Here is a 57,671-nt window from a genome sequence, read left to right on the forward strand (position 1 = left end):
ATGATGGCAGAGAGGTCACACCCGTTCCCATACCGAACACGGAAGTTAAGCTCTCTAGCGCCGATGGTAGTTGGGACCTTGTCCCTGTGAGAGTAGGACGTTGCCAGGCAATATTATTCCGCAGTAGCTCAGCGGTAGAGCTATCGGCTGTTAACCGATCGGTCGTAGGTTCGATTCCTACCTGCGGAGCCATTGGAGAGCTGTCCGAGTTGGCCGAAGGAGCACGATTGGAAATCGTGTATACGTCACAAGCGTATCAAGGGTTCGAATCCCTTGCTCTCCGCCATAGGATTTATAATATTTGGCCCGTTGGTCAAGTGGTTAAGACACCGCCCTTTCACGGCGGTAACACGGGTTCGAATCCCGTACGGGTCACCACTTTGGAGGATTAGCTCAGCTGGGAGAGCACCTGCCTTACAAGCAGGGGGTCGGCGGTTCGATCCCGTCATCCTCCACCATATAAATTTTATATGAATAGTATTATCGCGGGGTGGAGCAGCACGGTAGCTCGTCGGGCTCATAACCCGAAGGTCGCAGGTTCAAATCCTGTCCCCGCAACCAAATGGTCCCGTGGTGTAGTGGTTAACATGCCTGCCTGTCACGCAGGAGATCGCCGGTTCGACCCCGGTCGGGACCGCCATTTTAATAAGGCTCGGTAGCTCAGTCGGTAGAGCAGAGGACTGAAAATCCTCGTGTCGGCGGTTCGATTCCGTCCCGAGCCACCATTTATTTTAATAAAATACGCCGGCTTAGCTCAATTGGTAGAGCAACTGACTTGTAATCAGTAGGTTGGGGGTTCAAGTCCTCTAGCCGGCACCATGTAAGTTTCGGAGGGGTAGCGAAGTGGCTAAACGCGGCGGACTGTAAATCCGCTCCTTCGGGTTCGGCAGTTCGAATCTGCCCCCCTCCACCATTTACATAGGGGCATAGTTTAAAGGTAGAACTGAGGTCTCCAAAACCTCCAGTGTGGGTTCGATTCCTACTGCCCCTGCCAAATATATTTACACAACATGGCGGTTGTGGCGAAGTGGTTAACGCACCGGATTGTGGCTCCGGCATTCGTGGGTTCGATTCCCATCAGTCGCCCCATTTTTATTTTAAAAATTACAAATAATCTAATGGATACTTACATATAATTAAGTAAGAATTCGATGGGCTATAGCCAAGCGGTAAGGCAACGGACTTTGACTCCGTCATGCGCTGGTTCGAATCCAGCTAGCCCAGCCATTTTTGCGGAAGTAGTTCAGTGGTAGAATACAACCTTGCCAAGGTTGGGGTCGCGGGTTCGAATCCCGTCTTCCGCTCCAATAAAATTTAATATGGCGGCATAGCCAAGTGGTAAGGCAGAGGTCTGCAAAACCTTTATCACCGGTTCAAATCCGGTTGCCGCCTTTTCTTTTGTGCCGATGTGGCGGAATTGGCAGACGCGCACGACTCAAAATCGTGTTCCTTCGGGAGTGTCGGTTCGACCCCGACCATCGGTATCAGTATCATGAACGGCGTAATAAAAGACTCTACACCAAATGTGTAGAGTCTTTTTATGTTTTCATCACACTATAAAATAAGCAAAAATGGTGTGTTGGTGAAATGGTTATAAATGATTAAGGTAAACTTATTCATTTAGTACATGCGATACAGTTGGGGAAAACTACAAAACAATAAAGGGATAAATTTTTATCCCTTTATATAATTTCATTATTTTATAGAGAATTTCTCCAACCTGGTGACATGAAGTTAAATCCGACGCCACCAGTAGATATTAGTACATGATCAGCTGTTAATTTCGTAATTTCTAAGAACTTCTTTTCAAACTCTTTTCTGTTGTATTTGTACATTGTTGAGTGGCATGACCACATGTGCGTTGAAGTACTCAACCAGTCTCCTAATTCCTTTAATTCAGAAAACGACTCAAATCGAATTGGTTCATCTAATTTCATGAATCTCACTTGATAGATAGTTGGGTTTAATTTTTCTCTTATTCCTTTAAAAGCATGTGATTTTTTGTCTTTTGAATGTGTCATAATTCACCCTCCATCTTTTCTTCAAATTTTTTCCTATTTTTATTATACAACAATAGAAAACAATTATGGGAATAATATAGAAATCGGTATTGGCAATATAAAAAGACTCTAACAGAAATGTTAGAGTCTTTTTGTTAAATTATACTATGTGCCTCTAAAATTCGTAATAAACGTAGGAATTCATGTATAATATAACTTGTCGAAAGAACAAAATGATAGTGATTTATATTATGTCTGTAATATGAATCAAAAATGAACTTTTTATATTTCTTTTAAAAATGTGTTGAACACACATTATATTTCATATTAATATTTTTATGTAGATTTAAAACGGGAAAGAGAGTGGAAAGTATGGGCCGTAAATGGAACAATATTAAAGACAAAAAAGCATCAAAAGATGCAAATACAAGCCGTATATACGCGAAATTTGGGCGTGAAATTTATGTGGCAGCAAAACAAGGCGAGCCAGATCCAGAATCAAACCAAGCACTAAGAGTTGTATTAGAGCGTGCGAAAACATACAATGTTCCAAGAACAATTATTGATCGTGCAGTTGAAAAAGCAAAAGGCGGTTCAGAAGAAAATTATGACGAGCTTCGTTATGAAGGATTCGGACCAAATGGAGCTATGGTTATTGTAGATACACTTACAAATAACGTAAACCGTACTGCAGCAGATGTACGAGCTGCATTTAGCAAAAACAGTGGTAATATGGGTGTGAACGGTTCTGTAGCTTACATGTTTGATGCGACAGCTGTTATCGGCCTTGAAGGTAAAACATCAGATGAAGTTCTTGAAATTTTAATGGAAGCAGATGTAGATGCACGTGACATTCTAGAAGAAGAAGATTCTGTTATCGTGTATGCTGAACCAGATCAATTCCATGCAGTACAATCTGCACTTAAAGGTGCTGGCGTTGAGGAGTTTACAGTTGCAGAATTAACAATGCTTGCACAAAGTGATGTAACACTTCCTGAAGATGCTCAAGCACAATTTGAGAAAATGGTTGATGCATTAGAAGATTTAGAAGATGTTCAACAAGTTTATCACAACGTAGACTTAGGAGAGTAATACGATAGATGACCCTTTTCGCTTAGCGGATAGGGTCTTTTTTATGAAGTTAATTAAGGTGATGAAGTATTAAAGGTATTTTGTTGTAGGTAGGGAATATGATTATAGGGATATATAAAATATTCATTATCTCTAGGAGGCTTAATATGGAACATAAGACACCAAAGCATATCGTTGCTGTAGCAGGTTATTTAACAAATGAAAAAAATGAAGTGTTATTAACAAAAGTGCACTGGCGAGCTGATACGTGGGAGTTGCCAGGAGGACAGGTAGAAGAAGGCGAAGCGCTCGATCAAGCTGTCTGTAGGGAAATAAAAGAGGAAACAGGGTTAACGGTGAAGCCTATCGGAATTACAGGCGTTTATTATAATACTTCTATGCATATTCTAGCTGTTGTTTTTAAAGTAGCATATATAAGTGGTGAAATAAAAATTCAACCTGAAGAAATACAAGAGGCTAAATTTGTTGATTTAAATGAAGAGAACATAGATGAGTATATAACGCGTCCTCATATGAAATCCAGAACGCTTGATGCAATGAGAGCAACACATTTTATTCCGTATGAAACGTGGGAAGTACAGCCGTATAATTTAATAGGAAGATTGTAAAGAAAAGAGTAGCCGATTTGAGATACATTCGAATCACTACTCTTTTTTTGTATACTGTTTAAGAAAAAGGTCAAAATAATAATAGCACTAGTATTGATTTAGGGAACATTTGTTCTGTATAATAAATCTATATGTTATATACATTTAGATTACTAGATAGTCAAAAGTATATATATTTGTAGATGATATAATTAAAGTGTAAAGTGAAAATATAATAGTCTTAAGGGTTTCTCTATTATTGGTTATTCGTACTTTAACATAACCTATATTCAATATTTCAGATGAATAGTAGATAAAAAAATACTGTGATACAATACTTTTTTATCCCACTATTTGCTGGGCAGTAAGCCTGATTGATGAGGGCTCATTAAAGTTTCACTTTATACCTTACAATGATGTAAGGTACGTGTAAGAGAAATCGATGGGATATTTTTTTACAACAATGTATTCTTAAAGTAAGAGTTATATGCTGTGTGGAAAAGAGGTGTTCAAGATGAAAGAACGAGTATTATCTAGGGTGAACTATCATCAAAAAGTTGCATTAAATCCAATGACTAAACTTTTTTATAAAGCCATTATATTATTATTATTGTTAAGTTGTACGTTATTATTCATTGGAAATGTAATGATTGAGAAAAGTGATATTAGTAAATTACATGTACCGGCTAAGTTAGAGGTGCCAGAATCATTAACACATGCATTTATTGCGACAGAAGATAAAAGATTTTATCATCATAACGGTTTAGATTATATAGCAATTATTAGGGCATCTGTTGAGAATATAAAGGCTGGTGGTGTCGTGCAAGGAGGAAGTACAATTACACAGCAGCTATCTAAAAATGCCTTTTTAACGAATGAACGTACATTTTCTCGGAAGTGGAAAGAGATTTTTTATACGAAAAAAATTGAACGCACATTTACGAAGGATGAAATTTTAAAATTATATGTAAGTAATATTTATTATGGAGAAGGAGCATGGGGAATTGAAAAAGCAGCAAACCTTTACTTCGGTAAAAAGGTGAACCAATTAACGTTGGCTGAAAGTGCAATGATGGCTGCTGTAGTAAAAGCACCTGCTTATTACTCACCTGCACAAAATTATGATAAAGCAGTAGAGAGACGTAATGTCGTTTTGAGACTAATGGAGAAAGAAGGCTATATAAGCCATGATGAGTATGTTCAAGCAGTTAGTGAGAAATTGGTAATTCGTCATGATATAAAAATAGAGCAGTCGATGTTAAATAGCGCGCGTAAAAAAGCAGTAAGTTAAGAGAAGTTCCTACAGAGGAGCTTCTTTTTTTGAATAAATTGTGACAAATTGTGACACAATATCGTCACAATTATTGTGTTTTTGTAATTTATGTGAGCGTGTTCATTGCGTGACGTATATAAGTGTTGATATTATGTGTATTGTGTACAATGCTGTATACAGAATATGAATTTAAAGAGGAATGTATATGAAATCAAATAAACTCATGGCTCTTGGTATAGTTTTTTCTATCGCAGTATTGATTGTAATTGGAACAATTGCGTATAGCATCATAAATGACAAAAAAGATAAAGGGAATGAGATGTTTGCTTATTCTACGCAACAATCTTTAGGGAAAGATGATGCTCCAGTTAAGGTAGTTGAATTTGGAGACTTTAAATGTCCTGCTTGTCGTACTTGGGATGTAACAGTATTACCTCGATTAAAAGAAGAGTATATTGATAAAGGCAAAGTGCAGTTATATTTTATTAACTTCCCATTTATCGGAAAAGACTCGGATTTAGGTGCAGCAGCTGGTGAAGCAATTTATAAACAAGATAAAGATTCATTCTGGATCTTCTATGATGAGATCTATCAAAATCAAAAGAAAGATACAGAAGAATGGATTACAGAAGATTTGCTTCTTAGCATTGTGAAAGAGAAACTGCCGAAAGTTAATGTAGAGCAATTTACGAAAGATTTACACAGTAAAGACATTAAAGAAAAAGTAAGTAAAGATTCAGATCGTGCTCAAAAATTAAAAGTTCAAGGTGCTCCTTCTGTATATGTAAACGGAAATCTTGCAAATCCTGATTTTGATAGTATGAAGAAGGCAATTGATAAAGAATTGAAAAAGTGATGAGGTCTCTCATCACTTTTTCGACTTTTTTCGATAAAATTCTTGCCTCTACTTTTTTTACATGCTATACTACTTTACATAAGTTATTCTAATATCTTATATGTAATTCATATTTGCGGGTGTAGTTTAGTGGTAAAACAAGAGCCTTCCAAGCTCTGGTCGAGAGTTCGATTCTCTTCACCCGCTCCAAATTTTATTAAATGTTTTTCTATAAATTGTGATCAACGCAGTGTTTCGTTTCCGAGATAAACGAGGCATTGCGTTTTTTAATGTTTGAAAAATATAATTACATGCGAAAATAGAAGTAAATAATAGTATTCCAAACGTGAATTACTAACCAATAGAGTGGTTACATAAGGGGTGGATTCATCTGAGGAGGCGATTAAGAGTGGATTTTGAACAATTAAAGCAAGATGTAATTGCGTATAGTAAAACAATTGGCATAGATAAAATAGGCTTTGCGAGCGCTTCTCCTTTTGAGGAATTAAAGCAGCGCTTAATCCAGCAACAACAATTAAATTATCAATCTGGATTTGAAGAGCCTGATATAGAGAAGAGAACGAATCCGCAACTGTTATTACCGGGTGCTAAATCAATTATTGCGATTGCTTTAGCATATCCTTCAAAATTAAAAAATGCACCATTAAGTAAGCGTGGAGAACGCCGTGGGATTTTTTGTCGTGCTTCTTGGGGACAAGATTATCATCTTGTTTTACGAGATCGTTTGCAAAAATTAGAGGCATATTTAATTGAAAAACTTCCCGATATAGAAGTGAAGTCCATGGTTGATACAGGTGAATTAAGTGATCGAGCTGTATCAGAGCGTGCTGGTATTGGATGGAGCGGTAAAAACTGCTCTATTATTACACCTGAATTTGGTTCGTACGTATACTTAGGGGAAATGATTACAAATGTTCCATTCCCGCCAGATAAGCCGATAGAAGATCAATGCGGAGGCTGTACGAAATGTATCGATATTTGCCCTACCGGTGCTTTAATACAGGGGGGACAGTTAGATTCGAAGAAGTGCATTGCGTTTTTAACACAAACGAAAGGATTCCTACCTGAAGAATATCGCGATAAAATAGGAAATCGCATATATGGATGTGATACGTGTCAGACTGTTTGTCCGAAAAACAAAGGAATGGATTTTCATAATCATCCTGAGATGGAGCCGGATCCTGAGCTAGTTAAACCATTATTAACGCCACTTTTAACAATTAGTAATCGTGATTTTAAAGAGAAATATGGGATTATGTCAGGGTCATGGAGAGGGAAAAAACCACTGCAAAGAAATGCGATTTTAGCATTAGCACATTTTAAAGAAGCATCGGCAATTCCAGATTTAATTGGTGTTATGAAAGATGACCCAAGACCGGTACTACGCGGAACGGCAGCATGGGCACTTGGGAAAATTGGCGGAGATGGAGTAGGCGAAGCGATTGAGAAAGCGATGGAACGTGAGAAAGATGAAGAAGTGCTTCATGAAATGAATCGCGGGCTTGAATTGTTAGCACAGAAAAAAGAGTAGATAATATTTCCCTTTTTCATATTGTAATATGGGAGGGAGACAGAATGGTTGTAAAAACGAAGATTGAAAACCAAGTACAACAATTTTTAGCATATATAACGGAGAAAAGAACGAATGTGGATGGTATTGCTGAGGATTTACTACAAATGGCACTGAGAAAGAAACAATTGTTTCAAAGGCGTAGTGCACATATAGTGAAAGCAACTGCGGATGTTTCTTTCATTAGACAATTAAATAGTAATGACCATCAAGAAATTGATTATCAAATACATTTTAAATATTTAATTAAGCATAAAGAATTATTTTATATTGAAGAGGAACAATTAAAACGAAGAGTTTGTTTAAATAATAGTCGAATTATAGGCGATTCTGCTATTGAAGTGTCAGAAGAAATTAGAATGGGTGAGACATTAGAAAGGGATATTACGAAAGAGAAGTACGGTTCTTATCAGTATAATCGTTTAGAGGCAGTGAAATATGCAGAGCGTTGGTGGGATGACCGGAATCCTATGTATCGTAATTTCCCTGATAATTGTACGAATTTCATTTCTCAATGTCTTCATACTGGAGAAGTACCTATGAACGGGTATCCTAATATTCGTAAAGGATGGTGGCAAAGGGAGAATCAGTGGAGTTGGAGCTGGGCTGTTGCACATTCTTTTTATTGGTATTTGTCAGGTGCTACAACAGGACTTCGAGCAGAGGCGGTAGAGAGGCCAGAAGAACTTATTCTTGGAGATGTCATTGCTTATGATTTCGAGGATGACGGAAGATGGAATCATACGACGATTGTAGTAGCAAAAGATGCAGATGGTATGCCGCTTGTAAATGCACATTCAGCGAATAGCCGTCGACGTTATTGGAACTATGAAGACTCTAGTAAATATACACCACAAATGAAATATAAATTCTTTCATATTATTAATGGGTAGAGATTTTTCGCTCAAGTGGTATAATACGTAGTAGACAAAAAACAGAGGTGAATATCGCGTGGGAGTACATGTTGTTTTATATCAGCCAGAAATTCCAGCAAATACAGGGAATATTGCTCGTACTTGTGCAGCAACTGGAACAGAATTACATTTGATTAGACCGCTTGGATTTTCAACGGATGATAAAATGTTAAAGCGTGCAGGATTAGATTATTGGCAGCACGTAAAAATTACGTATTATGATTCAATTGAAGAATTTTATGAAAAAAATAAAGACGGTGAATTCTTCTATTTAACAAAGTATGGCGAGAAAGCTCATACAGCGTTTGACTATAGCAAGCGTGAGAAGGATTACTATTTTGTATTTGGAAGAGAAACAAACGGCTTACCAGCTAATGTAATCGAAGAAAACTTTGATCATTGTTTACGTATTCCAATGACAGATAAAGTACGTTCATTAAATTTATCTAATACAGCAGCAATTTTAATTTATGAAGCGTTCCGTCAACAAAATTACCCTGGATTAGATTTAGAAATCGTTTATTAAAAGTCGCCATATGGCGACTTTTTTTTATAAAATAAAAATAATATATAATCATACATTTAAAAGAGAGGACATAATCATATAGAATGGGATATATGATTAAAAATAGATAAGACGGGTTGAGATAAATATGAAGGAAGAATATAGTAATCAAAATACCTTTTTAAGTATGATAGATATGGATTTAATTAGACAAGGATTATTACATGCTATTCAAGATTTAGTATTCATATTGAAAGTTATTGATAATGAAACGTTTCAATATATGTATGTGAATAAAATAGGAATGGATTATGCTAGGTTAAGCGAAGAGTGCTATGGAAAAACTTTTGCAGAAGTATTACCAAAAGATATAGCGGGGATATTGCAAAGGCAATATGCAAAAGTAGTGAGAGAAGCGAAAGCACACACCTTTTGTGATGTAGTCAATTTACCAAAAGGTGAGATACATTATGAATCTTCACTTAATCCTGTCTGCGACGAAGAAGGAATATGTCAATTTGTTATTTGTATTACAAGAGATATTACAGCTCAAATTGAGGAGAAGACAAAGATAGAGGAAAAACAAATGTTATTTAAGTCGTTACTGGAATATAATAATGACTCAATTATATCTATAGATTCTATAGGGAGAGTTACATATGCAAATCCGGCAACGTATGAAATATTTGGATACCGGTATGAGGAATTAAATAATAAATTTATTTTTGAATTCATTAATAAAGAATATGAAAAAGATTTTCAAATTATATTTAAGGGATCGATGCAAGGAAAAGCAAAACAAATTGTTTCAAAGAAATATGTTCATAAAGAAGGGTACGAGCTATATATTTCTTTGAGAACTATCCCGATTATTGTGAACGGTGAAATTGTTGGGATTTATATTGTTACGAGAGATGTTACAAGGCAAGTATTAAACGAAATGCGAACAGAATATTTAGCTTACTATGACCAGTTAACGGGATTAATGAATAGAATTTCATGTACAAATAAGTTAAATACTTTTTTAAATGAGAGTGTAAATTTTGCGCTTGTATTTATAGATTTAGATGAGTTTCATCGTATTAATGATACATTTGGTCATAAAGAGGGAGATAAAGTATTACAAAAAGTTACAGAATGTTTAAGCAATCTAAAAATAGAAGGTATGCACTTATTTAGAGAACACGATGATCAATTTGTTATGTTGATAGAAAATATAAAGAAAGAATATGTAGAGGAAGTTGCAAAAAGCATACTGAAAAATATTAGTGAATATTTTGTAATCGAAGAAGAAGATGTATATTTAAGTGCATCAATTGGAATTGTAATGGCTCCAGCAGATGGAGAAGATGAAAAAATACTATTTCAGAGGGTCGATGCTGCTTTAGAAAAAGCAAAAGAAAAAGGAAAAGGACATTATCATTTTTATTGTAGTGGATTAGACTGTGAGCGTGAACAAAGGTTTATAATAGAAAACCAGTTACATCGTGCTATAGAAAAAAATGAATTTTTCTTATATTATCAGCCACAAATTAATATTGAAACGAAAAAAATAGCTAGTATGGAAGCTTTAATAAGGTGGGAGAATAAGGAATTAGGATTTGTTTCTCCAAACCAATTTATTCCGTTGGCAGAAAGAACAGGATTTATTATTAAGCTCGATGAATGGGTAGTAAATCAAGTGTGTCAGCAACTGCGCGAATGGTTAAATAAAGGATATGAAGTGGTCCCAATTGCGGTTAATATTTCAGCTAGACACTTTCGTTCTATTACATTAATAGAGATGATTACACGGGCTTTAAATAAGTACAATGTATCAGCTCATTTATTAGCGATAGAGGTTACAGAAGGAGCTCTTATACATAAAGATATATCAAAGAGAGTGTTACTACAATTAAAAGAACAAAATTTAAAGATTCATTTAGATGATTTTGGAACAGGCTATTCATCTTTAAGTTATTTAAAAACATATCCAATTGATACTTTAAAAATTGATCGTTCTTTTATGGAAGGTATACATATAGATGAACGTGATACGAATATTACAGCTGCAATTATTCATTTAGCTCATACTTTAGAATTGAATATAATTGCAGAAGGAGTAGAAAAAAAGGAGCAAATACAGTTTTTGAAAGAAAAGAATGTGAAGCTTGTACAAGGTTATTATTATAGCCGACCACTATCCAAATATGATATGGAAAATATGTATTATAAATAAAAAAATGATGTGCTAAAAGCACATCATTTTTTATGTGTACCTGGTTTGTCATTGTAACCGGATGTAAAAATAGCTGTAAGAAATGTGAGTGATACACCTAAAATTAATAATAATTTCATACTAATATCCTCCTTACTGTTTTCGGTTTATGAGTTTTATTTATTATCCAAAATGTATGTAAGGTTCTTAGAAGAAAAGAATTTATTTATAATGAATAGCAGTGTAAAAATGTTAATACCTATATTATACAGAATTTTCTTTGAATTTTGGAGAGAATTTTAGCGTGCTATTATATATTTCGTTTTGATTTAAAGAATGTTTAAGGACATCCTAGCATACCTTTTATAATAATCCGATTGAACAAGGAGATGGGGGAGGAGCTATAATGGATATTCTAAAAAAGATTGAACAGCATCGAGCAGCAGAAGAACGTTTACAATGGGAAGGTACGTTTGCGGAGTATTTGGAGCTTGTGAAAGAAAGACCATGGGTGGCTCAAACAGCACACTCTCGCATTTACAATATGATAAAAGACGCTGGAATTGAAGAAGTTGATGGTAGAAGAAAGTATAACTTCTTTAGTAATCAGCTCTTTGGATTAGAGGATGCTCTAGAACGTCTTGTAGAGGAATATTTTCATCCATCTGCAAAACGATTAGATGTTAGAAAAAGAATTTTATTATTAATGGGTCCTGTTAGTGGAGGGAAATCAACGTTAGTTACAATGTTGAAACGAGGATTAGAAACATATTCAAGAACAGATCGCGGAGCAATTTTTGCAATTAAAGGATGCCCAATGCACGAGGATCCACTGCATTTAATTCCACATCATTTACGAGATGATTTCTTTGATGAGTATGGGGTTAGAATTGAAGGGAATTTATCACCACTAAATGTCATGCGTTTAGAGCAAGAATACGGATCAAGAATTGAGGATGTAGTTGTAGAGCGTATTTTCTTCTCTGAAGATCGCCGTACAGGGATTGGTACATTTAGCCCGTCTGATCCAAAATCACAGGATATTGCAGATTTAACAGGTAGTCTGGACTTTTCTACGATTGCAGAATATGGTTCAGAATCAGATCCGCGTGCGTATCGATTTGATGGAGAATTAAATAAGGCAAACCGAGGAATGATGGAGTTCCAAGAGATGTTAAAATGCGATGAGAAGTTTTTATGGCACTTATTATCGCTTACGCAAGAAGGGAATTTCAAAGCGGGAAGATTTGCGCTTATTTCAGCAGATGAATTAATTGTAGCGCATACGAATGAAACAGAGTATCGCTCATTTATAGCAAATAAGAAAAATGAAGCATTGCACTCAAGAATTATTGTAATGCCAGTTCCTTATAATTTACGAGTAAGTGAAGAAGAACATATTTATGAAAAAATGATTCGTGAAAGTGATGTATCGAATGTTCACATTGCACCACACACACTTCGCGTTGCAGCAATGTTCACTATTTTAACTCGTTTAAAAGATCCGAAGCGTCCGGATATTGATTTAATTAAAAAGATGCGTTTGTATGATGGAGAAACGGTAGAAGGTTATAATGCGATTGATGTAGAAGAATTACAACGCGAATATCAAGATGAAGGTATGAAGGGTATTGATCCTCGTTATGTCATTAACCGAATTTCGTCTACAATCATTCGAAAAGAGGTACCATCTATTAACGCGTTAGATGTACTTAGATCTTTAAAAGATGGGCTAGATCAGCATCCATCCATTAGTAATGAAGACCGTGAACGTTACATGAACTTCATCTCATTAGCGAGAAAAGAATACGATGAAATCGCGAAGAAAGAAGTACAAAAAGCGTTTGTTTATTCATATGAAGAATCAGCTAAGACGCTTATGGATAATTACTTAGATAACGTCGAGGCGTACTGCAATAAATCGAAATTACGTGATCCGTTAACAGGAGAAGAAATGAGTCCAGATGAAAAATTAATGCGCTCAATTGAAGAGCAAATTGGAATTTCAGAAAATGCTAAGAAAGCGTTCCGTGAAGAGATTTTAATTCGCATTTCTGCTTATGCCCGTAAAGGAAAACGTTTTGATTATAATTCACATGAACGTCTTCGTGAAGCGATTCAGAAAAAACTATTTGCTGATTTAAAAGATATAGTGAAAATTACAACATCAACGAAAACGCCGGACGAGAATCAGCTTAAGAAAATCAATGATGTTGTTGCGCGTTTAATTGATGAGCATGGCTATAATTCTTCTTCAGCAAACGAATTACTACGCTATGTAGGTAGCTTGTTAAACAGATAGTTTGATAACAAAACGCTGTCTCTTGTATTTTGCGGGACAGCGTTTTATTATCCGTTCATATGTGTATAAAGTGTCATACCTTGTCCAAATGTAATAAATTAAGATGCAATTTTATGAATTTATTGTCAATTATTTTTACAATATGCATATGATAGAGTAACCAACCATTCATACGAAAAAAGCCAACACAATACAATATGTTGCAAAGTAAAAATGTGTGCAACAATGCATTGTGTTTCTTTCTTATCAGTGGCTGAATATTTCTTTCTATTATGTGAGTGGCAAAATTTTGTTTAGGATGCTCGGGGTATTGTATGAAAAACGTTATAAATGTTTATGGGATGATTTTCTGTGGGCAGTTACCTTTCAAACATTCTAGCTTGCACATTACAGAACAAAATTTATAGATTGCTGTTCATACAGGAAGACAATTACAGTAAGGAGGGAAAGGAATGGGCGAAGAAAATCAACCAAATTATACGATTTCACAGGAAAACTGGTCCCTCCATCGCAAAGGATATGACGACCAACAGCGCCATCAAGAAAAAGTACAAGAGGCAATTAAGAATAATTTACCCGATCTTGTAACAGAAGAAAGTATAGTTATGTCTAATGGCAAGGATGTTGTAAAAATACCAATTCGTTCTCTAGATGAATATAAGATTAGATACAATTATGATAAAAATAAACATGTTGGGCAAGGAAACGGTGACAGCAAAGTTGGTGATGTCGTTGCGAGAGATGGATCAGGTGGTCAAAAACAAAAAGGGCCAGGAAAAGGGCAAGGAGCAGGAGATGCAGCTGGGGAAGATTACTATGAAGCTGAAGTCTCTATTTTAGAATTAGAGCAAGCGTTTTTCAGAGAGTTAGAACTGCCTAATTTAAAGAGAAAAGAAATGGATGAAAACCGGATTGAACATGTTGAATTTAATGACATTAGAAAAACAGGATTATGGGGAAATATTGATAAGAAAAGAACAATGATATCCGCATATAAACGAAATGCGATGGGTGGTAAAGCATCTTTTCATCCGATTCATCAAGAAGACTTAAAGTTCCGCACTTGGAATGAAGTGTTAAAGCCAGATTCAAAAGCTGTTGTATTAGCGATGATGGATACGAGTGGATCGATGGGAATATGGGAGAAATATATGGCACGTAGCTTCTTTTTCTGGATGACAAGATTTTTACGCACAAAGTATGAAACAGTTGATATTGAATTTATTGCTCATCATACAGAAGCGAAAGTCGTTACAGAAGAAGAATTTTTCTCAAAAGGAGAAAGTGGCGGAACAATATGTTCTTCCGTATATAAAAAAGCATTAGAACTTATCGATAATAAATATTCACCTGACCGCTATAATATTTATCCATTCCATTTTTCAGATGGTGATAATTTAACATCAGATAATGCTAGATGTGTAAAACTTGTTGAAGAGCTAATGAAGAAGTGTAATATGTTTGGGTATGGGGAAGTGAACCAGTATAACCGCCATAGTACACTCATGTCAGCCTATAAAAATATTAAAGATGATAATTTCAGATATTATATTTTAAAGCAAAAAGCAGACGTATTTCATGCGATGAAAAGCTTTTTTAGAGAAGAATCAGGTGAGAAAATGGCATAACCTCTTTTAAAGAGGTTCTTTTTTTGTAAACTTTTTATTTTTTCAGTTGACAATGATAATGAAAATCATTATCATTTATTCGAGAAATGATTACATTTCGAATTATATATTTCAGAGGAGATGTAAAGTTGAAACAAAATAAAAGAAAACGTATAAATGCAATGATTATAGCGGCGGCGTTATCACTTCCGTTTGCTGTGTATTCAACACCTGCTTTAGCGGCAGTAGCAATTGAGGCGAATAAAACTGGACAAGGTTTAGAAGATGGTACATATGACGCTGTTATTAAAGCCTATAAAGATAAAACGAATGAAGAGTCTATGGCAGCTGTCTATATAAAGGATCCGAAATTAACAATTGAGAATGGAAAGAAAATTGTAACAGCAACGTTAAGTGATAGTGATTTCTTCAAATACTTGAAAACAGAAGATATTCATACTCCTGGTGTGTTTCATGATGTAAAAGTAATATCAGAAGATAAAAAGAAAAATGGAACGAAAGTGATTCAATTTGAAGTTGGAGATTTAGGGAAAAGATACAATATGCAGATGCACATTTATATTCCGACAATGGCTTATGATAATAAGTATCAAGTGCAGTTTGAAGTAAATGCTTTAAATTTAGAAAATAATGTTCCAAAAGAAAAAAAGGAAAAAGTGGACCAACAAGATGAAAGTGGAAATGTAATATTAGATAAGCAATTAAAAAGGCATATTAATAAATATAATTTGAAGAGAGTGGATTTAAATACTCCAATAACTAAGGAAGATTTATTAAAAGTTAAATACTTAACAGTCGTTGAAGCTAAAAGTAAAGGAATACAAGACGTAAGCGGTCTAGAATATATGACGAATTTAGAAAACTTAATGTTGGAAGAAGTTAAGTTAGAAAATATACAATTTATCTCGAAGTTGAGAAAATTAAAATCAGTGGATATAACTTATAGTGAACTTCAAGATATTGGACCTCTAGCTGAGCTAGAGGCTATTGAATCTTTAAATCTAAGAAACAATAAAATCTCAGATTTAAGCCCATTAAGCCAAATGAAGAAGATTAACATACTAGATTTAAGTAGTAACTGTATAAAAGAGATTAAACCATTATTTACATTGACATCTTTAAGGACTTTGAATGTAGCAAATAATCAAATTAGTAATGATAACCTTGCTGGGATTGAGCAATTGAAAAATATAAAGAAATTATCATTAAGGAACAATGGACTTACTAATATTGAACATGTTACATCAATGAAAAAATTAATAGAGTTAGATCTTGCTAAAAATGAATTAGAAAACATCGAACCTTTATCAAGATTGTCTACTGTACAATCACTTAATTTAGAAGAAAACTATATTTCAGATATAACGCCACTTAGTCAATTAACAGGTTTATATGATTTAAAACTAGGTTCAAATGAAATTCGTGATGTTAGACCTGTTCAAGAGCTAGGGAAAAGAATGTATATCGATATTCAAAGACAAAAAATCTTTTTAGATAATGTAGAAAAAAATAAGGAAGTTAAAATACCCGTCTATAATTTACAAGGAGATCCAATTAATACTATTCGATTGAAGAGTGAAGGTGGAATAGTTAATAATGGTGCTGTTAAATGGGATACTGCTGGAGAAAAAACATATGAATTTATGTTGGATATAAAGCCAGAGAAGAATGGTATTAAGTTTAATGGAACAGTAATTCAAAATGTTGTTGAAAGATTAGATGAAATAAAGGAAACAATAAAAGAGGATAATGAACAAAAGGAAAATGTAATTCTCGATAAAACTTTACAACAACATATTAATAAAGAGAATTTAGGTAGAGAGAATTTAAACGCTCCTATCACAAAAGAAGATTTATTACAGATTAAAAAACTAGAGATACTTAAAGAAAAAGGAAATGAGATAAAAGATATAACAGGTTTAGAATACATGACGAACTTAGAAAACCTCACTTTAGAAGGAGTAGACCTGAAAAATATTGAGTTCATCTCAAACTTGAAGCAATTGAATAATGTGAATGTATCTCATAATCAAATTGAAGATATAACACCACTATCTTCATTGGAAAATTTACAGTGGTTAAATCTTGCGGACAATCATATTAAAGATGTAACGGTTATTGGTTCCATGCTAAACTTATTTAGCTTAAATCTAGCTGGAAATGAGATTCGTGATGTAAGGCCGTTAATACAATTAGGTCAGTGGTTTACAATTGATGTTGGAAGACAAAATATCATTTTAAATGATGCAAAAATAAACGAAGAAATTCAAATTCCTGTATATGATTTAGAAGGAGAAAGTATTGAAAATATTCAATTGGTAAGTGAGGGAGGGACGTTTAATAACGGAGTAATAAAATGGAGTACCCCAGGTGAAAAGGTGTATAAATTTGATTTAGATTCTGATGAAATTAGCATAAGGTTTAACGGAACAGTTATACAGAATATAGTGGAAAAAGAAGAAGTTGAAGGTATAAAAGAAGAAGTGAAAGAACCGGTAAAAGAAGTTGAAGAAACAAAAGAAGAAGTGAAAGAACCGGTAAAAGAAGTTGAAAGTACAAAAGAAGAAGTGAAAGAACCGGTAAAAGAAGTTGAAAGTACAAAAGAAGAAGTGAAAGAACCGGTAAAAGAAGTTGAAGGTATAAAAGAAGAAGTGAAAGAACCGGTAAAAGAAGTTGAAGGTACAAAAGAAGAAGTAAAAGAGCCGGTAAAAGAAGTTGAAGGTACAAAAGAAGAAGTAAAAGAGCCGGTAAAAGAAGTTGAAGAAGCGAAAGAACCAAAGAAAGAAGTAAAAGAATCAGTAACAGGATTGGATCAAGAGCCAAAAGGGAATAATCAAGTTGTTGAAAACGAGGGAAGAAAAGCAGACACTTTAAATAAACAACATACTAATAAGCCAGAGGAAGGCAAGAAATTTTTACCATCAACAGGCGGTGAAGCTAGCACATCGACTTTACTTTCTGGGTTAACACTTGTTCTTTCCGCACTAAGTATGTTCGTATTTAGAAAGAGATTATTTAAGAAATAAATAACGTTTAATCTTATTATTATATATAATTAATTTTAGCTTTTTTGAGAAGACATTATCATGGCGGTTTTATTAGAAACATGCATATGATGGTGTCTTTTGTATAAGAGATAGAATAAAACCCCATTCGTATGAAAATTATATTTCATACGAATGGGGTTTATTTAATTTACTTTCCCGCCTTTATTAATAAGGAATTCAGGATTAATTTATTGGCCGAATACTTTATTTAAAAGAGGTGCTAATCGTTACATAACCTTTTTTATTTTTTTCGGAATTTCTTTCGTTTGCAAATTAACATCTTCTTTTCGCAGCTCCTTAAAGAGCGAAATGACCATAAGAACGACTACGATAGAAAATGGTAGTGCTGCGATGATAGCTGCGATTTGTAGTGCATTTAATCCTCCAGCTTGTAATAAAATAGCGGCAATTATCGCGATTGTTAATCCCCATATAAGTTTTAAACTATTTTTCGGTGATAAGCTTCCGTTACTCGTTTGCATTGAAACAACAAATGTTGCTGAATCAGCAGAAGTAACAAAAAATGTGGCTACTAAAATTAACCCGATAATCGTTAAAAATGTAGAGAATGGTAGATGTGAAATAACAGCAAATAATCCAATCTCTGTACCATTTTTTGCAATTTCATCAGCTATTCCAAGCGATTGGAACATTTCCATATGAATTGCGGTACCACCAAATACTGCAAACCAAAATGTACAGATAAGGGTTGGGACTAATACAACTCCAAAAATAAATTCTTTTATTGTGCGTCCTTTAGAAATACGAGCGATAAATGTACCGACGAATGGAGACCAAGAGATCCACCATCCCCAATAGAAAATAGTCCAGTTTTCAATCCAAGCAGAAGATTTTTCATTAAATGCTCCTAAATTTAATCCCATACTAGGTAAAGCTCCAATATAAGAACCGAGTGTAGATGTGAAATATTTCATAATAAATACAGTTGGTCCTAAAAGTAAGAAAGAGATGAGTAAAATACCTGCAAGAGAGAAATTCAAGTTACTCAAATATTTAATCCCACGATCTAAGCCAGTTTGTGCACTTGTTAAATATAAAACAGCGAAGATAGCTATAAGTACGAGCTGAGTAAGTAAAGTGTTATGAATGGAAGGGAATAAATAGCTTAATCCTCCAGCAATTTGTTGAGCACCAATCCCAACAGATGGTACAATGCCAAATACTGTGGCTAAAACAGCTAGAATATCAACTGTTTTTCCAATACGAGAATTTTTCGATCGATTAAATAATGGAGTAACTGTAGCCCCAATTGTGCTACCTTTTTGTTTGCGGAATGTGAAATATGCAATTGTTAAAGCGACCATTGCGTATAGTGACCACGGAAAGAGTCCCCAGTGGAAAAATGAATATTGCATAGCGAGTTTGGCGCTTTCTTCTGTACCTGCTTTTCCTGTTAACGGATCTGTAAAATGTGAAATCGGTTCAGCGATTCCATAAAAGAGGAGTCCAATTCCCATTCCTGCCCCAAACAACATGGATAGCCAAGATGGATAATTATATTTTGGCTTTTCTCCATCTTTACCAAGACGAATAGAACCGTACTTGGAAAATGCTAAATAAGCAGCCAAAATAATCATTGTAGTCATAAGTAGAGAGTAAAACCATCCAAATTTATTGAGGATAAATGAGTTTAAAGAAGATGTAACACTTTGTAAATCGTAGCCTTGTATCCAACTTGCTGGGGTAATTCCCCATATAATGAATAATGTTGTTAGCAAGAAGGAGATATAAAATACACTGTTTTCTTTTTTTATCATAGAATCCCACCCTTATTTAATAAAGTTAACAATTATAATAATCATAACAATTAAGTTTTTAATTGTCAAAAAATTCCCTTTTTATAATGTGAAAGGATGCAATTTGTTTTAGGGAGGTAAAGAGCAATGCGTTCACGATATGTACAAATTATAGGAAGAAATAATATGAAATATTGCATTTTATATTGTTACATCCAGATTTTATGTTAAATTCTTGAATGGAATATTAAAATAGGGGGTCAGGATATGAACAAGAAATCAAAGATCAATAAAGTGATGCTTAGCATTAGTACAATGGCTTTATCGTTAGGCGCACTTCAAACTCATGCAGCAGCGGAAGAAAAAGTACCGTATAACGTGTTAAAAACGAAACCGGTTGGAATTGAAAAGTCGGTAGATGAAGTTGGACATATTTCAAAAGGTGATGAAACTTTATCATTTCAAGAACGTTTAAAAGTAGGAGATTTTTCACAGCGACCAGCATCTATTACGAAGAAAACTGCAGTAAAGCAGGTTAAAGAAAGCTATTCAATGGCTGATTTAAACAAAATGAATGACCAAGAATTAGTTGAAACGTTAGGCAGTATTAAATGGCACCAAATTACAGACTTATTCCAGTTTAATGAAGATGCAAAGGCTTTTTATAAAGATAAAGGAAAAATGCAAGTCATTATAGATGAATTAGCTCATAGAGGTAGTACATTTACGAAAGATGATTCAAAAGGAATTCAAACGTTTACTGAAGTGCTGCGTTCAGCTTTTTATCTTGCATTTTATAATAGTGAATTAAGCGACTTAAATGAAAGAAGCTTCCAGGATAAATGTTTACCTGCTTTAAAAGCAATCGCAAAAAATCCAAACTTTAAGCTTGGTACAGTTGAACAAGATACAGTCGTATCTGCATACGGTAAATTAATTAGTAATGCTTCAAGCGATGTTGAAACGGTTCAATACGCATCGAATATTTTAAAGCAATACAATGATAATTATACTACTTATGTAAATGATCGAATGAAGGGACAAGCAATATACGATATTATGCAAGGTATTGACTATGATATACAGTCGTACTTAACTGAGGCTCGTAAAGAAGCGAATGAAACGATGTGGTATGGAAAAGTAGATGGGTTTATTAATGAAATAAATCGTATTGCTCTTCTAAATGAAGTAACGCCAGAAAATAAATGGCTCGTTAATAATGGCATTTATTTTGCTAGCCGTTTAGGGAAGTTTCATAGCAATCCAAATAAAGGATTAGAGGTTGTTACACAAGCGATGCATATGTACCCACGCTTAAGTGAACCGTATTTTGTTGCGGTAGAACAAATTACAACAAATTATAATGGTAAAGATTATAGCGGGAATACAGTAGATTTAGAGAAAATACGTAAAGAAGGAAAAGAGCAATACTTACCAAAAACGTATACATTCGACGATGGATCAATTGTGTTCAAAACAGGAGATAAAGTATCAGAAGAAAAAATTAAGAGACTATATTGGGCTGCGAAGGAAGTAAAGGCACAGTATCACCGTGTAATTGGAAATGACAAAGCGTTAGAGCCAGGAAATGCGGATGATGTATTAACGATCGTAATTTATAATAGTCCAGATGAATATCAGTTAAATAGACAATTGTATGGATATGAAACAAACAACGGTGGAATTTATATTGAGGAGACAGGTACATTCTTTACATATGAGCGTACACCAGAGCAAAGTATTTATAGTTTAGAAGAGTTATTCCGTCATGAATTTACTCATTATCTGCAAGGGAGATATGAAGTTCCTGGTTTATTTGGAAGAGGAGATATGTATCAAAATGAAAGGCTAACTTGGTTCCAAGAAGGAAATGCAGAGTTTTTCGCAGGATCTACTCGTACGAATAACGTTGTACCAAGAAAGAGTATAATTAGCGGATTATCATCTGATCCTGCAAGCCGTTATACAGCAGAGCGTACACTATTTGCTAAATACGGTTCTTGGGATTTCTATAATTACTCGTTCGCATTGCAGTCTTACTTATATACGCATCAGTTTGAAACATTTGATAAAATTCAAGATTTGATTCGTGCGAATGACGTGAAAAATTATGATGCATATCGTGAAAATCTAAGTAAAGATGCTAAGTTAAATAAAGAGTATCAAGAGTATATGCAGCAGTTAATTGATAATCAAGATAAATATAATGTACCGGAAGTAGCAGATGATTATTTAGCTGAACATGCACCGAAATCGTTAACTGAAGTGAAAAAAGAAATTAGTGATACGTTGCCTATGAAAGATACAAAAATGACAAAACATAATTCTCAATTCTTTAATACATTTACATTAGAAGGTACGTATACAGGTAGTGTCACAAAAGGTGAATCAGAAGATTGGAAAGAAATGAGTAAAAGAGTAAATGAATCTTTAGAACAATTGGCGCAAAAAGAATGGAGTGGCTACAAAACTGTTACAGCATACTTCGTCAATTATCGTGTAAATAGCTCAAATGAATTTGAATATGATGTAGTCTTCCATGGAATCGCAAAAGATGATGGAGAAAATAAAGCTCCAACGGTTAATATAAATGGCCCTTATAGTGGTCTTGTAAAAGAGGGAATTCAATTTAAAAGTGATGGCTCAAACGATGAAGATAGAAAAATTGTTTCTTATTTATGGGAATTTGGAGATGGAAGCACAAGTGTAGAAGTGAATCCAGTACATGTATATGAAAGAGAAGGTTCTTATAAAGTATCGTTAAGAGTAAAAGATGATAAAGGCAAAGAGAGCAGAAGCGAAACAACTGTTACGATTAAAGATGGAAGTTTAACAGAATCAGAACCAAATAATCGTCCAGAGGAAGCAAATCGTATCGGGCTAAATAGTACGATAAAAGGTCATCTTATTGGCGAGGACCACACTGATGTTTATACATTTAATGTAGCATCAGCGAAAGATATCGACATTTCTGTTTTAAATGAGTATGGAATTGGGATGACATGGGTACTTCACCATGAATCAGATATGCAAAATTATGTGGCTTACGGTCAAGCTAATGGGAATCATATAGAAGCAAAATTTAATGCAAAACCAGGTAAGTATTACTTGTATGTATATAAATATGATAATGGCGATGGAACATACGAATTGTCAGTAAAATAAGTGCTTTTCCAATGTATGTTTAACTTTACTTTTTGTGGAAAATAGTATATTATATAGATATATAATATATCGGTTATTTTCTAGGAGGAGCCTGTCACAATAGGTTTCTCCTGTTCTTTTTTAGAGGCCTGTCTTACAGGCTTTTATTTAAAAGATAAATGACTGAAAATTAAGAACAATAATCTTTGAAAGAGGTGGGGCATACACATAACAAAAAAGGGATTGTTTAAGAAAGGGGGATAAGAAATGGTCTTGTTTGGTTATCCACTTGAAACAATTTATTTATATGGATTTATTATTGCTACTATACTCACTGTTATTTATATCTTCTTTGGAGATATATTTGAATCGATATTTAGTTTTGGGGGCGGATCTGTATCCGTTGTTACTTTATTACTTAGTTTCTTCGCCATGTTATGTGGGCTTAGTTATATAGGAGAGTACTTATTTTCCTTTAATAGTATTACTATTTTCGGGGCTGCATTTGCTATATCTTTTATCGGTGTTTTCATCATGAAAATACTAATTTTAAAACCGATTGCAGAAGCAGAACAAAATACCGTACAACGTATGGATGAATTTATCGGTTGCAAAGGAGAAGTCATTACGACAATTCCTACAGAAGGATTTGGTGAAGTATTAATTTTATCCCAATTTGGAAGTAATGCAATCCCAGCTAAAACTGTTGGAAAAAAAGATATTTCGCAAGGAACAGAGGTTATTATCGAGGGAGTCCAAGATGGTGTTTTACTTGTACAAAACATCGCTTATTCTTTAAAAAAACCAAAATTATAAGGGGGAATTTACATGACGATTCCATTAATTATCGGTGGAGTTTTACTGGCAATTTTAATTCTACTCATTTTAGTATTCATTACGAAGTATCGTACGGTTGGTCCAGATGAAGCGTTAATTGTTACAGGGAACTGGCTTGGTGGAGGAAAGAATGTTGTTACCACTGATGATGGAAAGAAGATTAAGATTATCCGCGGGGGCGGTACTTTCGTAGTTCCAATTATGCAAAGAGCAGAGCCTTTAAGCCTATTAAACTACAAATTAGAAGTTGGTACACGTGATACGTATACGAAGCAAGGTGTTCCAGTTACAGTAAATGGTGTTTCTATTATTAAAGTAGGTTCTACAATTGAAGAAGTATCTACTGCAGCTGAGCAATATTTAGGAAAAGAAACAGAAGAGTTAAAAGTAGAAGCAAAAGAGGTTTTAGAAGGTCACTTACGTGCAATCTTATCTTCTATGACAGTAGAGGATGCGTATAGTAATAGAGAGCAATTTGCTCAAAAGGTACATGAAGTAGCTTCTACAGATTTAAAGAAGATGGGACTTCGCATTGTTTCTTTCACAATTAAAGAAATAATGGATAAAAACGGATACTTAGATGCGCTTGGTCAGCCGCAAATTGCGACAGTTAAGCGTGATGCAACAATTGCAAATGCAGAGCGTGAAAAAGAAGCACGTATTGAAAAAGCACGTGCTGAAAAAGAGGCAAAAGAAGCAGAATATCAACGTGATGCACAAATCGCTGAAGCTGAAAAACATAAAGAATTAAAAGTACAGTCCTATAAGAGAGAACAAGAGCAAGCACGTGCAGATGCGGATCTTTCTTACGAATTACAACAAGCGAAAGCACAACAAGGTGTTACAGAAGAGCAAATGCGCGTTAAAATCATTGAGCGTGAAAAGCAAATCGAGTTAGAAGAAAAAGAGATTGCGCGTCGTGAAAAGCAATACGATGCAGAAGTTAAGAAAAAAGCAGATGCAGATCGTTATGCTGTTGAGCAATCAGCAGAAGCAGAAAAAGTAAAACAAATTAAAAAGGCAGATGCGGATCAATATAAGATTGAAGCTGAAGCGAGAGCTCGTGCGGAAGAAGTACGTGTGGAAGGTTTAGCGAAGGCGGAAATCGAAAAAGCGCAAGGTCAAGCGAAAGCGGAAGTACAAAAAGCGCAAGGAACAGCAGAGGCAGATGTTATTAGATTAAAAGGTTTAGCAGAAGCAGAAGCGAAACAAAAAATCGCAGAAGCATTTGAATTATATGGTCAAGCGGCAATTATGGATATGGTTCTTAAAATGCTTCCAAGTTATGCGAAGGAACTTGCAAGTCCGCTTAGTAATATTGATAAAATCACAGTTGTCGATACAGGCGGCGGTGGTAAAAATAGCGGGGCCGGAAAAGTTGCGGGTTATGCGACTGATTTAATGGCAACGATGCAAGAAACGTTAAAAGCTTCTTCTGGCATTGACTTAAAAGAGCTATTAGAAGGATTTGCAGGAAAAGGAGCGGTACAACAATTATCAAGCGATAAACCTGTTGTATCTGTAGTAGAAGATGAGAAAAAAGAAGTAGATAAAGAATAGTAAGGTGGAAAGAACCTCTAGTAAGTGAAATACTAGAGGTTCTCCTATGAATTATAATATTTCGAATAATATACATTTTTATACATTGTTTTAATTATTTAATTTATATAGAATGAAAAAGATATGTATCAATTCTTTAGATGTATAAAAAGATAGAGAGTCTCATTGATACATTTAAATCGTATTATTTTTATAGAAAGATTAAATGTTAATTAATTACATTTAAAACGGTATGGAGGGGTAGAAGTATGTTTCAAGGGAAATTAAGGAGTAGTAGTTTAAAAACAAAGTTACTTGTATCATTTATTATTATTTTAATTCTTCCAAGTATTGTAATTGGTTGGACGTCTTATCAACAGGCGAAGACGAATTTTAATGAAACAATTTTAAACTCGGCGAAAGATAATATAAAAATTTTGGATAATGTAATTAATAAGGAATTGGATAGTAAAAAAATAGATGCAACTTATTTTACGAAATTATTTACACAATCAAGTTACCAAGCAGATCAAATTCAAAACATACAAAATAAACTAGAAGAATACAATAAACTGCATCCAGAAATGGAAGCAATCTATACAGGATCTAGTAATGGACAGTTCATTCAATCACCAGCTATTCAGATGCCAGATGGATATAATCCTACAGAAAGAGATTGGTATAAAGAGGCAGTGAAGAAAAGCGGAGAAGTAATTGTAACTGCTCCATATAAGTCAAAAACGACAGGAAATATTGTTATTACACTAGCAAAACAAAACGAGGATAAAAGTGGAGTTCTTGGGATTGACTTAATCATTAATGATATTGTTACTACTTCTAAGATGGTTAATATCGGTAAGGAAGGATATGTAGCGATATTTGATCAAGATAAAAATGTAGTAGCGCACCCGAAAATGAAGCCAGGAGAGAAATTAGAAGAGAAACTTAGTAAAGAATTGTATAAACAGGAAGCTGGGGATTTTCATTATTCATTAGATGGTGAAGATCGCAATATCACTTTTAAAACGAATAAGAAAACTGGATGGAAAATAGCAGGAATTATGCCTTCCAAAGAAATTATCGAAGCGGCTGAACCTATTTTCTATAAAACAATAACTGTTCTTGGAATTTCACTAATAATCGGTGGGATTGTAATTTACTTCATAATTGCGTCTATTATTAAACCGTTAAAACAACTTGTCATATCATCGAAGAAGATTAGTGAAGGTGATTTAACAGAATCAATTACAGTTCATTCTAAAGATGAAATTGGACAGCTAGGAGAAAGTTTTAACGAGATGGCTGCATCGTTACAAAGTGTCATTTCCAATATAAACACTTCAGCAAGTCATGTAGCGGCATCTTCAGAAGAATTAACAGCTAGTATGAAGCAGACAAGCGAAGCAACGGAACAAATTACACAGGCGATAGAGCAAGTATCAAGTGGTGCAGAAATACAAACGAAAGAAGTTGAAGAAGGAGCAACATTGTTAGAAGAAGTTACAGAAGGAATTCAGCGTGTTGCAGATAGTTCTTCATTAGTATCTACAGCCTCTATGTATACGAAGAAAAAAGCTGAAAATGGTGGGAAGTTAGTTGAACAAACTGTGAATCAAATGCAATTAATTCATGAGTCTGTTTCACAGTCAGACAAAATCATTGGTTTGTTAGACGATAAGTCGAAACAAATTGGAGCAATCCTTGAAGTGATTCAACATATTGCAGAACAGACAAATTTATTAGCGTTAAATGCGGCAATTGAGGCTGCGAGAGCTGGAGAGCAAGGAAGAGGATTTGCAATTGTAGCAGATGAAGTGCGAAAGCTAGCAGAACAATCAGGACAGTCTTCTACGGAAATTGGGAAACTAGTGAAAGAGATTCAATTTGATATAAAAGAAACAGTAAGCTCTATGAATCAAGTTGGAGCAGAAGTACAATCAGGACTTGTAGTTGCAAATGAAACGAAGCAAAGCTTTGCCGAAATATTGAAGTCTACAAATGATACAGTTGTACAAATTGATAGCATGGTAGATGTAGCAAAACAAATGACGGTAGATGCAAAACAAGTAAGTGCATCTATTAATGAAATTGCAGCTACAATTGAAGAAAATGCAGCAAGCGTTCAAAATATTGCTGGTTCTTCAGAAGAACAATTAGCTTCAGTAGATGAAATAAATGCAGCAGCAATCCATTTATCACAAATGGCAGAAGAATTACAAGAGATGATTAGTAAGTTTAAAGTGTAATAACAAATATTAAGAAACGAGGTAATAATTTTACTTCGTTTCTTTTTTTATGAGAAGAAAAAGAAAGAAATATAGAGTAACCGTGTTATGATTAAGTATAATTAAAGAGACTGTATATTCTTTAAATTCTATCTTTAATCATGTTAGGGGAATGGTTTTGAAATTAAAAAAATTAAAACTCCAACCGAGAATTACATTAACTATTAGTACACTTATTTTAGTGGTACTTCTGCTAACGAGTTATTTATTTTATTACATATTATCTGAAACGGTAGAAGAGCAAATTGGGAAACGGGCTTTGCATGTTGCGAAAACAGTTGCCGCGATACCAGAAATTCAGGAAGCTTTTCAAAAAGAAAATCCAGCTTCTATTATTCAGCCAATCGCAGAAAAAATTCGAATGGATACAGAGGCTGACTTCATTGTAGTTGGAAACAAAGAGGGGATTCGTTATGCGCATCCTGAGCGAGATAAAATAGGAGAAAAAATGGTTGGCGGAGATAATAAAGGCGTTTTATTAGAAGGAAAATCATATGTTTCGAAAGCAACTGGATCATTAGGCCCTTCATTACGCGGAAAAGTTCCAATCCGTAATCAGGAAAATGAAATCATTGGTGTGGTGTCTGTTGGATTTTCAATGGCTGATATTCATGGAGCGGTAGAAGTGTATGGAAAGCGTGTATTTTGGATTACAATAATAGGGCTATTAATTGGAGTAATCGGCTCTATATATTTAGCGGCAAGTATAAAAAGAATGATGTTCGGGATGGAACCAGAAGAAATTTCATCTTTATATGAAGAGCATAGTACAGTGATTCAATCTGTACGTGAAGGGATTATTGTAATCGATAAAAATGGCATGATTAGTTTAGTCAATCAAGCAGCTTATGATATTCTTTCGCTAGATAAACAACAAAATATTATTGGGGAATTTATTTTAAATGTAATTCCTAATTCAACGATACTAGATGTACTTCAAACTGGTGAAGAACAGTTTGATCGCCAATTAAATATAAAAGGACAGGCTGTTATTGCGAACCGTCTACCTATTAAAGTAAAGAATAAAGTAACTGGCGTTGTATCGAGCTTACGTTTGAAATCTGAAATGGATCAGTTAACAGCAGAATTATCTCAGACGAAGCAATATACAGAGGCATTACGAGCGCAAGCGCACGAATATAATAATTTATTGTATACGCTTTCAGGTCTTATTCAATTAGAATCATACGAAGATGCTTTAGAGCTTATTCATAAGGAAACAGCGGTATATCAAGATTTTGTTCAATTTATTATGAAGCGGATTCAAAATCCATGGCTAGGTGGAATTTTAATTGGATTTTATAATAGAGCACGAGAGTTGAAGATTGATTTTATGCTAGATAGAGAAAGTGGTTTAGAAAAATTAAGTCCACATATTGAGAGTAATTATGTCGTTTCTATTTTAGGAAATTTAATTACGAATGCATTTGAAGCAATTGAAAAAAATGAAGAGAATGATAAGAAAGTAAGGATGTTTGTAACTGATATTGGAGAAGAAATATTAATTGAAGTGGAAGATTCAGGGCAAGGGATTCATGATGAAATAATTACTAGCATATTCTATAAAGGCTTTTCGACGAAAGAAGGAGGAGAGCGAGGATATGGATTAGCAAAAGTGAAAGAGTTAGTAGAAGATTTAAATGGAAGTATTGCAATTGAAAAAGGGGATTTAGGTGGTGCGTTATTTATTATTGCACTACCGAAAGAGAGAGGCGAATAGTAATGGGTGAGGAGATTGAAGTATTAATTGTAGAAGATGATATTCGGATTGCTGACATTCATCGTCGTTTTACTGAGAAAATTGAGGGATTTAAAGTAATTGGAACGGCAACGACTGGAGAACAAGCGAAAGAATGGCTAGAGCTTGTGAAGCCACAGCTTGTTTTATTAGATGTGTACTTACCTGATATGCAAGGAACGGAACTTGTCACATATATTAGGCATCATTTGCACGATACAGATATTATTATGATTACAGCGGCATCGGAAACAGATGTAGTGAGGCACGCCCTGCGGGGCGGAGTAACAGATTATATCGTAAAGCCACTAATGTTTGACCGATTTAAAGCAAGTCTGGAAGGCTATCAAAAAAAGATTATACAGTTAAAGAAAAATAATCAATTATCTACGGAGCAAATTGAATATTTATGGTCTCAAAGAGGGGTGAAGGGAGATCAAATAGAATATGCCCCGAAAGGGATAGATCCTTTAACTTTAGCGAAAATAAAAAAGCATATGTTAACAGTTAATGAAGAAGGGATTACAGCAGAGGTGCTAAGTTCAATGGTAGGCGTAAGCCGATCAACTGCAAGGCGTTATTTAGAGTATTTGATATCTGGGAAGAAAGTCCACGCAGAGCTAATATATGGAAGTGTTGGGAGACCCGAGAGACGTTATTTTCTTGTTTCTTCATAATAAAAAACAGTAGAGGATTTTATTCCTTCTACTGTTTTTTTGCATCTTATATTGGAATAATCCCAATTACAATTCCAGTAATTAACATAACCATTGTCGTTCCAACGGCCCACAATAAAGTGAAGCGTTGATGTTCACCGAAATCAACTTTTGCCATTCCGACCAATAAATAAGTGGAAGCGACAAGAGGACTTAATAAGTGAACGGGTTGCCCAAGTAAGGAAGCACGTCCCATTTCAGCTGCACTAATTCCGTAAGTAGCAGCAGCTTTCGTCAAAATAGGTAATACCCCGAAGTAAAATGCATCATTAGACATGAAAAATGTGAATGGCATACTGAGAAGTGCTGTAATAATTGGCAATTGTGGTCCAAGTGCATCTGGTATAAGAGTTACTACACTGTTAGCCATTGCATCTACCATTTTTGTTCCAGATAAAATACCAGTGAAAATACCGGCAGCAAATACGAGAGAAACAACTGCTAATACATTCCCAGCATGAGAAGCAATACGTTCTTTCTGTTGCTCTAAGTTTGGATAGTTAATCATAACAGCGATAGCAAAAGCGACTGTAAATAAAACAGGTAATGGCATAACTTCTAGTATGAGACAGACAAGTAATGTGGCGGTTAATAAAAAGTTAATCCATAGAAGTTTAGGGCGTTTATGCACTGCTGCTTCGACAGTTGCAGCTTGCTCATCCATTGTTTGCATTTGTTTTAAATACTGTACATCCATAATTCCTAAACGTTTTCTTTCTTTTTTCCCAAGATAGTAGGCAACGAAAACAACCCAAATTGCACCAGCAATCATTCCTGGAATAAGAGGTGTAAATAATTCGGAAGCCTCAAGTCCAAGTGCGCTCATAACACGAGCTGTGGGTCCACCCCAAGGTGTAAGATTTGTTACCCCTGCCCCTAACATAACAACTCCAGCTAATATGAGGGGGTTCATTCCAAGGCGCTTATATAGTGGATACATTGCGGAAACTGTAATCATGTATGTTGTTGTACCATCACCATCTAGAGAAACGATAATAGTTAATATAGCCGTTCCGACAACGATTTTTAAAGGATCTCCTTTTACAAATTTTAAAATCTTACTAATGACAGGATCGAATAAACCGCTATCAATCATAATCCCAAAATATAAAATAGCGAACATAAGCATAATACCAGTAGGTGCTAATTTTTGGATCCCCTCTAACATCATAGGCCCCATATTGGCATAGAATCCGCCAATTAATGCAAAAACACTCGGAATTAATATTAATGCTACTAGCGCTGACATACGTTTCGTCATAATTAAAAACATAAAGACAAATACCATCGCAAATCCAAGTAGTGCTAACATGTAATTTCCCCCTCAAAAGAATGATTGCGCTTTCAAAATAGAATAAAAATTCAGAAAAAGATTTTTTATTTATAATAAAAGCATCTATTCAAATGGTAAATAATTTGAAAAATAACATCATTAGAAGCATAATTTTTATTTTGTTCATTTTGTTCACGGTAGTTAATTTGAATTTTTAAAAAGTAAGCTGCTTCTCGTAAGAATGGTAGAATAAGATGAAAATAGTGAAGTGTGAAATAGGGAGTAGATGTTATATGAAAACGAGAATTGAAGAGATTTATAGCTCTTATGAAGGAAAAGTAGAGGAGATTTTTATTAATGAATCTTCTTACGTATATGAATGGGAAAAATTACTGATGATCCGAAAAAATGACGGTGAGCTTAAAAAAATTGCAGTCGGGATTAGTGGAAATATAAGATTGGTAAATGTAGAAGTTGGACAGGAAATTAGTGCGGATACATTATTAGTTAAATTAGAAGATGATTTGTTAATTACAGGTTGCGAGTGATGAGAGATGTGTAGAAATAACTACACATCTTTTTTTGTTTCCTATATTACAAAAAGCACATTGTTTTTTCACAAATCTCACACAACCTTTTGGTATTCTTTTCGTGGAGTATACGGTTTCTAGGGAGGAATATTGATGAAAGTAAAATATGTCGTACTTGCTATATGTTTATGTTTCGTATTTACGGTAGTCGGGTGTGGGAAAAAGGAAACAGCAGCTGTTGCCATTGATGAGAAACATGATAAATGTGATATTTGCCAAATTGGGGTAACAGATAATCAATTTGCAACAGAAATTATTTTAGAAAATGGAAAAGCGTTAAAGTTTGATGATATCGGTTGTATGTATAAATGGATGGAGATCAACTCAGATGAAAAGACGAAAGAGAAATTTGTCCGAGATTATGATTCGAAAGATTGGATTTCGTTAGAAGACGCTACTTACGTATATGATAAAACAATAACGACACCGATGGCTTATAATGTCATTTCATTTAAAAATAAAAAAGATGCAGAGAGCTTTGTATCTAACTATAAGGGGAAAGTTCTTTCGTATAAAGAGCTAGCAGAGCATAAATGGGAAATGAATAAAGAGATGATGGGGAAACCGAAAGCAGGAAATCATGGTGGACATCATTAATAGAAAAAGACAACTATGTAGTTGTCTTTTTCTATTATTAATCAGGTGCAAATATAGAAAAGGTGTAAAATTTTTAGCAGAACGGTTACAATGGAATATAGTAACCTAAAGCAATCATTTATGTACTTTTTAGAAATGTATACAAATGCGGTAAAAACGTGCTAAACTAATTGCTTCATAATGTTAATGATGGGGCCATCAGGCGTATCATTTCAATAGGTTGAGAAACATAGTATAAGCTTAAGATAATCCGATTAAAGAAGGAATCTAAAGGGCTTATGGATAAATGTACTCAAGAAGAGTTATTGTATGTGATGGAGGAATGGTTAAGAAAACATTATCTTTCATAGGAGCTGTAGTTGTGAGAAAACAAAAAATTTTATTATGTATTTTATTAGGACTTTTAATGACGGTAGTGGCTTGCGATAAGCAAGAAGAACCAGAATCGAAACCGGTTCATGTGAAAAATGAGAAGAAAAAAGAGAAGCATAAAGAACAGGAAGAATCTAAAGAAGAGAAAAGTATAAATTTAATGGACAAACAGTTGTTACTTTCAGCTACTCTTGGAGACACAGAGACAGCTATGAAGTTGATTCAGGATGGAGCGAATATAAACGTAGAAGGTGACAACGGAGAAACGCCTGTCCTTGCAGCGACGTACCAAAATCATGTAGAGACAGTTAAAGCATTAATTGGTGCAGGTGCTAATATTGAAATTAAAGATGAGAAAAAAAGTAATCCACTTCTTTATGCAAGTAGAGAAGGATATACGGATATTGTAAAAGTATTAATTAATGCAGGAGTTAATACGAAAGAAACGACTAGGTCAGGTGGGACAGCACTTATTTCTGCATCTGAGCGTGGCCATGTAGAGGTTGTTAAAGAATTATTAGAGCATACAGATATTGATGTGAATTATAAAAATGAACGTGGTGGAACAGCGTTATTAGAAGCAATTGTATTAGGAAATGGTAGTGAAAACCATAAGAAAGTAATTCAATTACTTATTGATCACGGTGCAGATGTAAACATGGCTAACAAGGAACATCTGACGCCACTGCAATACGCTGAAAAAAGAGGTTTTAAAGATATTGTAAATATGTTGAGGGTAGCTGGAGCGAATGAAGTAGTACAGCCACAACAACCAGTAGAGTAAAAAACGAAAAATAATCCCATTTAGATAGACAGAATGAAGAAATCAGTTAGTATGATGGATTCAGTAATGTGTATTTGAATGGGATTTTTATTTTGAACATGAAAAATAGATTATGAATGGATGGTAAATGGAGTAAATAAGGAGGCAACCTTATTTGGCAATTGTAAAAAATGAAAAAGTAGTTTCTGTTTGTTGCAGTGCCAGAAGTACGCCCGTAGCTGCTGAGGCAAGTGTGGAAACTTTAGCGGATTTTCAAGGGAACGGATATGGTACTGATGTTGTTACAGCCTGGGCCATATCAATACAAGAGAAAAGGCGCATTCCACTTTATAGTACTGCTTGGGATAACTTTAGTTTGCAAGCAGTGGCAAGCAAACTAAAAATCATTAACTATGGAATGAATTTACATATTGATTGGATTTTAAGTATTGTTTCGTTCTATTTATTTATATTTTAATATCTAGATTAATGTAAATAATGATATGGTGAATATTAACATTCGATTAACACCTAATTAACAATCTATCAAAACTGACTTAATAAATGCGTAATATAGTAAAGGTAACAAAATAACTAGGGTAGAGAACATTTGAGAACACCCACTTACATATAATGTGCCACTGTCTTAGGTGTGCTCTATTCCCTAGAGTTCAAATAAGGAGAAAGGCGTTCTATGTAAGTAGGTGTTTTTAGTTTGGATAAAAATAGAACAGTTAGGTGGAATGAATGTTTAAAGAACCTTATATTGCGATGATAAAGGATTGGGAAGGATACAAAGCATACAAAAAATTGCCGAAAACAGTTTTTCTTATGACTGGTTCAATGCTGGAATTACCAGAGCGTGTATATGAATTGCAGAAACATGGACATGATGTATTTCTTCATTGTGATTTTATACAAGGCTTAAATACGAATACAGAGGAAGCGCTTTTGTATATTCAAGATGTTATCGGGGCACAAGGTATTATTTCAACAAAGGGTTCAACAATTCGAAATGCTAATAAAATTGGATTGAAAACAATTCAACGTATTTTTATTGTAGATACTTTATCTCTTACTAAATCAATTGAAAATTGTAAAACGACTAAACCAAATGCAGTAGAGATTATGCCGGGGATTATGCCTTCTATTATTAAGCAGCTAGTAGAGGAAATAGAGTTTCCTATTATTGCAGGAGGGCTGATTCAAACGCGAGAAGATGCGGAAATTGCAATTCGTGCAGGAGCAAGTGCGATTTCAACAAGTCATTATGAAGTATGGATACAAGAAGAAAAAAGGAGTGCAACCTTGTGATTGAATTGAAAAATGTTTCAAAGGTATATAAAAATGCAGAAGAGACAGCGGTTAAAGGCGTATCGGTTCATATTAAGAAGGGTGAATTTTTTGTTTTAGTTGGACCTTCGGGATGCGGGAAAAGCACATTATTACGAATGATCGCTGGCTTAGAAGAGATTTCTTCAGGAGATTTAATTATTAATGAACGTGTTGCAAATGATCTAGAGCCGAAAGACCGTAATCTATCAATGGTATTTCAAAATTATGCATTATATCCACACTTATCTGTAGAAGAAAATATTTTATTTGGACTTAAGGTAAGAAAAGTACAAAAAGAAGAGCGACAAAAGCGATTAATGGAAGCTATTGAAATGGTAGGACTGAAAGAGTATGTGAAAATGAAACCAGGCCAATTATCAGGCGGACAAAGACAGCGTGTTGCACTTGCCAGGGCAATTGTGAGTCAAGCGCCAATCTGTTTAATGGATGAACCACTTTCGAATTTGGATGCGAAATTACGTGCGCAAATGAGAATTGAAATTAGAGAAATTCAGCAGCGATTAGGAATTACGATGATTTACGTTACCCACGATCAAATAGAAGCGATGACTATGGGTGATCGTATCATGGTTTTAAATAAAGGAAGTATACAGCAAGTTGGAACACCACTTAACATATATAACGAACCAGCAAACAAATTTGTTGCAAGCTTTATAGGTTCTCCTTCTATGAATATAAATGATGGGGAAGTAAATAAAGAAAAAGGTGTATTACATATAGGACAATTGCAAATTCCATTATCTATTAGACAGTTAAAGCAATTACCAGAAGGAACAATTCGCATAGGCATGCGCCCTGAGCATATTGCACTGTCTGAGGAGGGACAAGAAGTGACGTTGCAATCTGTAGAAGTATTAGGGAATGAATCTATATTGAACTTTGCGGTAAATGGAACAACTTGGAGTGCGAAAGTTATCGGACAGTTACTCCTGAACAAAGGTGACAAAGTAAAATTATTATTCTCGCAAGAAAAGTTATGCTTCTTTAACGAAAACACGAATGAACGCTTAAAAGTGGTAGGTGAAGAAGAGTTGAAAGTGGTGGCGAAATAATGATCGAAGTAAGTAAGTTACCAGTTCAAACAAAGGTGTCAAAAAAGAAAAAATTATGGGAGAGAACGAAAGATTTAAGAATAGGATTATTGTTTTTGGCGCCATCTATTTTGCTATTTTCGATTTTTCTGTTCTATCCATTGTTTAGGACGATTTATTATAGTTTTTATTTAACCGATATACATGGAGAAGCTAATCTTTTCGTTGGCTTAGAAAATTATCAATATTTATTCTCTGATCCAGCCTTCTACAAAAGTATAAAATCAACTTTATTATTTGTTTTATATACAGTTCCTACGAGTATTATATTTGCTTTGTTTCTTGCATTGATTGCAAATGGAAAGGTAAGAGGTATTGGGTTATTCCGAGTTCTGTTTTCTTCGACGATGGGAATATCAGTAGCTGCTAGTGCAGTGATTTGGCTATTTTTATTTCATCCAAGTGTAGGATTATTTAATAATATATTAGCCTCTATGAACCTTCCTGCAATCGCATGGTTAACGAGTCCGGACTGGGCACTATTCTCTGTATCAGTTACAACAGTTTGGGTGAATACAGGTTTTGCATTTTTAGTTATATTAGGTGGTTTACAAAATATTGATACGTCTTTATATGAGAGTGCATCTATAGATGGTGCTAGTTATTTATATAAGCTTCGCCGTGTTACATTACCGATGCTATCACCAACTTTATTCTTTATTGTAACAGTAACATTAATTAGTGCGTTCCAAAGCTTTGGACAAATTGATATTTTAACGCACGGTGGACCAAATGATGCAACGAATTTAATTGTGTACTCGATTTACAAAGAGGCGTTTGTGAATCATCAATTTGGAACAGCAAGTGCACAAGCGATGGTATTATTTGTTTTCATTTTCGTTGCTACATTACTTCAATTTAAGTTTGCTGAGAGAAAGGTGCATTATAAATGATTGTTAAACAGTGGAAACAAAATTTCCTATTATACATGCTACTCATTATTAGTGCAGTGATGGTATTTTTTCCTGTACTGTATGCATTTTTAATAAGCTTTATGACACCAGACGATATTCAAATGAGAAGGTTATTTCCGACCCAGTTTACTTTTGATAATTTCATTAATATTTTTCAAAAAGTACCGCTTTTTACATACTTATATAACAGTTTAATTGTATCGACAGTCGTTATGATTGGACAACTTATCGTATCAAGTTTAGCAGCTTATGCTTTTGTTTTTCTTCAGTTTAAAGGGAGAAACTTAATTTTCTTCCTGTTTATTTCAACGATGCTTATTCCGTGGGAAGCAACGATGGTGCCTAACTTTTTAACGATTCAAAACTTTGGCTGGATCAATAGTTTCGCCGGGATGACAGTGCCGTTTTTTGCAACAGCTTTCGGTATTTTCTTGTTACGTCAACATTTTATGACACTCCCGAATGAACTGAAAGAAGCTGCTTTTATTGAAGGGATTGGAAATATAAGATTTTTATTCAGCGTTGTAATACCGTATTGTAAAACGAGTTTTATTACGCTTGGAGTATATAGCTTTTTAACAACATGGAATATGTATTTATGGCCACTTTTAGTGACCACTGATGAAAAAGTAAGAACAGTGCAAATCGGTGTAAAGCAGCTTCAGTCTCAAGAAGTTGCAACTGATTGGGGAAGCGTAATGGCCGGTGTTACGGTTATCGTTATTCCAACATTGATTTTACTATTTTTAGGGCAAAAGCAATTACAACAAGGATTAACAAAAGGTGCAATTAAATAACTAAGAGAAGGTGAGATTTAAATGAGTCTAGTTAAAAAAGGTGCTGCTCTATTAATGATAGCAACAATGGCATTATCTAGTGCAGCTTGTTCAAATAGTAAAACAGAGGGAAAACCTGAAGTACAGGCAAAAGTAGCACCAGTTGAAAAAAATGGTGATAAAACTGTAATTCGCTTCTGGCATGCGATGGGTGGAAAAACACAAGGAGTATTAGATGGTCTTGTTGCAGACTATAATAAGTCGCAAAATAAATATGAGATAAAGGCAGAGTTCCAAGGGACATATGAAGAGTCTTTAACGAAATTTAGAACGATGTCTGCAACGAAAGAAGCGCCAGCTCTTGTTCAATCGAGTGAAATTACAACGAAATATATGATTGATAGCAAAAAAATCACACCAATTGATAGCTGGATAAAAAAAGATAAGTACGATACGTCAAAATTAGAAAAAGCAATTACAAATTATTATTCAGTTGATGGAAAAATGTATTCTATGCCATTTAATTCATCTACACCAGTATTAATTTATAATAAAGCTGCTTTTGCAAAGGCGGGCTTAGATCCAGAGAAAGCTCCAAAAACATATGCGGAATTACAAGAAGCAGCGAAAAAGTTAACGATTAAAGAAGGCGGAAATGTAAAACAATATGGATTCTCCATGCTTAACTACGGTTGGTTCTTTGAAGAATTGTTAGCGACACAAGGTGCTTTATATGTAGATAACGAAAACGGCCGTAAAGATGCTGCAAAGAAGGCGGTATTTAACGGTAAAGAAGGACAGAAAGTATTTGGAATGTTAGATGATTTAAATAAAGCTGGTGCACTTGGAAAGTATGGAGCAAGTTGGGATGATATTCGTGCCGCGTTCCAATCTGGACAAGTTGCTATGTATTTAGATTCTTCAGCAGGTGTTCGTGATTTAATCGATGCATCTAAGTTTAATGTAGGTGTTTCATATATTCCGTATCCAGAGGATTCGAAACAAAATGGTGTTGTTATTGGTGGAGCATCATTATGGATGACGAATATGGTTTCAGAAGAAACGCAACAAGGTGCTTGGGACTTTATGAAATATTTAACGAAGCCAGACGTACAAGCAAAATGGCATACTGCAACAGGTTATTTCTCAATTAATCCAGATGCATATAATGAGCCATTAGTAAAAGAGCAATATGAAAAATATCCACAGTTGAAAGTAACAGTAGATCAATTGCAAGCGACGAAGCAATCTCCAGCAACACAAGGGGCTTTAATTAGTGTATTCCCAGAATCACGAGATGCAGTTGTAAAAGCATTAGAAGCGATGTATGACGGGAAGAATAGTAAAGAAGCGTTAGATGAAGCTGCCAAAGCAACAGATAGAGCAATTAGCATTTCAGCTCGTACGAGTCAAAAATAAGAGAAAGCCGTATCCTTAAAAGGGATACGGCTTTCTTTATAGGGAGATAAGGGATCAAAGAAATGATGAAGTCTTATCTCTTTTATATGAGTAAAGGGTCTAGAGTGAATGTTGTCCTTTTCATTATTTATTTAACTCCATTGCGACTTGTTTACCATTTACGAAAACCTCTACTACCGCTACTACAACTTCCATTACTTTTTTCATCTCTCATCTCTCCTTATTTTTTGTTTCATTTCTTACTCTCAGTATAAGGAAATACAGTAATTACAACTATCGAATTGGATGACAAGAGACTTACATTGTTGTAAGGATAATAGTTTAGTTTGTAATAAAGTGAAACTGTAATCAGTGGGGGGCTTACTGCCCGTTAATGCGGGATTTCAATTCTGAACTTTCTGTCGTTTTGAACTATAATTAGAAAGAGGGGGGATAATATGAAAAGAATTCTTGTTATTAGTGATATTCATGGAGAGATAGAAAAGTTCGAACATTTATTGGAAGAAGCTCAATATGATGCGAAACAGGATCAATTAATCTTACTGGGAGATTATGTAGATCGTGGTCCAAATGCGCGTGCTGTAATTGAAAAGGTAAGAGAATTGAAAAAAGATGGAGCACTCATTTTAAAAGGAAATCATGAAGATATGATGATTAAGGCGTTAACGACAAATGAGGAACGTTCATGGAACCATTGGGTAAAAAGAAATGGTGGAGATAAGACATTATATAGCTATGGATTTGTAGAAGAAGATATTGCGGTTAATGAGAAAGACTTCCAAAAACCGATTTTACACTCTCGTGTATTAGAGGAACATATAAAGTTTATTCAAGAATTAGATCATTACATTGAAACAGAAGAGTATATATTTGTACATGCTGGGGTTGAACCGATGAAACGAGTTTCTGAATCTGAACCATATACATTAATGTGGATCCGTAATGAATTTCATAATGGATATAGCGGTGAAAAGGTTATTGTATTTGGGCATACGGAAACAAAAACGCTTCATGGTAGTGAGGATTGCGGAGTGTATTTTGGTAGTAATCGTATTATTGGGATTGATGGCGGGGCTGTGTATGGCGGTCAGCTAAATTGTTTAGAGTTGCCGAGTAAAAAGGTATATGTAATAAAAAATTGAAAGAGATAAGAGGAATCTTATTTCTTTCAATTTTTTATTAAGCTAAATTTAAGACAAAGTTTTTATAATAAAACTTCAAAATTTTAGAAGGAAATAGTTAAAAATGAAATTACGTAATGTAACTACATTCTTTTGTTATGAAGAGAAGAAATGTAATAATAAATAGAATTGAACTATTTGATGGAAGGTGAGAGCATGCGTTTACTTGTAGTAGAAGATAATGCTTCGTTATTAGAGTCTATCGTACAAATTTTACGTGATGAATTTGAAGTAGATACGGCAATAAATGGAGAAGATGGATTGTTTTTAGCTCTTCAAAATATATATGATGCAATTTTGCTGGATGTGATGATGCCAGGGATGGACGGATTTGAAGTGATTCAAAAAATACGAGATGAAAAGATTGAAACACCAGTCCTGTTTTTGACAGCGAGAGATTCTTTAGAAGATCGGGTGAAGGGATTGGACTTTGGTGGAGATGACTATATTGTTAAGCCATTTCAGGCCCCTGAATTAAAAGCGAGAATTCGTGCTTTACTACGCAGAAGTGGTAGTTTAACAACGCAGCAAACAATTCGCTATAAAGGCATTGAATTGTTCGGAAAAGATAAAGATGTTCAAGTAGATGGAAAAGGTATGAAGTTATCATTAAAACAATATGAGCTTCTAGAGTACCTTGTTCAAAATAGCGGAAAGATTTTAATGCGTGAACAAATTTTTGATCGTGTTTGGGGATTTGATTCAGATACTACAGTAGCGATTGTAGAAGTGTATGTGCATCATTTACGTAAAAAATTAGAGCCATTCGGTTATCAGAAAGATATTCAAACCGTTCGAGGTATTGGATATATATTAAAAGAACAATGAAAAAAGGAAGTATGTTTCAAAAAACACGCATTCGTTTGACTATAGTGAACTCATTAGTATTTATTCTATTAATAGGTATATTAGGCAGTATTATTTATTCGTACACATACAAGCGTATTTATAGTGAAGTAGATCAATCTATAAAAATGATAGCTCAGTATAGAGAAAAATTAGATGTTAAAGTACCACCAAGAAAACGCATGGAGAATATCCAAATTGGAGATCCGCGAGTAACTAGAATAACTTGGAATGGGAAAATAGTGAAAATAGAGGGCGATAACCGTAAATTCCGTTCTATTTTTGAAGAGAATTTGGAAAGTTTTTCTCCCGAAAAATTAGAGGAGTTACAAGATATTGAAGTACAAGGACGATATTTTAGAGCATTTTCGCTTCAAAAAGATGGAGAAATAGTTCAAATCGTGCGAGATATAACAGCGGAAGAAGGAATGTTAAATACTTTATTTTTAATTCTCGTTATAGGTTGTAGCATAGGAAGCCTCTGTGCGATAGGTATTGGCTTTTTCCTAGCTGGTAGAGCACTTGTACCTATTCAAAGTTCATGGGAGAAACAGCAACAATTCGTTTCTGATGCATCACATGAACTCAGGACACCACTTGCAGTTATTCAATCAAAAACGGATGTTTTATTCCAGTCACCATCCGCTACGATAGAAGAAAAAGCGATGGATATTTCTACAATTTCAAAAGAATGTAGGCGGTTATCGAAACTCGTTAGTAATTTATTATTGCTAGCACGTTCTGATTCTAATCAAATTGAGATGGATAAGAAAATATTTGAACTTGATAAATTGTTAGAAGAAATAGTAGCTCCATATAAAGAGATTGCTTCTTATCAAGAAAAAGAAATGATGCTAAAAGTAGAACGTGGTGTATCTTTTATGGGGGATAGAGAGCGGATTCATCAAATGATGGTCATACTGTTAGATAATGCGATGAAGTATACAAACGAAGGTGGGCATATTCAAATTGATTGCACGCAAACGAGTAGTTCAATTCGCATACAGGTGAAAGATGACGGGATAGGAGTGAAAGAAGAAGATATTCCGAAATTATTTGATCGTTTTTATCAAGGGGATAAAGCAAGAAGTACGTCAGAAGGAGCTGGATTAGGTCTTTCAATCGCAAATTGGATTGTAGAAAAGCATTACGGAAAAATATCAGTAGAGAGCAAATGGGGAGATGGCACTTGTTTTGAAGTGATTTTCCCTAAAAACCAAAAAATATAAGTAAGAAGACGACCTTGTTTTTACAAGGTCGTCTTTTTTTAAGGGAAAGTTAAGAAACTATTTATATTATGTATGGCATAAAGAAAGTTCGTTACATGAAGAAGAGATTAGGTGTATGTGAGTGGGGTTTATCAATCATAATGTTATCTCAAGCAGCGATGAGATGTATGTATAGTATTAAAAAAACTAGGGGAATGATGGGAAAGAAAGTATAAGAGGGAGGAATTAATTTTGAAAAAGAAAATGATGACGGTATTCACTATTGGAGTAATGAGTTTAAGTATATTAGGGGGTGCCTCTCCTTCTGAAACACAAAAAGGAAAGACAGATTACACGCAGCGCAGTAAAGAACAATTGAACAATGGTAAGATACATGCAGTGCATACAGAAGAAAAAGCAGAGAAACTAGGTATTGAAACGGAAGGAAAAGAACAAATTACACTAGAAAAAGAAATTCATGAAACAGAAGTAGGAAGGGAAGCAGAGCAGTTAGGCATATCGATTGAAGGAAAAGATGTTGGGATGCTGTCAGAAGAAATCTATGAAACAAAAGTAAAGCAAGAAGCGTTAAAGCTAGGTATATCTATAGAGAATACATCAATTGTAGATTTAATTACTCAAATTAATGCGATTAAAATTAAAGATGAAGCAGATAAATTAGGTATTTCGACAGATGGAAAAGAAATCGAAGACATCGCGGAAGAAATCTACGGAAAGAAAGTAAGAGAAGAAGCAGGAAAGTTAGATATTTCTCAAAAAGGAAAAGAAATTGAAGAGTTAGCACAAGAAGTGTACGAACAAAAAGTACAAGAAGAAGCAAAAAAACATCATATTGATTTGTATGGTAAAGATATATATCAAATATTAAGAGAAATTAATGAACAAAAGGTGCTACAAATGGCAGATGAGCTCAATATGGATAAAATGAATATGAATATTCAAGAGTTAGCGGAAAAGATAAAAAAAGAGCAGCCTGAAAAAGGAAAAGAACTAAATTTTGTACCGATGATTCGAACGGATGCTGACGCATTTTATTCTTATTTAACGAATTAATAAGGGCGTGAAAGCGATAAGAAAATTGAAGTGGTATATATGTACAGCTTTACTAGGTACAGCAATATGGAGTGTATATACAAATGGAATTCCAAAGTATGTAGAGAAGTTAACATTCTCAAATATACAAAGAGGAAAAGAAACGGAGTTTAGTAATAACGATGAAAAAGTCATCTTAGCAAATGTTCCATTAATTCAGCAGTTACCAGAATTGGATAGAGGCTGTGAAGTGACAAGCTTAGCGATGATGTTACAATACGCTGGTGTTTCAGTGGATAAGATGACATTAGCAAATGAAATAAAAAAAGTTGATTTTATAGACGATGGTGTGCGCGGGAATCCAAATGAAGGGTTTGTAGGTAATATTTATACATTCTCTGAATCAGGGTACGGTGTATATCATGGGCCACTTTTTCAGTTAGCGGAAAAATATTTACCTAATAAAGCTGTAGACTTAACAGGGAAGAATATAGAAGAAATTTATAAGAGTATAAAAGCAGGACAACCGGTAGTTATGATTACGAATGCAACATTTGCACCATTAGATGAAGCTGAATTTACTACATGGGAAACAAATAGTGGAGATGTTTCTATTACGTATAATGAACATTGTGTTGTACTTATTGGGTATGATCAGGAATCTGTATATATTCGAGATCCACTTGAGGATAGCTTAGATGTAAAAGTACCGAGAGAAACCTTTGAACAGGCATGGGTACAAATGGGAAGTCAGGCAATTAGTTATGTAAAGAGCGCCAAATAAATTAGGACGAAGAGTTTTAGTAATATGACTATAAGGCGAAGGGTAAAGATTTGAGGATTATAAGAGAAGTTTTATAGAGTAGAAGCTGTTAAGAAATAAGAGAACTTTAGCATATATAATGCTAAAGTTCTCTTGTTTTTATGATTAAAATACTTATAGGGAGTAAATATGTAAAAATGCATAATTGAAGAAAAAATTACATTTTATCATTATATATTGTTTTATATATGTTAATTGTATAAAATGACACAAGTATCCACATTACATAAAGGAGGCTTATTATGCAAAAAATATTTAACTGGGTTAAATGTATGAGTATCAATAAAAAATTAATCATTTCATTTTTTATTATTTTAACTATACCAGGAATTATTATCGGTGGTGTTTCATATCAAACTGCCAAAACAAATTTTGAGCATCAAATGACAGATAAGGCAAAGGAGAATATTTCGATTTTAAATACTGTTATTTCTCAAAATATAGAAGAGAAATTTGTTGATGCGACGTACTTTGCAGACATCTTAACAGAGGATACATATCTAAATGGACAAGAAGAAATAGTAAGAACGAAGTTAGCACAATATATAAAGCTTCATCCAGAAGTAGAAGGTATTTATATTGGAACAGAGACGGGAAAGTTTATAAGAGAACCATTTATTCAAATGGCTGATGGGTATAATCCAACAGATAGATCTTGGTATAAAGAAGCACATGAAAATAAAGGGAAAGTAATTGTTACTGCGCCATATCAGTCAGCATCTACAAAAAATATGGTAGTGACGATTGCGAAAGAAGTAAAAGATGGTAAAGGTGTTATAGGAATTAATTTAAATTTAGATAACATCTTAAAAATTTCCAAAATGATTAACATTGGTGAAAAAGGTTATGCAGTTATTTTAGATCAAAATAAGCAAATTGTTAGTCATCCATCTAGAAAACCAGGTGCAAAAGTTACTGATCCTTGGATTAAACCAATTTATGAAGATAAACAAGGAAATGTGTCTTATACAGAACAAGATGATAAAAAGAATTTAATCTTTGCAACAAATGAGAAAACGGGCTGGAAAGTAGTTGGAGTTATGTTTGATGAAGAAATTACCCAAGCTGCGAATCCAGTGTTTTATAAGACTTTGATTGTTATTGCTATCGCTATTGCATTTGGTAGTATATTAATTTATTTCATTACAAAGTCTATTACAAGGCCATTACGAAAAATAGCTGAATCGGCATATAAAATTAGTAAGGGAGATTTAACAGAGAAAATTACAATCCATTCCAAGGATGACATAGGGAAATTAGGGAATTCATTTAATGAAATGTCTACGTCTTTACAAGATGTTATTACCCAAATTAGCTTTTCAGCAGAACATGTTGCAGCATCGGCAGAAGAGTTAACAGCGAGCGTACAGCAAGCAAATGATGCGACAGATCAAATTACAATTGCAATGGAACAAGTATCAGGTGGGGCTGAATCACAAAGTCAAGGTGTTGAAGAAGGTGCGGCTACATTGCAACAAGTAAATACAGCAATTCAAGATGTAACTGGAAGCGCAGAGTCAATTTCTATTTCCTCATTACATGCGCGAGAAAGAGCTGAAGAGGGAGAAGATTTAGTTGAACAAACTGCAAAACAAATGCAGTCTATTTCTAGGTCGGTATCCGAGTCAGATGCTATTATTAAACTGCTTGATGAGAAATCAAAGCAAGTAGGAGCTATTTCTGAAGCAATTCAAAACATCGCAACTCAAACAAACTTATTAGCTTTAAATGCGGCTATTGAAGCAGCAAGAGCAGGTGAACAGGGACGAGGATTTGCTATTGTAGCAGATGAGGTTAGAAAATTAGCAGAGCAATCAGGAGAGTCATCTGGAGAGATTGCAAATTTAATTGCAGAAATTAAGGCGGATATTGAACATACTGTTAAGGCGATGGATAATGTGAATGGAGAAGTTCAACAGGGCCTTGATGTTGTAACAAAAACGAAAGTAAGTTTTACGGAAATTTTAAGTTCTACTACACATATTGTTTCTCAAGTTAATCAAATGGTAGAAACAACGAAGAGAATTGCTAGAGATGCAAATGAAGTGACAAATGCTATTGATGAAATTGCAGCTGCTGCAGAAGAAAATACAGCTAGTATGCAAAGTGTTGCAGCTTCAACAGAAGAACAGGTTAATTCCATGGAGGAAATTAGTTCAGCTTCGCAAAACTTAGCTGAGATGGCAGAAGAACTACAAGCGATGACTAGTAAATTTAAAGTATAATAACAGCAGATAAGTAAGGTGAAAATAATATCACCTTACTTATTTTTCTATTCAGCAATTAGGGGAGTCATTAACGGGATGAAAAAAAGAAAAAGACTATGGAATTTATGGAAAACGATTACATTGTTAGTTTGTACAGTTGTAATTTTTTCTTTACTTGTGACAGATATATTAATTAGTCATAATGTAGAACGGACGACGGAGGATAGCCAAGCAGAGAAGGCAAAAACAATTGCACACATTGTGGCGAATGATTCGATTGTAATCGATGGTTTGGTTGGGAAAGCAGATACCTCTGCAATCCAAACGTATACAAATAGAATATTACAAAACACAGGTGTTCAGTTTATTGTAGTTATGGACATGAATGGAATAAGAAAGTCACATCCAAATCCTCAAAAAATAGGGCATCATTTTATTGGGGGGGATGAAGGGCCTGCATTGAAAGGAAAAGAACATGTATCGTTAGCAGAAGGAACTTTAGGTATTTCCATGCGAGTGTTTGTACCAATATTTTCTGAAACAGGTGAACAACTTGGAGCTGTGGCTGTTGGTATTTCAGCAGATAATGTAAAAGAGAGAGTTAAGGAAAGTAGACATATCATTTATATTGGTGTCGGAGTTGGTGTATTAGTCGGAATTATAGGAGCAATATTGCTAGCTAGACATATAAAGAAAAGTTTATTCGGTCTTGAGCCGCACAGGATAGCAAAAATTCTTGAAGAAAGAAATACGATGCTACAATCTGTAAAGGAAGGTATTATTGCTGTAGATAAAGAGGCTAGAGTAACATTAATTAATAATGAAGCGAAACGTCTATTTAAAAAAAGCGGACTTGAAGAAGATTTTATCGGTAAAGATGTTGAGTTGTATATGCCAAATTCACGTATAAAAGAAGTATTGCAAACGGGAGAAGTACAATTAAACGAAGAACAAAATATTTATGGAATTACGATTGTGACGAATCGAGTTCCTTTATATGTAAAAGGAGAAATAGTTGGTGCAATTGCAACATTTCGTGATAAAACAGAGATTGGAAAACTAGCAGAGGAACTAACTGGTATTAGACTATATGCAGAAGCATTACGGGCACAATCTCATGAGTTTATGAATAAGATGCATGTCGTATTAGGGCTTACACATATGAAGCAGTATGAAGAATTACAGAAGTATATAAGCGGCATGGTATCAGAGCATCAATATGAAATTGGTGGAGTTATGAAAAGAATAAAAAGTCCAGTATTTGCTGGTTTTTTACTAGGTAAGCTCAGCTATGCTAGAGAGAAAAATATAAAATTAATTATAAGTGAAGATTCTTATATGCCGGAAATAGATGATGAAAGTATTACTCATGAACTTATTACGATTGTCGGAAATTTAATTGATAATGCATTAGAGGCAGTTACGAATTGTGAAAAGAAGCGAGTTGAAGTTAAGATACAACATGGGGATATACTAACTATTACAGTACAAGATACGGGGAAAGGTATACAAGAAAAAGAAATAGAGGAATTATTTACGAAAGGTTATTCCACAAAGGGAGATAACCGCGGTTATGGTTTGTATCTTGTAAAAGAAAGTATACAGCGAATAAATGGGGAAATTCATATGCAGTCATTAGTAGGTAAGGGAACAACGATAACAATTGAAATACCTAAAGGTAGGGATGAGAGGAAAATATGATTAAAGTTTTAATTGTAGAAGATGACCCGATGGTAGCAATGCTAAATACGCATTATTTAGAGCAAGTAGGAGGATTTGAACTTGTTCAAGCAGTTAACTCAGTAAAGTCGGCGATCGAAATATTAGAGAAATCACGAGTAGATTTAGTATTACTTGATATTTTTATGCCTGAAGAGACTGGTTTTGAGCTTTTAATGTATATCCGGAACCAAGAAAAAGAAATTGATATTATAATGATTTCAGCTGTACATGATATGGGAAGTATTAAAAAAGCATTACAATATGGTGTAGTAGATTATTTAATTAAACCATTTACATTTGAACGATTTAAAGAGGCATTAACTATATATCGAGAAAAACTTACTTTCATGAAAGAACAACAAAAAATTAGTCAATCGGAATTAGATTCGTTAATTTTACAAAAAGAAAAAAGGGAGCCTACTGTCACGAAAGAGCTTCCGAAAGGGTTAACGAGGCAAACGTTGCAATTAATTTGGCAGAAGATCGAGTCGTTGAATGGAAGAGTGTTTACAACAGATGAAATGGCACAATTAGTTGGAATTTCAAGAGTTTCTATTCGAAAATATGTAATGTTTTTGACTGACATTGGAGTGTTAGAAAACGAAATGATGTACCAACATGTGGGCAGACCTGTAAGTAAATTAAGATGTGTTGATCAAAAGAAAATAGAGTTTTACGTATAAGCGACTTAATATAAGTCGCTTATACTTTTTTTAATTACAAAATCAATTACAAAACTTACAAAAACTATTTTTACTATTGAAAGCGTTTTAATATTGTTATTAAGAAAACGAGGGGGTGCCATATGGGAATTCAAAAGAATGTGGAAGCGGTATCATTTTCTGAAGGAAATGAAGTACAAAGAGAATCTTTCGCTTCTAAAATTATGAATGTAAAAATCGGTGTTATACCTTTACCGTTATATGTAGTATTGGCTGCTATTATTTATGGGGCATCTGTATATAATAAATTGCCAGCAGATATGATTGGTGGATTTGCAGTTATTATGATCATGGGGATTTTCTTAGGCGATATTGGGATGAGAATTCCAATTTTAAAAAATATCGGCGGTCCAGCAATACTTTCGTTATTTATTCCATCATTACTTGTATTTTTTAACTGGATGAATCCAGCTTCAATGGAAGCTGCGACTATGTTAATGAAAAAATCGAACTTTTTATATTTATATATTTCTTGTTTAGTAGTCGGAAGTATTTTAGGAATGAACCGTAAAGTGTTAGTACAAGGTTTCGTTCGCATGTTTATTCCTTTAGTAGTAGGGACGTTAGCTTCTGTAGCAGTAGGGTTATTGGTCGGTTCATTATTTGGATTTGAAATGAAGCACACATTCTTCTTTATCATCGTACCAATTGTGAGTGGTGGTATCGGGGAAGGGATTTTACCATTGTCGCTAGCTTATAGTGATATTTTAAATGAATCATCAGCGACGTTTGTATCACAGCTTATTCCAGCAGCTATTATTGGAAATATGTTCGCAATTGTAAGTGCAGGGTATATGAAGCGTTTAGGTGAGAAGAAACCGGAGCTTAGTGGTAACGGTGTATTAGTGAAAACAGACAATCAAGCAGAATTATTAAAAGAACAAAATACAGAGAAGCCAATTGACTTCTCATTAATGGGAGCAGGTTTATTAATTGCGTGTACGTTCTTCATCTTTGGAGGATTTGCTTCTAAGTTCATCGGTATTCCTGGGGCAATCATTATGATTTTCTCAGCAGCACTTGTGAAATACTTTAAATTAATGCCAGCAAAAATGGAGCAAGGAGCATTCCATTTATATAAATTTATTTCGAAGAATTTAACTTGGCCTTTAATGGTTGGATTAGGATTGCTATATATTCCGTTAAAAGACGTAGCAGCAGTTCTTTCAGTAGGATATGTTGTTGTGTGCGCATCGGTTGTTCTTACAATGGTAGCATCAGGTTTTCTTGTAGGGAAAGTGATGAAGATGTATCCAGTTGAATCGGCGATTGTAACTGGATGTCATAGCGGTTTAGGCGGAACTGGAGATGTTGCTATTTTATCGGCTTCAAATCGTATGGAATTAATGCCGTTCGCGCAAATTTCAACTCGTTTAGGCGGGGCGGCAATGGTTGTAACGGCGACAATATTATTAAAAATGTTTTCATGATCAAACAAGCTAGCTATATTCGTATAGCTAGCTTGTCAAATTAAGGGGAGATTATAAGTATGTTAGCAAATCAAATTAATGAAAGATCATTGTTATTGCATAAAGAATTAGTAGGGAAAATTGAAATTACAAGTAAAGTGGAGGTAAATTCAGCGGATGATTTAAGCCTGACGTATACACCAGGTGTAGCGGAGTCGTGTAAAGCGATTGCGGCAGATGAAGAAACAGTGTATGACTATACAGCACGTGGCAATATGGTGGCAGTTGTTTCAGATGGAACAGCGGTACTCGGTTTAGGAAACATTGGACCGAAAGCCGCTATGCCTGTTATGGAAGGAAAAAGTATTTTGTTTAAGAAGTTTGCGAATGTAGATGCTTTCCCATTATGTTTAGGCACAACGGATGTAGATGAAATCGTTACCCTTGTAAAAAATTTAGAGCCTACATTTGCAGGGATTAATTTAGAAGATATTGCAGCACCGCGTTGTTTTGAAATTGAAAAACGATTAAAAGAAGAAACGAATATTCCTGTATTCCATGATGATCAACATGGAACAGCTATTGTCGTTTTAGCAGCTGTTATTAATGCATTAAAAGTTGTTAGCAAACAAATGGATAATGTGAAAATCGTTATTAACGGTGCGGGTTCGGCAGGAATTGCAATTGGAAAATTATTATTAAAGGCTGGTGCAAAGCACATTACGTTAGTTAGCCTAGAAGGTATTGTTTGTGAAGGTGAAACATGGATGAACGAAGCACAAATTGAAGTTTCAAAAAAGACAAATCGTGAACATGTGCGTGGAACGTTAAAAGAAGCAATTCACCAAGCTGATATTTTTATTGGCGTATCTGCTCCTAACGTATTAACGAAAGAACTTGTACAGACGATGAATGAGAAAGCAATTGTGTTTGCAATGGCGAATCCAATTCCAGAAATCTTCCCTGAGGATGCATTAGAGGCTGGGGCAGCTGTAGTAGGAACTGGACGCTCGGATTATGCGAATCAAGTAAATAATGTATTGGCGTTTCCCGGAATATTCCGCGGTGCGTTAGATGTGCGCGCAACTGATATTACAGAAGAGATGAAATTAGCGGCAGCATATGGGATCGCTAACATCATTACTGATGAAGAACGTAATGCGAATTATGTAATCCCGAATCCATTAGATAAAAGAGTTGTTCCAAGTGTTGCAGAAGCAGTAGCGAAAGCAGCTATTGATTCAGGCGTGGCACAAATTACGAAAATACCACGTTATTAATAGCGAAAAGCAGTGCCTAAAAGGCACTGCTTTTTTGAGATAAGAAATCAAAATAATGAAGAAGTGTAGAATTATTTATGTTTCTTCACTATTTATTTAATTCCATTGCAACTTGTTTACCATTCACTAAAACCTCAGTTACTGCTACGATCACTTCTATCATTTTTTTCATCTCTCATCTCTCATCTCTCCTCGTTTCATTTCTTACTTTAAGTATAAGAGAAGAGAGATAATTCAACTATCGAAGTACATGACGTAGAAATTACATTGTTGTAAGAAAGTGGTTTATTTTTGTCACTTTACTCAGCAGTGATTACAAACTGATCATAATATTTTTCATTCACATATATATTTAATAACCATAATCCAGATGAAGGTAGTGACATAGTGAGAGGGAGTTCGCTTGTAGTAGAATCGATTGTATTTGAAGTAGTCCAAGTTTGTTTGGAAGTTTCTTTTTGAAAGAGTACTGGTGTTGGAGTTACAGATCCTTGTTTTAGCGCAATAATAGACAATTTTCCAGTTGGTATTTCAGAATCTAGAAAGTACCACATTATTTCATTTTGTTCATTTGCGATAATAGGACTATCAGCCATTGCGACTTTACCTTCGATGCCTTTTAAAGGTATTTTTCCGTCTATGAATGAGGGTGCTTCTTCCCAATTTACATCTTTTAAAACACTAAGGTGAAAGAAGGAAGGTGCGTTCACTTGAGTGGATGACGTTGCTATTACGTCTTTTTTTTGTTCTTTTGAATCCGGTTGCGTTTGTGTGCATCCAGTGATGAGGAAGGAGAGAAGTAGCATAGTTCCGATTTTTTTCATGGTGCCACACTCCTAGTTTTTATTGTTAGTGTAATTGTATTTGCTAGAAGGCGGGACAATTCCTTTAAAGTATAAAAAGAGGTCGTAAGTTTTGTACGACCTCTTTTGACATTTTTATCCCGTAAAAGCCCGATTGGTGTAGGTTAATAATTAGTGGGAGATAGTCCCCACTAATTAAAGTTTCATTTTATATTTGTTCCGTTGTATAGGTTGGTTCGGTTTCTTTTTGAGGCATCGTCAAAAAAATAACGGACAGAACGATACATACGCCGCCTAATAATTGATATGTTCCAAAAGATTCATTTAGCCAAGTGATTGAAACGATGGCAGCTACAAGGGGTTCAATGCTAGATAAAATGCTTGTTTCTGTTGCTGCTAAATATTTAAGACTACCGATATATAGAAGGAAAGAAAGGGTACCACTAATAATGATAAGAATAAGCATAGAAAAAGTTTTTAGTGTAAGGGTTTGTGAAAATTGATTCCACCCGAATGAACGATTATAAATAAGTAGTGCAATTCCTCCGATTAACATCCCCCAACCAATTACTACAGTTGTCCCGCATTCTTTAATGAGAGAAGCCGGATGAAGGGTATAAAATGCAAATCCGACTGCTGTTAATAGTCCAAAAATAATAGCTTCTTTGGATAAAACAATATTTTCAATTGAGCCATTTGTAATAATAAAGTATGTTCCTATTAGCGCGGCTATAATTGCGAATAGTTGCATGGAAGCAGGGAATTTTCTTTGTTCAAATGCAACATACATGGTAATAAGAACAGGACCTAGAAATTGAAATAGCGTTGCTGTGACTGCATTACTAATATGAACCGTTTCGATAAAGGCGTATTGCGCACCGAGCATGCCGAGAATAGAAAAAATAATAAGTTGTATAGAATATCTAGGGTGTTTCCAAATTTGAAATATGTTTTGTTTCTTTATAAGTAAGAAAGACAAAATAAATATTCCTGCAAGCAACAATCGAATTGTTAAAAAATCAATTGAGGATACATTAGTATGCTGAAATAGCCACTGAATCATTGGACCAGATAATCCCCATAATGTAGCCCCTGTAATAATCATAATAAGTCCGATACGTCTACCATTGTTCATTATCATGTTTCTCCTCTCCGGTATTTGATTTTTTATGTGTGACATGATAAAAGGAATTATATATAAAATCTGGTACTGTAAAAAGTATCAGATTTTAGTTTTATTAAGGGGTCAGATATTATGTTAGAATTAACGCCTAATTTAAATATGAATAGTAAAAAGGCATTGTATGTGCAATTGTATGAGTATATAAAAAAAGAGATTAAAGATGGATCGATTGTCCCTTTTACGAAATTACCGGCTAAGCGAAAGTTAGCGATACATTTACAAGTAAGTAAAAATACAGTAGAGGCAGCGTACGAACAATTACTTGCAGAAGGTTATATTGAGTCGATATCGAGAAAAGGCTATTTTGTATGCAAAATTGAGCAAATGGCTCATGTAGAGGATAGTGGAGATAGAATAGAAGAAGTACCGTTTCAGGAGAAGAGTTATAAATTTGATTTTACACAAACAGGAATTGATACAAATGCTTTTCCATTCAATATGTATCGGAAAATTGTAAATGAAATATGGCAGCCGCATAATAACGAACTTCTCTTTCTAGGACACCCTCAAGGAGAAGCGAGCTTAAGAGAAGAGATTACGAATTATTTGTATGAATCTAGAGGTGTACGTTGTTCAGCTAGTCAAATTGTATTAGGAGCGGGAACACAAATATTAGTGAAACTATTGTTTCAATTGTTAAAGGGAAGCAATTATGCAGTTGAAAACCCAGGGTATCATAGAAAGATGGTTGTTTTTGAACAGGGAGAAGCAAGAGTCCAAATGTTATCTTTAGATAGAGATGGAATTTGTATTGCAGATTTAGAAAATAGCAATGCGAATGTTGTATTTGTTACACCTTCCCATCAGTTTCCATATGGAATGATTATGCCTATTACGAGAAGGATGCAGCTTTTACAATGGGCAAAGAAAGAAGAGAGCAGGTATATTATTGAAGATGATTACGATAGTGAATTTCGCTATTCTGGAAAGCCTATACCGGCGCTGCAAGGGTTAGATACAGAGGGGAAAGTTATTTATATGGGGACGCTATCTAAAGCATTATTGCCATCGCTACGGATGAGCTATATGGTGTTGCCGAAGAAATTAATTAAAAAGTATCAACAGCAATATTTATTTTATACACAAAGTGTTTCAAGAATGGACCAAGAAGTGATTAGAAGATTTTTAAATGAAGGCTATTGGGAAAAACATATTCATAAAATGCGTGTCGTCTACCGAAAGAAGAGAGATCGACTTGTTTTTGAAATAGAGAAGTATTTCTCTAATCGTGTTGAAGTGATAGGAGAAGATTCGGGATTACACATTTTATTAAAAGTGCATAATGGAATGCGGGAAGAAGAATTAATTCAAGAAGCTGCGAAACATAGTATCAAAATATATCCTGTGTCTACGTACTATAAAGACGGTACGGCGCCTGAGAATGTAGTTTTACTTGGGTTTGCGATATTATCAGAGGGTGAGATTGCGAAAGCGATTCAATTATTACACACGGCATGGTTTACAAGAAAGTAAAAAACATCCTCCAAACATGAGGATGTTTTTTATTATTTATTTTCATCTAAGAATAAGACCATATGCTCTTCGTCCCAATATTGTCCGTTATATTTTAATGAACGTTCTTGTACACCGAATGTTTTAAAACCTAATGATTCATAAAGTTTTTTCGCTCCATCATTGCCAACAACAACATCAAGCATAACTTGTTCTACTTCTAAAGATTTAGCAAGCTCAAGACATTCTTTAATAAGTGCTTTTCCTGCTCCAAGTCCGCGTGCTTTTGGAGATACATATACAGAACCGATTTTAGCTTTATGTTCTTGTTTTACATATGGTTTCGTTTCCAGTGTTGCAACCCCGATTAATTTTCCATCTTTAAATGCACCTAGCGTATAGTTTTCGTCTTGTGCTAATTTTTGTGCTTTATATTCAATCGCACACTCTTTATTAATAATATCTTCATAAGAAGAGCTGAATGCTTCAGGGTTTTGCTTTAATCCTTCTACGCGAAGTTCTAAGTAAATTTCTGCTTCGTCTTTTGTTAATACATGGATATCCAATTATATCACCCTCCAAATCTTTGCAAATGTACCTTTATTTTATATTGAAATAAGAATAATTTCAAAAGCTTAGCTTATATGAGCTGTTGTTATGAACAAAATAACACCAGTAGTGTTTACTACTACTGGTGTTTTCACACGCATATTATTCAAAAGGTAGCTCGATTATAAAGTTTGTTCCCGCTCCTAATTGGCTTGTTACTAGAATAGAACCGTTATGCAATTCTACAATTTCTTTTGCAACAGCTAGCCCGATGCCTTTTCCGCCTGTAGCTCGTGTTCTGGATTTATCAACACGATAAAAACGGTCAAAAATATGCGGGATATCTTCTTCAGGAATACCTTCACCTTCATCTTGTACACTTATTGTAAAAGAATCTGTTTCCATGAGTACACGTATCGTAATAGATGTGTTTTCTGGCGAATGTTGATAAGCGTTGTGTAATAAATTTAACATAACTTGTTCCATACGTCTTTCGTCTATGCAAACTTCTAAATCATCTTTGCAATATACATGAAGTTGCATTTGCTTATTTGTTAATGTTGTTTTTGTTTTTTCAACCATTCGTTCTAAAAATGGCTGAAGAAGCACTTTTTGTTTTTTTATAACAAATTGGTGTTGTTCTAATTGTACAAGCATAAATAAATCTTGGACGAGATCGGTTACACTATCCGTTTCATCCTCAATAATTTGTAAGTATTCTTCTCGCTCCTCTTTTGTTAAAGAGTCTCTCTTTGCTACCTTCGCATAACCTTTCATATAGGTCAATGGAGTTAATAGTTCATGAGCGACACTAGCGAGAAATTCATTGCGCTCTTTTTTCATATACGTAAGTTCACTCGATAAATCTTCAATTGTTTTTGCTAAACTTCCGAGTTCATCATTTCGTTTAATACCTAATTGAATTGGCTTGTTTAATTTTGACATTTTTTCTGTCGCTCTCTTCATTTTTACAAGTGGTTCTGTAATAACGCGTGAAAAAACAAAGACAGAAATTGTTGTTAAAATAATTGTTAAAACGCTAATGATAAGAAATTGGTTCATGAGTTTAAGTAACATATTTTCTAGGAAAGATGTTTTTAATAACATATATAGCTTTCCTTGAAACTTTGTTGTGTTAAGTGGGCTTACTGTTGTGATGAACTTTGATTTTTTCCAGTTCCTTTCAACGACCAATCCGCCATCTGGGACAGTTTCTGTTTTACAAGTAAGTTGTTTTTGCATATCTTTTGTTACGGGTTCTGAGGTGGAAATAATTTTGCCGTTATGGTCAGTAATAATGATAGCTATATCGGAGTTAGAAATTGATTCCGATTCAACTAAGTGTGCAGCCTCATTCGTAATATCGAACTCAGGGTACACAGGACGTTTAGGATTTTTATTATGTTCAGCGTGTTTCATTTCTTTATAATATTCATCCCGTCTCTCGCGGCTTTTAATTTTTTTACTATAGCGATTACCTTTCTCTAAAAGAGCATCTGTTTCCTCTACAATACGCATTTTTGAAAGGCTTTTATAAAAAGATACGAAGGCAATTGTTTCAATACATAAAGCTAATATTAAAAAGTATGTCCCAATTTTAAGGGAAAGTTTACTCATTTTTTCACCATACCTTATTCATAATAAAGAGTCAGTGGTATACGATTTCCCACTGACCGAAGTAATTATTCACTTTTCCATTTATATCCGACTTTATAGACCGTTTCTAGGTAATCTTCAATAGGAAATCCTTTTTTGCGTAGTTTATCACGGATATTACGAATGTGTGAATCAATTGTTCTATATTCGATATCTGTTTCATAGCCCCAAATTTTTTCGATTAAATCATCTCGGCTATAAGCACGGTTTGTATTTTGTAAAAATAGTCCGAGTAACGAAAATTCGATAGGAGTTAATGAGATTTTTTCATCATAAACTGTGACAGTATGTTTCGTTTTATCCCACTCAATACCATTGAAACTAACAAAGCCATCTTTTTTTGTACGGCGTAATATAGCCTCGATTCGTGCGACTAATACATGCTCATCAAATGGTTTTGTAATATAATCATCTGCGCCCATCGTGAGGCCTTTCACCA

44 protein-coding genes, 16 tRNA genes, 1 rRNA gene and 3 pseudogenes (1 of these 64 running past the window's edge) are annotated in these 57,671 nt (G+C 34.5%); 56 read left to right on the top strand and 8 right to left on the bottom strand.

The genetic code is table 11. The annotated features are described in order from the left end of the window. From rrf to ACTFSL_RS13520, 16 genes are all read left to right on the top strand, one after another. Positions 1–109 (top strand): 5S ribosomal RNA (gene rrf / locus ACTFSL_RS13445); the annotation flags it as partial. Positions 110–117: 8 nt separating this feature from the next. Beyond that, positions 118–192, top strand: a tRNA-Asn gene (locus ACTFSL_RS13450). A gap of 2 nt (positions 193–194) precedes the next feature. Then, positions 195–286 (top strand) — tRNA-Ser (locus ACTFSL_RS13455). 17 nt (positions 287–303) lie between these two features. Beyond that, positions 304–378: transfer RNA gene (locus tag ACTFSL_RS13460), tRNA-Glu, on the top strand. A gap of 4 nt (positions 379–382) precedes the next feature. After that, positions 383–458 (top strand) — tRNA-Val (locus ACTFSL_RS13465). Positions 459–484: 26 nt separating this feature from the next. Further along, a tRNA-Met gene (locus ACTFSL_RS13470) sits at positions 485–561 on the top strand. Between the two features lie 3 nt (positions 562–564). Continuing rightward, a tRNA-Asp gene (locus ACTFSL_RS13475) sits at positions 565–640 on the top strand. Between the two features lie 9 nt (positions 641–649). After that, positions 650–725, top strand: a tRNA-Phe gene (locus ACTFSL_RS13480). An 18-nt stretch (positions 726–743) separates the two neighbouring features. After that, positions 744–819: transfer RNA gene (locus tag ACTFSL_RS13485), tRNA-Thr, on the top strand. Positions 820–829: 10 nt separating this feature from the next. Beyond that, positions 830–913, top strand: a tRNA-Tyr gene (locus tag ACTFSL_RS13490). A gap of 7 nt (positions 914–920) precedes the next feature. After that, positions 921–994 (top strand) — tRNA-Trp (locus tag ACTFSL_RS13495). A 19-nt stretch (positions 995–1,013) separates the two neighbouring features. Then, positions 1,014–1,089, top strand: a tRNA-His gene (locus ACTFSL_RS13500). Positions 1,090–1,152: 63 nt separating this feature from the next. After that, a tRNA-Gln gene (locus tag ACTFSL_RS13505) sits at positions 1,153–1,227 on the top strand. A 5-nt stretch (positions 1,228–1,232) separates the two neighbouring features. Continuing rightward, positions 1,233–1,307 (top strand) — tRNA-Gly (locus ACTFSL_RS13510). Positions 1,308–1,321: 14 nt separating this feature from the next. Next, positions 1,322–1,392: transfer RNA gene (locus tag ACTFSL_RS13515), tRNA-Cys, on the top strand. Between the two features lie 10 nt (positions 1,393–1,402). Next, positions 1,403–1,484: transfer RNA gene (locus tag ACTFSL_RS13520), tRNA-Leu, on the top strand. 216 nt (positions 1,485–1,700) lie between these two features. Here the strand turns inward: ACTFSL_RS13520 and ACTFSL_RS13525 are convergent. Then, positions 1,701–2,021 (bottom strand): DUF3884 family protein, encoded by a 321-nt coding sequence (locus ACTFSL_RS13525; RefSeq protein WP_440041846.1) that lies wholly within the window; start codon positions 2,019–2,021, stop codon positions 1,701–1,703. 351 nt (positions 2,022–2,372) lie between these two features. Between ACTFSL_RS13525 and ACTFSL_RS13530 the strand changes: the two genes are divergently transcribed. The 12 genes from ACTFSL_RS13530 (at position 2,373) to ACTFSL_RS13585 (ending at position 17,950) form a co-directional block, all read left to right on the top strand. Beyond that, complete coding sequence (locus ACTFSL_RS13530; protein WP_000532952.1) at positions 2,373–3,092, top strand: YebC/PmpR family DNA-binding transcriptional regulator; 720 nt, start codon at positions 2,373–2,375, stop codon at positions 3,090–3,092. 146 nt (positions 3,093–3,238) lie between these two features. Continuing rightward, positions 3,239–3,700 carry an NUDIX hydrolase gene (locus tag ACTFSL_RS13535; RefSeq protein WP_000400455.1) on the top strand — a complete coding sequence of 154 codons (462 nt, stop codon included), beginning with the start codon at positions 3,239–3,241 and terminating at the stop codon, positions 3,698–3,700. Positions 3,701–4,193: 493 nt separating this feature from the next. Next, a complete protein-coding gene (locus ACTFSL_RS13540; protein WP_000664715.1) occupies positions 4,194–4,970 on the top strand; it encodes a transglycosylase domain-containing protein in 777 nt (258 codons plus the stop codon). A 187-nt stretch (positions 4,971–5,157) separates the two neighbouring features. Beyond that, positions 5,158–5,808: a DsbA family protein gene (locus ACTFSL_RS13545; protein ID WP_440041848.1), complete on the top strand. Its 651-nt coding sequence runs from the start codon at positions 5,158–5,160 to the stop codon at positions 5,806–5,808. Positions 5,809–5,923: 115 nt separating this feature from the next. Continuing rightward, positions 5,924–5,997: transfer RNA gene (locus ACTFSL_RS13550), tRNA-Gly, on the top strand. 199 nt (positions 5,998–6,196) lie between these two features. After that, complete coding sequence (gene queG / locus ACTFSL_RS13555; protein ID WP_000345215.1) at positions 6,197–7,339, top strand: tRNA epoxyqueuosine(34) reductase QueG; 1,143 nt, start codon at positions 6,197–6,199, stop codon at positions 7,337–7,339. 44 nt (positions 7,340–7,383) lie between these two features. Beyond that, positions 7,384–8,271 carry an amidase domain-containing protein gene (locus ACTFSL_RS13560; protein WP_000260591.1) on the top strand — a complete coding sequence of 296 codons (888 nt, stop codon included), beginning with the start codon at positions 7,384–7,386 and terminating at the stop codon, positions 8,269–8,271. A 58-nt stretch (positions 8,272–8,329) separates the two neighbouring features. Next, the gene (trmL, locus tag ACTFSL_RS13565) at positions 8,330–8,818 is read left to right on the top strand and encodes a tRNA (uridine(34)/cytosine(34)/5-carboxymethylaminomethyluridine(34)-2'-O)-methyltransferase TrmL (RefSeq protein ID WP_000538147.1); all 489 of its coding nucleotides are present in this window, start codon (positions 8,330–8,332) and stop codon (positions 8,816–8,818) included. A gap of 127 nt (positions 8,819–8,945) precedes the next feature. Beyond that, on the top strand, positions 8,946–11,015 hold the full coding sequence (locus ACTFSL_RS13570) for a sensor domain-containing protein (RefSeq protein WP_000657172.1): 2,070 nt from the start codon (positions 8,946–8,948) through the stop codon (positions 11,013–11,015). A 385-nt stretch (positions 11,016–11,400) separates the two neighbouring features. Beyond that, positions 11,401–13,296 carry a PrkA family serine protein kinase gene (locus ACTFSL_RS13575; RefSeq protein ID WP_000353273.1) on the top strand — a complete coding sequence of 632 codons (1,896 nt, stop codon included), beginning with the start codon at positions 11,401–11,403 and terminating at the stop codon, positions 13,294–13,296. Positions 13,297–13,748: 452 nt separating this feature from the next. Then, positions 13,749–14,924 (top strand): sporulation protein YhbH, encoded by a 1,176-nt coding sequence (gene yhbH, locus ACTFSL_RS13580; RefSeq protein ID WP_006925084.1) that lies wholly within the window; start codon positions 13,749–13,751, stop codon positions 14,922–14,924. A 128-nt stretch (positions 14,925–15,052) separates the two neighbouring features. Continuing rightward, on the top strand, positions 15,053–17,950 hold the full coding sequence (locus tag ACTFSL_RS13585; RefSeq protein ID WP_440041850.1) for a leucine-rich repeat domain-containing protein: 2,898 nt from the start codon (positions 15,053–15,055) through the stop codon (positions 17,948–17,950). Positions 17,951–18,198: 248 nt separating this feature from the next. On the opposite strand, the gene opuD is transcribed toward ACTFSL_RS13585, so the two are convergent. After that, the gene (opuD, locus tag ACTFSL_RS13590) at positions 18,199–19,749 is read right to left on the bottom strand and encodes a glycine betaine transporter OpuD (protein ID WP_440041851.1); all 1,551 of its coding nucleotides are present in this window, start codon (positions 19,747–19,749) and stop codon (positions 18,199–18,201) included. 246 nt (positions 19,750–19,995) lie between these two features. On the opposite strand from opuD, the gene colA reads away from it, so the two are divergent. The 7 genes and pseudogenes from colA (at position 19,996) to ACTFSL_RS13625 (ending at position 29,948) form a co-directional block, all read left to right on the top strand. Further along, positions 19,996–22,893: a collagenase ColA gene (colA, locus tag ACTFSL_RS13595; RefSeq protein ID WP_440041853.1), complete on the top strand. Its 2,898-nt coding sequence runs from the start codon at positions 19,996–19,998 to the stop codon at positions 22,891–22,893. Positions 22,894–23,139: 246 nt separating this feature from the next. After that, positions 23,140–23,688 (top strand): NfeD family protein, encoded by a 549-nt coding sequence (locus ACTFSL_RS13600; protein WP_000242445.1) that lies wholly within the window; start codon positions 23,140–23,142, stop codon positions 23,686–23,688. A gap of 12 nt (positions 23,689–23,700) precedes the next feature. Continuing rightward, complete coding sequence (locus ACTFSL_RS13605) at positions 23,701–25,269, top strand: flotillin family protein (protein ID WP_000155008.1); 1,569 nt, start codon at positions 23,701–23,703, stop codon at positions 25,267–25,269. Between the two features lie 248 nt (positions 25,270–25,517). Next, a pseudogene (locus ACTFSL_RS13610) lies at positions 25,518–26,552 on the top strand (HAMP domain-containing protein); the annotation flags it as partial. An 81-nt stretch (positions 26,553–26,633) separates the two neighbouring features. Further along, positions 26,634–27,494: a methyl-accepting chemotaxis protein gene (locus ACTFSL_RS13615; RefSeq protein WP_371127633.1), complete on the top strand. Its 861-nt coding sequence runs from the start codon at positions 26,634–26,636 to the stop codon at positions 27,492–27,494. A 151-nt stretch (positions 27,495–27,645) separates the two neighbouring features. After that, positions 27,646–29,253 (top strand): ATP-binding protein, encoded by a 1,608-nt coding sequence (locus ACTFSL_RS13620; RefSeq protein WP_002025277.1) that lies wholly within the window; start codon positions 27,646–27,648, stop codon positions 29,251–29,253. A gap of 2 nt (positions 29,254–29,255) precedes the next feature. Beyond that, positions 29,256–29,948, top strand: a complete 693-nt coding sequence (locus ACTFSL_RS13625) for a response regulator (RefSeq protein WP_000503461.1) — start codon at positions 29,256–29,258, stop codon at positions 29,946–29,948. A gap of 46 nt (positions 29,949–29,994) precedes the next feature. On the opposite strand, the gene ACTFSL_RS13630 is transcribed toward ACTFSL_RS13625, so the two are convergent. Continuing rightward, positions 29,995–31,299, bottom strand: coding sequence for a CitMHS family transporter (locus ACTFSL_RS13630; protein ID WP_000880474.1), 1,305 nt, complete (start codon positions 31,297–31,299; stop codon positions 29,995–29,997). Between the two features lie 254 nt (positions 31,300–31,553). Here ACTFSL_RS13630 and ACTFSL_RS13635 point away from each other — a divergent pair, with 254 nt between their 5' ends. The 20 genes and pseudogenes from ACTFSL_RS13635 to ACTFSL_RS13730 all read left to right on the top strand — a co-directional run bounded on the left by ACTFSL_RS13635 (position 31,554) and on the right by ACTFSL_RS13730 (position 51,589). After that, positions 31,554–31,808 carry a hypothetical protein gene (locus ACTFSL_RS13635; RefSeq protein ID WP_000857376.1) on the top strand — a complete coding sequence of 85 codons (255 nt, stop codon included), beginning with the start codon at positions 31,554–31,556 and terminating at the stop codon, positions 31,806–31,808. Between the two features lie 135 nt (positions 31,809–31,943). Next, on the top strand, positions 31,944–32,447 hold the full coding sequence (locus ACTFSL_RS13640; protein ID WP_000865665.1) for a nitrous oxide reductase accessory protein NosL: 504 nt from the start codon (positions 31,944–31,946) through the stop codon (positions 32,445–32,447). Between the two features lie 286 nt (positions 32,448–32,733). Then, positions 32,734–33,603 carry an ankyrin repeat domain-containing protein gene (locus ACTFSL_RS13645; RefSeq protein ID WP_000287336.1) on the top strand — a complete coding sequence of 290 codons (870 nt, stop codon included), beginning with the start codon at positions 32,734–32,736 and terminating at the stop codon, positions 33,601–33,603. 142 nt (positions 33,604–33,745) lie between these two features. Beyond that, positions 33,746–34,060, top strand: a pseudogene (locus ACTFSL_RS13650) (GNAT family N-acetyltransferase); the annotation flags it as partial. A 269-nt stretch (positions 34,061–34,329) separates the two neighbouring features. Next, positions 34,330–34,896, top strand: coding sequence for a glycerol-3-phosphate responsive antiterminator (locus tag ACTFSL_RS13655; RefSeq protein ID WP_440041854.1), 567 nt, complete (start codon positions 34,330–34,332; stop codon positions 34,894–34,896). Next, positions 34,893–35,990, top strand: coding sequence for an ABC transporter ATP-binding protein (locus ACTFSL_RS13660; RefSeq protein ID WP_061456750.1), 1,098 nt, complete (start codon positions 34,893–34,895; stop codon positions 35,988–35,990). The genes ACTFSL_RS13655 and ACTFSL_RS13660 overlap by 4 nt, the downstream gene beginning before the upstream one ends. Next, positions 35,990–36,922, top strand: a complete 933-nt coding sequence (locus ACTFSL_RS13665; RefSeq protein ID WP_000573797.1) for a carbohydrate ABC transporter permease — start codon at positions 35,990–35,992, stop codon at positions 36,920–36,922. The genes ACTFSL_RS13660 and ACTFSL_RS13665 overlap by 1 nt, the downstream gene beginning before the upstream one ends. Next, complete coding sequence (locus tag ACTFSL_RS13670) at positions 36,919–37,740, top strand: carbohydrate ABC transporter permease (RefSeq protein WP_000635946.1); 822 nt, start codon at positions 36,919–36,921, stop codon at positions 37,738–37,740. Before ACTFSL_RS13665 ends, ACTFSL_RS13670 begins: the two co-directional genes overlap by 4 nt. A 21-nt stretch (positions 37,741–37,761) precedes the next feature. Beyond that, positions 37,762–39,138, top strand: coding sequence for an ABC transporter substrate-binding protein (locus ACTFSL_RS13675; protein ID WP_440041855.1), 1,377 nt, complete (start codon positions 37,762–37,764; stop codon positions 39,136–39,138). Between the two features lie 437 nt (positions 39,139–39,575). Further along, the gene (locus ACTFSL_RS13680; protein WP_000821949.1) at positions 39,576–40,280 is read left to right on the top strand and encodes a metallophosphoesterase family protein; all 705 of its coding nucleotides are present in this window, start codon (positions 39,576–39,578) and stop codon (positions 40,278–40,280) included. A 195-nt stretch (positions 40,281–40,475) separates the two neighbouring features. Continuing rightward, complete coding sequence (locus tag ACTFSL_RS13685; protein WP_001238621.1) at positions 40,476–41,147, top strand: response regulator transcription factor; 672 nt, start codon at positions 40,476–40,478, stop codon at positions 41,145–41,147. Further along, the gene (locus ACTFSL_RS13690) at positions 41,144–42,394 is read left to right on the top strand and encodes a sensor histidine kinase (protein WP_000715835.1); all 1,251 of its coding nucleotides are present in this window, start codon (positions 41,144–41,146) and stop codon (positions 42,392–42,394) included. The genes ACTFSL_RS13685 and ACTFSL_RS13690 overlap by 4 nt, the downstream gene beginning before the upstream one ends. Positions 42,395–42,625: 231 nt before the next feature. Then, positions 42,626–43,447 (top strand): transporter, encoded by an 822-nt coding sequence (locus tag ACTFSL_RS13695; protein ID WP_440041856.1) that lies wholly within the window; start codon positions 42,626–42,628, stop codon positions 43,445–43,447. Between the two features lie 7 nt (positions 43,448–43,454). Further along, positions 43,455–44,210: a C39 family peptidase gene (locus tag ACTFSL_RS13700; RefSeq protein ID WP_440041857.1), complete on the top strand. Its 756-nt coding sequence runs from the start codon at positions 43,455–43,457 to the stop codon at positions 44,208–44,210. Between the two features lie 422 nt (positions 44,211–44,632). Then, a pseudogene (locus ACTFSL_RS13705) lies at positions 44,633–45,535 on the top strand (HAMP domain-containing protein); the annotation flags it as partial. A gap of 120 nt (positions 45,536–45,655) precedes the next feature. Then, positions 45,656–46,474, top strand: coding sequence for a methyl-accepting chemotaxis protein (locus ACTFSL_RS13710; RefSeq protein ID WP_440041906.1), 819 nt, complete (start codon positions 45,656–45,658; stop codon positions 46,472–46,474). Positions 46,475–46,552: 78 nt separating this feature from the next. Further along, a complete protein-coding gene (locus tag ACTFSL_RS13715; protein ID WP_440041858.1) occupies positions 46,553–48,157 on the top strand; it encodes a sensor histidine kinase in 1,605 nt (534 codons plus the stop codon). Then, a complete protein-coding gene (locus tag ACTFSL_RS13720) occupies positions 48,154–48,861 on the top strand; it encodes a response regulator (protein WP_061456756.1) in 708 nt (235 codons plus the stop codon). Before ACTFSL_RS13715 ends, ACTFSL_RS13720 begins: the two co-directional genes overlap by 4 nt. 122 nt (positions 48,862–48,983) lie before the next feature. Beyond that, positions 48,984–50,330: a 2-hydroxycarboxylate transporter family protein gene (locus ACTFSL_RS13725; protein WP_000512722.1), complete on the top strand. Its 1,347-nt coding sequence runs from the start codon at positions 48,984–48,986 to the stop codon at positions 50,328–50,330. 59 nt (positions 50,331–50,389) lie between these two features. Then, positions 50,390–51,589, top strand: a complete 1,200-nt coding sequence (locus ACTFSL_RS13730; RefSeq protein WP_000880780.1) for an NAD(P)-dependent malic enzyme — start codon at positions 50,390–50,392, stop codon at positions 51,587–51,589. A gap of 299 nt (positions 51,590–51,888) precedes the next feature. Here the strand turns inward: ACTFSL_RS13730 and ACTFSL_RS13735 are convergent, their stop codons facing one another. After that, positions 51,889–52,413: a DUF4871 domain-containing protein gene (locus tag ACTFSL_RS13735; RefSeq protein ID WP_061456757.1), complete on the bottom strand. Its 525-nt coding sequence runs from the start codon at positions 52,411–52,413 to the stop codon at positions 51,889–51,891. A gap of 187 nt (positions 52,414–52,600) precedes the next feature. Further along, on the bottom strand, positions 52,601–53,527 hold the full coding sequence (locus ACTFSL_RS13740) for a DMT family transporter (RefSeq protein ID WP_061456758.1): 927 nt from the start codon (positions 53,525–53,527) through the stop codon (positions 52,601–52,603). A 120-nt stretch (positions 53,528–53,647) separates the two neighbouring features. On the opposite strand from ACTFSL_RS13740, the gene pdxR reads away from it, so the two are divergent. Then, positions 53,648–55,048, top strand: a complete 1,401-nt coding sequence (pdxR, locus tag ACTFSL_RS13745) for a MocR-like pyridoxine biosynthesis transcription factor PdxR (protein WP_025710215.1) — start codon at positions 53,648–53,650, stop codon at positions 55,046–55,048. A 32-nt stretch (positions 55,049–55,080) separates the two neighbouring features. Here pdxR and ACTFSL_RS13750 read toward each other — a convergent pair whose 3' ends face one another. The 3 genes from ACTFSL_RS13750 to ACTFSL_RS13760 all read right to left on the bottom strand — a co-directional run. Continuing rightward, positions 55,081–55,593 carry a GNAT family N-acetyltransferase gene (locus ACTFSL_RS13750; RefSeq protein ID WP_000351212.1) on the bottom strand — a complete coding sequence of 171 codons (513 nt, stop codon included), beginning with the start codon at positions 55,591–55,593 and terminating at the stop codon, positions 55,081–55,083. A gap of 145 nt (positions 55,594–55,738) precedes the next feature. After that, entirely contained in the window at positions 55,739–57,193 is a 1,455-nt protein-coding gene (locus ACTFSL_RS13755; protein ID WP_000041024.1) for a HAMP domain-containing sensor histidine kinase, read from the bottom strand. A gap of 65 nt (positions 57,194–57,258) precedes the next feature. Further along, a protein-coding gene (locus ACTFSL_RS13760; RefSeq protein ID WP_000238957.1) for a response regulator transcription factor crosses the window boundary here: on the bottom strand, positions 57,259–57,671 show its 3' portion. Its footprint extends 259 nt past the window's final position; the window shows 413 of its 672 coding nt (coding positions 260–672); the start codon falls outside the window, past its right edge — the gene reads right to left on this strand; the stop codon is at positions 57,259–57,261.

Origin of the sequence: Bacillus cereus group sp. MYBK108-1 (assembly GCF_051917185.1) — a bacterium.
GTDB classification, from domain to species: Bacteria; Bacillota; Bacilli; order Bacillales; family Bacillaceae_G; genus Bacillus_A; species Bacillus_A cereus.

Coding starts and splice junctions, on each gene's coding strand:
- ACTFSL_RS13525 (WP_440041846.1), bottom strand. CDS start 2,021: ATGACACATTCAAAAGACAAAAAATCACATGCTTTTAAAGGAATAAGA.
- ACTFSL_RS13530 (WP_000532952.1), top strand. CDS start 2,373: ATGGGCCGTAAATGGAACAATATTAAAGACAAAAAAGCATCAAAAGAT.
- ACTFSL_RS13535 (WP_000400455.1), top strand. CDS start 3,239: ATGGAACATAAGACACCAAAGCATATCGTTGCTGTAGCAGGTTATTTA.
- ACTFSL_RS13540 (WP_000664715.1), top strand. CDS start 4,194: ATGAAAGAACGAGTATTATCTAGGGTGAACTATCATCAAAAAGTTGCA.
- ACTFSL_RS13545 (WP_440041848.1), top strand. CDS start 5,158: ATGAAATCAAATAAACTCATGGCTCTTGGTATAGTTTTTTCTATCGCA.
- ACTFSL_RS13560 (WP_000260591.1), top strand. CDS start 7,384: ATGGTTGTAAAAACGAAGATTGAAAACCAAGTACAACAATTTTTAGCA.
- ACTFSL_RS13570 (WP_000657172.1), top strand. CDS start 8,946: ATGAAGGAAGAATATAGTAATCAAAATACCTTTTTAAGTATGATAGAT.
- ACTFSL_RS13575 (WP_000353273.1), top strand. CDS start 11,401: ATGGATATTCTAAAAAAGATTGAACAGCATCGAGCAGCAGAAGAACGT.
- yhbH (WP_006925084.1), top strand. CDS start 13,749: ATGGGCGAAGAAAATCAACCAAATTATACGATTTCACAGGAAAACTGG.
- opuD (WP_440041851.1), bottom strand. CDS start 19,749: ATGATAAAAAAAGAAAACAGTGTATTTTATATCTCCTTCTTGCTAACA.
- colA (WP_440041853.1), top strand. CDS start 19,996: ATGAACAAGAAATCAAAGATCAATAAAGTGATGCTTAGCATTAGTACA.
- ACTFSL_RS13600 (WP_000242445.1), top strand. CDS start 23,140: ATGGTCTTGTTTGGTTATCCACTTGAAACAATTTATTTATATGGATTT.
- ACTFSL_RS13605 (WP_000155008.1), top strand. CDS start 23,701: ATGACGATTCCATTAATTATCGGTGGAGTTTTACTGGCAATTTTAATT.
- ACTFSL_RS13615 (WP_371127633.1), top strand. CDS start 26,634: ATGAAGCAGACAAGCGAAGCAACGGAACAAATTACACAGGCGATAGAG.
- ACTFSL_RS13620 (WP_002025277.1), top strand. CDS start 27,646: ATGGTTTTGAAATTAAAAAAATTAAAACTCCAACCGAGAATTACATTA.
- ACTFSL_RS13625 (WP_000503461.1), top strand. CDS start 29,256: ATGGGTGAGGAGATTGAAGTATTAATTGTAGAAGATGATATTCGGATT.
- ACTFSL_RS13630 (WP_000880474.1), bottom strand. CDS start 31,299: ATGTTAGCACTACTTGGATTTGCGATGGTATTTGTCTTTATGTTTTTA.
- ACTFSL_RS13635 (WP_000857376.1), top strand. CDS start 31,554: ATGAAAACGAGAATTGAAGAGATTTATAGCTCTTATGAAGGAAAAGTA.
- ACTFSL_RS13640 (WP_000865665.1), top strand. CDS start 31,944: ATGAAAGTAAAATATGTCGTACTTGCTATATGTTTATGTTTCGTATTT.
- ACTFSL_RS13645 (WP_000287336.1), top strand. CDS start 32,734: ATGTACTCAAGAAGAGTTATTGTATGTGATGGAGGAATGGTTAAGAAA.
- ACTFSL_RS13655 (WP_440041854.1), top strand. CDS start 34,330: ATGTTTAAAGAACCTTATATTGCGATGATAAAGGATTGGGAAGGATAC.
- ACTFSL_RS13665 (WP_000573797.1), top strand. CDS start 35,990: ATGATCGAAGTAAGTAAGTTACCAGTTCAAACAAAGGTGTCAAAAAAG.
- ACTFSL_RS13670 (WP_000635946.1), top strand. CDS start 36,919: ATGATTGTTAAACAGTGGAAACAAAATTTCCTATTATACATGCTACTC.
- ACTFSL_RS13675 (WP_440041855.1), top strand. CDS start 37,762: ATGAGTCTAGTTAAAAAAGGTGCTGCTCTATTAATGATAGCAACAATG.
- ACTFSL_RS13680 (WP_000821949.1), top strand. CDS start 39,576: ATGAAAAGAATTCTTGTTATTAGTGATATTCATGGAGAGATAGAAAAG.
- ACTFSL_RS13685 (WP_001238621.1), top strand. CDS start 40,476: ATGCGTTTACTTGTAGTAGAAGATAATGCTTCGTTATTAGAGTCTATC.
- ACTFSL_RS13690 (WP_000715835.1), top strand. CDS start 41,144: ATGAAAAAAGGAAGTATGTTTCAAAAAACACGCATTCGTTTGACTATA.
- ACTFSL_RS13710 (WP_440041906.1), top strand. CDS start 45,656: ATGGAACAAGTATCAGGTGGGGCTGAATCACAAAGTCAAGGTGTTGAA.
- ACTFSL_RS13715 (WP_440041858.1), top strand. CDS start 46,553: ATGAAAAAAAGAAAAAGACTATGGAATTTATGGAAAACGATTACATTG.
- ACTFSL_RS13720 (WP_061456756.1), top strand. CDS start 48,154: ATGATTAAAGTTTTAATTGTAGAAGATGACCCGATGGTAGCAATGCTA.
- ACTFSL_RS13725 (WP_000512722.1), top strand. CDS start 48,984: ATGGGAATTCAAAAGAATGTGGAAGCGGTATCATTTTCTGAAGGAAAT.
- ACTFSL_RS13730 (WP_000880780.1), top strand. CDS start 50,390: ATGTTAGCAAATCAAATTAATGAAAGATCATTGTTATTGCATAAAGAA.
- ACTFSL_RS13735 (WP_061456757.1), bottom strand. CDS start 52,413: ATGAAAAAAATCGGAACTATGCTACTTCTCTCCTTCCTCATCACTGGA.
- ACTFSL_RS13740 (WP_061456758.1), bottom strand. CDS start 53,527: ATGAACAATGGTAGACGTATCGGACTTATTATGATTATTACAGGGGCT.
- pdxR (WP_025710215.1), top strand. CDS start 53,648: ATGTTAGAATTAACGCCTAATTTAAATATGAATAGTAAAAAGGCATTG.
- ACTFSL_RS13755 (WP_000041024.1), bottom strand. CDS start 57,193: ATGAGTAAACTTTCCCTTAAAATTGGGACATACTTTTTAATATTAGCT.